Genomic DNA, 49,881 nt, shown 5'->3' with positions numbered 1-49,881 from the left:
AGCTAAGACCCACAGCGCCGATGGTACTGCACCCGGGAGGGTGTGGGAGAGTAGGACACCGCCGGACAATCATTAACAGGGAAAGCCCCGACCACGACGGTCGGGGCTTCCCCCATTTAACCAACAAACCAGACACGGCAAGGTGGGAAAGCCCACCCCTGAGGCGAACTCCCCTAGCCCGAGAAGAACTCAGACAACTCTGCGATGAGCTTGTCGGGCGCCTTGTTTGGGCCGTCGTGCCCGAACCCGGGGAGGATGGTGTAGCTGGAGCCGGACAGGACATCGTGGATCTGGCCGCACGCTACACCGAAGTATGCGGGGCTTTTCTCGCCCACCACGATCAGTGTTTCCAGGGGCAGTTCAAGGAACGGCTCGGCGGGCATGTCGGCAGCGATGACTGCCTTGATTTCCCGGACTCCGCACGTCATCAGTTCCCGCATCTGCTTACCCATGGGTGTTCCGGCCGTCAGCTTCGTCGCGAGCGTCAACATGGACAGGGGCATGCGCGCAAACGCGCCTCCTGTCTCTACTCCCTTGATGAGAACGGCGAGTCCGCGATCGTAGTCTCCTGCCGCCGTCGCGCGTTCATATTCCGGCGTCCAGTCGGCTTTGACGCTGTGGTTGACGGACACGGCGGGATCGTAAACGGCGAGTCGCTCCACGGGTAAGGTTCGCGCCGCGTGCAACGCAACAGCACCGCCGAAGCTGTGCCCGAAAACGTCTGTGCTGGATGTGTGTTTCATGACCGCGTCGAGATCCCGGATGTCGGCTTCGAGGGTGTAGTCCTCGGGCTGGGGGGATGATTCACCGCGACCGCGGCGGTTAAACGTATGTACGGGCCGCCCGAGGGACTCGCTCAGTTTCTGCGCGAAACGTGTGTAGTCAGAGGCCGTCACCATTGAGGCGGGCACGACCACAATACCCGAGCCTGCCGCCGCCAGGTCACCGCCTGTGGTGAGTACTTCGAGGTGTCCGCCGTCCGTTGTGGTGATGATCTCGCGCGTCATGTCTTGAGCCTAACCGAGCCACCTGAACGCAGGCAGCATGCAGGACGTTATGTGGATAACAATCAGCTTTTGAAGTAGTCCGAAATGTCCATGACTAGTTCCTTCACGGCGGCTGGAACGGAACCGTGGAAGCCCTTTGGCGATACTTCAAGGGTGCTTCCTGGAACGGCCGCGTGCAAACGCGCGGCCGTCACTTTGTAGTATTGGGGACTCTTCTTGCCCACCATGAAATGGGTGCCGGGAGGTAGGACGGAGAAGTCGCGCGGAGTTTCCGTGGCTTCGAACGCAGCCTTGAGTTCTCCGACGCCGGATGGCATGAGTTCACGGAACATTGTGTTGACCTTGGTTCGCGAGACTACAGCCATGAGACCCACCAGTATGGGTTCAGGGACGCGGGCCAGGGCAGTTCCGGGATGCATTCCACGCTTCATGCGGGCAAGCGCTACGTTGATGTTGCCCTTGTTCACGGAGTCCTCGAAGCCTGCCATCCAATCCGTGTCCATGCTCCCGTCGATATTAACTGCGGCGTCGTAAACGGCGAGCCTGTCCGGTTGGTGTCTTGTGCCGGCAAATGCCTGCGCAGCGTTGAGGGCCACCGACCCGCCCAGGCTGTGGCCGAGGATGTTCCTGGCAGCGGTGGCATCCATGATGGTGCGCACATCCGCAATTTCCGTGACCATGGAGTAGTTGTGTGGTTGATCGCTGGAGCCGCCGCGGCCCCTGCGATCGTAGACGTCCACGGCCCACGCATCTCCGAGGCCCTTCGCGAGGGCGATGGAGAAGGGACGATAGATCAGGGCCGTGAGGAATGCGCCGCCGATCAGAACCACACGGCGCTCCCCGGGTGCGTCTTCCGCGCCGTAGCTGTATAACGCGAGTTTGCCGCCGTCGTGCGTTTTGATGGTGCGTTCCCTCACCGCTTTATCCTAGGGCGCGCTGGCATTGGGGCTGTGCCTCCTGAAAGGAAGCGGGCGATTCGGGCTGCAAGCCGCCTGCCTGGCCGAAGAGGACCTTCGTGGAACTGCAACGGCACAATAGCGAAGTCGATGACTGGAACCGCTCCAGCAAGGGTGCGTCCGGTTTCGGCGAAGTAGGACGGACTCCAGCCGCCGCTAAGCATGAGTGTCGGAGTCACGAGCGAGGTGAAATCGTGAAGATGCGCGTCGGCATCGAGGACCGCGCGCATTTCGGCGACGGCGGTGGGCAACAGGGAGCGCATCTCCGAACCCAGCCGCGTCTGTGCAGAGAGGATGCTCAGCATCCGCAAGGCGCCCATCGGCAGGTAGGAGATGGGACCGGCAGTTCTCAGACCCTGCACCAGATGGGCCCATGCGTGGTCCAGTTGGCCTGCCGTAATTGCGGCTTCCAATTCCGGACGCCACCGACCATGGAGATTTCCTGATAGCGAGACAGCGGCGTCGTAGGTGACCAAGCGGTTGATCCTGGTGCTGCGCGCCGCCTGGAGCGCCACGAAACCGCCATAACTGTGCGCCACGACGTCCCGTGAATCGGTCTTCCGCATCACCGCCTGAAGGTCGGCGATCTCGGTGTCAGCGGAGTATCCGGGCGGTTGCGGCGCTGAGTGGCCCCGGCCGCGCCGGTTGTAGCAATGAACCGGCCGCCCGAGCATGAGGCTCAAGGTCCGCGCAAAGGGCCAGTAAAGGGAATCGGTCACCAAAGTGCCATGGACCACGACGACGCCGGACGGTTCCGCAGGTGCGCGCGAACCGGGAATCGAGGCTTTCGACGCCGGCCGGAACGTGTGCACCTCAAGCTGCCCGCCGCCGTCGTCCGTTTCAACTGTCCACGTCTCCACAGCCCGAGTCTATGTCCGGAATCAGAGGCCCGTAATGACCGGTAAACTTAAGGACTGTGACTTCCGCAAACACCCCAGCCCTGAACACCTCCGCAGAGCCCATCGATGCCAGCGAGCAGATGCGTATTCGCATGGACAAGCGCGCCAAGCTGATCGAACGTGGTACAGAGGCCTACCCTGTGGGCGTTGAGCGGACGCATTCCTTGAGCGAGATCCGCGAAAAGTATGCGCACCTGGAAGCCGACGAGACCACCGGTGACATCGTAGGCGTCACCGGCCGCGTCGTGTTCGTGCGCAACACTGGCAAGCTCTGCTTCGCTACCCTCCAGGAAGGTGGCGTTGACGGCAAGGGCGTCCGTCTCCAGGCAATGCTGAGCCTGGCCAACGTGGGCGAGGAAGCGCTGGCCGATTGGAAAGCCCTGGTTGACCTGGGGGACCACGTTTTCATCAAGGGCGAGGTGATTTCCTCCCGCCGCGGCGAGCTCTCCGTCATGGCCGATTCCTGGTCCATGGCCTCCAAGGCCCTGCGCCCGCTCCCGGTCCTGCACGCGGAACTCAACGAAGAAACCCGTGTTCGCCAGCGCTACGTGGATCTCATGGTCCGCGATGAAGCCCGCGAGATGGTCTATAAGCGTGCTGCCATCACTAGGTCTGTCCGCGACACCCTTGACCGCCACGGCTACGTCGAGGTGGAGACCCCCATCCTGCAGCTGGTCCATGGTGGTGCTACGGCCCGTCCGTTCGAGACGCACATGAACGCGTTCGATCAGAAGATGACCCTGCGCATCGCTACGGAACTTTTCCTGAAGCGCGCGGTAGTGGGTGGCATCGATCGCGTCTACGACATGGGCCGGGTGTTCCGGAACGAAGGCGTCGATTCCACGCACAGCCCCGAATTCACCACCCTTGAGTGCTATGAAGCCTGGGCTGACCAGTTCGTCATGGCCGAGCGCATGAAAGAAATCATCCTCAACGTGGCGGACGTGGTTGGCACCCGTACCATTCAGACGGATGCAGGCGAGATCAACCTCGACGGCGAATGGGCTTGGGTTGCGGTGTACCCGGGGCTTTCTGAAGCGGTTGGCGTTGAAGTCACTCCCGACACCACAGTGGAGGAACTGCTGGCCATTGCTGCCAAGCACGAGGTCAAGGTGGACCCGCAGTGGGACGCGGAGAAGATCGTGGTTGAGCTCTTTGGCGAGATTGTGGAGCCCACACTGCTGAATCCGACTTTCGTTTACAACTACCCGCCGTCGGCTCAGCCGCTTGCGCGTCCCCATCGCGAAGACGGCCAGCTGATCGAGGCATGGGACCTGATTATCGGGGGCATGGAGCGCGGCACGGCTTTCTCTGAACTCATTGACCCCGTTATCCAGCGCGAACGGCTTACGGAGCAGTCACGCCGTTCTGCGGCTGGCGACGTTGAGGCCATGCAACTCGACGAAGACTTCCTTCGCGCCCTTGAATACGGTGCCCCGCCCATGGGTGGCATCGGGCTCGGCATCGATCGCCTTGTCATGTTGTTCACCGGTGCAGGTATCCGCGAAACCATTCTGTTCCCCTTACTTAAGCCCGAAGGACACTGATCATGGAATACATCGCAGTCCTGGCGCCATCGGTCGTTGTTGGTTTGATCTTCTGGTTTGCCATGAAGTCCATCTTCAATGCGGACAAATCCGAGCGGCAAGCAGAGGCCCGCGCCCAAGCAGAGGCCAATTTGCGCAATTCCGGCCCTGAGAGTGAAGGCCCGGCAGCTAAATAGGCTGCAAATTGGGTGTCCTTAGCAGGAAACCCAAATGTGCCTTTGACGTGTGTGCTTGGCGTGAACGATAATCAGGAATAGGAACCCTCAAATTTCTGATTATCCAACCCTCCAAAAGAGAGGCTACTCATGGCACAGAAAGTTAAAATCATCCTCGTCGATGACCTGGATGAAGGGTCAGCGGACGAAACTGTCCGTTTCGGGCTGGACGGCGTTAGCTACGAGATGGACTTGTCCACCGCTAACGCAGAATCTTTGCGCAAAGCACTGGAGCCCTACGTAGCCAAGGCCAGGAAGACCTCTTCGGGCCGTGCAACACGTGGCCGTGCGACTGCCACTCGAAACCAGGATTCGGCACAGATCCGTCAATGGGCTCGTGACAACGGTTACACCGTAAACAGTCGCGGACGTATTCAGGCTGAAATTCAGGAAGCGTACCAGAAGGCCAATTCCTGATTCACCCGCCTTCAATGCCCCGGCAGCTTCTGCCGGGGCATTAGGTTTTTAAGCCCGTAGTTTGTTGCCAAGCCTTCCCAGGGGTGCCTGGACCAGGTCTTGGAATATTCCGTGAATCCTTCCGGCGCCTGGAGTGGGGATTATCCGGCCCTTTTGGGACTGGTCAAAGTGTGTGGTCAAAACGACTGGCCAAGCCGAGCGGCTCGAGTCCTGCCGCTGCCCTGGACGGCTGACCACATCCTTCAGGAGGCGTGACCACGTCCTTCACGAGGCCGGCACGGGTATGCGACAGGCGTTCCGCGGGCGGGCATCCCGGCTGCGAGGGGGGTGCCAGGTTTATTCCGCCGGGCGTCATGTTTCCCCTGTGGCGAACACGCTCCAAAAGTCGGGCTCCGGCACGTAGCATCAAAGTACGTCGTAGCTAGGAGTGTGGCGAAATGTTTGAGAGATTTACGGACCGTGCCCGTCGCGTGGTTGTCCTTGCCCAAGAAGAGGCACGGATGCTCAATCACAATTACATTGGTACCGAGCACATCCTCTTGGGTCTGATCCACGAGGGTGAAGGCGTTGCCGCCAAGGCGCTTGAATCCCTGAGCATTTCGCTCGATGGCGTCCGCGAACAGGTGCAGGAGATCATCGGCCAGGGCCAGCAGGCTCCATCCGGGCACATCCCCTTCACCCCGCGCGCCAAGAAGGTGCTTGAGCTTTCGCTCCGCGAAGCACTGCAGCTCGGCCACAATTACATCGGAACCGAGCACATCCTGCTCGGTCTCATCCGCGAGGGCGAAGGCGTTGCTGCCCAGGTACTGGTCAAGCTTGGTGCGGACCTCAACAGGGTCCGTCAGCAGGTCATCCAGCTGCTTTCCGGCTACCAGGGCAAGGAAACCGCGGGTTCGGGTTCCAGCCAGGGCCAGCCGGAGGGAACCCCGGCAGGTTCGGTGGTACTGGACCAGTTCGGACGCAACCTCACCCAGGCTGCCCGCGAGAACAAGCTCGATCCCGTGATCGGCCGCGAGCAGGAGATGGAACGCGTCATGCAGGTCCTCTCCCGCCGTACCAAGAACAACCCAGTGCTCATCGGTGAGCCCGGCGTCGGTAAGACTGCCGTCGTCGAAGGCCTCGCCCAGGCAATTGTCCGCGGCGACGTCCCGGAAACCATCAAGGACAAGCAGCTGTATACGCTGGACCTTGGTTCACTGGTTGCCGGCTCGCGCTACCGTGGCGACTTCGAAGAGCGCCTGAAGAAGGTCCTCAAGGAGATCCGCACACGCGGCGACATCATCCTCTTCATTGACGAGATCCACACCCTCGTTGGTGCAGGTGCTGCTGAAGGTGCGATCGATGCTGCATCCATCCTGAAGCCGATGCTTGCCCGTGGTGAACTCCAGACCATTGGTGCCACCACGTTGGACGAGTACCGCAAGCACATTGAGAAGGACGCTGCCCTTGAGCGCCGCTTCCAGCCGATCCAGGTCAAGGAGCCTTCCGTCGCTCACGCGATCGAGATCCTGAAGGGCCTGCGGGACCGCTACGAGGCACACCACCGCGTAACGATTACCGACGGCGCCCTCGCCTCAGCCGCGCAGCTGGCCGAACGCTACATTTCGGACCGCTTCCTGCCGGACAAGGCGATCGACCTCATCGATGAAGCCGGTGCACGCCTGCGTATCCGCCGCATGACCGCTCCGCCGGAGCTCAAGGCCATGGACGAGCGCATTGCCGACGTCAAGATGGAGAAGGAATCCGCCATCGACGCCCAGGACTTTGAGGGTGCCGCTTCGCTGCGCGACAAAGAGCAGAAGCTCATTGCCGAACGCGCTGAGAAGGAACGCAACTGGAAGTCCGGCGGCATGGATGACATCTCCGAGGTTGATGAAGACCTGATAGCCGAGGTTCTTGCGAACTCCACCGGCATCCCCGTCTTCAAGCTCACCGAGGAAGAGTCCTCGCGGCTTCTCAAGATGGAAGACGAACTGCACAAGCGCGTCGTCGGCCAGGACGAGGCAATCAGGGCCCTGTCCCAGGCTATCCGCCGTACACGTGCAGGCCTGAAGGACCCCAAGCGTCCCGGTGGCTCGTTCATCTTCGCCGGGCCTACGGGTGTTGGCAAGACCGAGCTCGCCAAGGCCCTTGCCGAGTTCCTGTTCGGTGAAGAGGATGCCCTCATCACGCTGGACATGTCCGAGTACTCCGAGAAGCACACGGTTTCGCGTCTCTTCGGTGCACCTCCGGGCTATGTTGGCTACGAAGAAGGCGGCCAGCTCACCGAGAAGGTTCGTCGCCGTCCGTTCTCCGTGGTCCTGTTCGACGAAGTTGAGAAGGCCCACGCGGACCTCTTCAACTCGCTCCTGCAGATCCTGGAAGATGGCCGACTGACCGACTCCCAGGGCCGCGTGGTGGACTTCAAGAACACCGTGATCATCATGACCACCAACCTGGGTACCCGCGACATCTCCAAGAGCGTCGCTACCGGCTTCCAGTCCGGCACGGATACCCAGACTGGCTACAACCGGATGCGTGCCCGGGTCACGGAGGAGCTCAAGCAGCACTTCCGCCCCGAGTTCCTCAACCGTGTTGACGATGTTGTGGTGTTCCCGCAGCTCACCCAGGACGAGATCATCGAGATCGTGGACATGTTCGTTACCCGCCTGGAGCGTCGCCTCAAGGACAAGGACATGGGCATCGAGCTCACCACGGCAGCAAAGGTTCTTCTGGCCACTCGTGGCTACGATCCCGCAATGGGTGCCCGGCCTCTGCGCCGCACCATCCAGCGCGAGATCGAGGACCAGCTCTCCGAGAAGATCCTCTTCGGCGAATTGCACTCCGGTGACATCGTGGTGGTGGATGTGGACGGCGAAGGCGACGACGCCAAGTTCACGTTTGCAGGCAACGCCAAGCCGCGGATCCCGGAGATCGCTCCTACCGCGTAAAGCGCACGACTCAGCTAACGAGGCAACAAGCCCCGCCCATTCCCCAAGGAGTGGGCGGGGCTTCGGCGTTAAGAGACCTCCCACTGGCGGTGCCGGAGGCATTTGCGTAGCTTGCGTCAAAGCGACGAAGGAGCAGCAAGCGGTAAATGGCGCCGACACCGCCAGTATCCACACCAACGCCGGAATATCTGAAAGTACTGTTTCACTCTGAGTGAACCACCCTGTGATCGGCGACACAATACGTGTTGAATCGAAGCATGGATTCCACTGACACCCCAACCCCGGGCACGCCACCTGAAACTCCCTTCCACGACATCGACCACTACCTCTCCATTCCTCGAGTCAGTGGTCTCACGCTCAGCCCGGACGGCAAGCGCCTGGTCACTACCGTTTCAACCCTGAATGGCAAGGGCACCGAGTATGTCACCGCACTCTGGGAGATCGACCCCACCGGCCAAAGCCATGCCCGGCGGATCACCCGGAGTTCCAAAGGCGAGGCCGGTGCCGCCTTTGCCGCCAACGGTGATCTCTACTTCACGTCCTCCAGGCCCGACCCCGAGAGCGCAGATCCCGACGCCGATCCGGTGAACGCGCTGTGGCTGCTCCCTGCCGATGGGGGAGAGGCCCGGGTTGTGCACTCGCGCGCCGGCGGGATCAGTTCCGTCCTGGCGGCAAAGAGTGCGGATGCCGTCTTCGTCAACGCCGAGGTTCTGGCAGGTTCCAGCACTGAGGAGAACGACGAAGAACGCCGCAAGACCCGCAAAGATAACAAAGTGTCCGCCATCCTGCACAGTGGCTACCCGATCCGTTATTGGGACGCGGACCTGGGTCCTGCCGAACCGCGCTTGTTTGCAGTGGAGCCAGGTGAGGAGAAGGAGGCCGGCAAACCAACCACCGTTGACGCGCCAACGCCGCTTAAGCTGAGGAACCTGACGCCCGGCGTCGGAGGCTCGCTTCGGGAAGCCAAAACTGTGGTTAGTCCGGACGGCAAGACCATCTACACCAGCCTTACAAAAGCCCTCGCCAAGGCCGACAGCCGTGAGGTGCTTGCCGCCGTCGACGTCGCCACTGGGGCTGTGAAGGTACTTCTGGACCGCGAGGGAATGAGCTACTTCCCTGGGCCCGTCAGCCCGGACAACCGCACGTTGGTTGTGGAGAGCGAAAGTGACACCACGCCCACCCAGGCTCCGCAGATCAAGCTGCACCTGCTGGACGTATCGGGCAGCGAAACGACTGACCTGGAGCCGCTCGCACACCAATGGGACCGCTGGGCTACTGCCTTGGAGTGGCTCCCGCAAGGCAATGCCATTCTGGTGAAAGCGGACGACGACGGCGCGTCGCCGCTTTTCCGGATCGACGTTGCCGATGGAGCAGTAACACGGGTGACGAAAGACGCTGCGGCGTATTCCGACGTCGTGGTTTCGCCGGACGGGACCACAGCGTACGCACTGCGGAGCTCCTACGAGTTCCCCGCTGAAGCTGTGCGGATCGACCTCGCTTCCGGAGATGTGGTGAGGTTGCAGGCACCCGCGGAACGGCCAACGTACAAGGGCCACCTCGAACGCGTGGAAACGACGGCGGAGGACGGCTCGCGCGTGCCGGCTTACCTGGCGCTCCCGGAAGGTGCATCCGCGGACCGCCCGGCGCCCCTCCTGCTGTGGATCCACGGTGGACCGCTGGGCTCATGGAACGCCTGGACCTGGCGTTGGAACCCCTGGCTGCTGGTCGCAAAGGGCTATGCCGTACTGCTGCCCGACCCCGCCCTCTCCACAGGTTACGGCCAGGAGTTCATCCAGCGCGGCTGGGGTGAATGGGGCAAAAAGCCCTTCTCGGACCTCATGGCTATCACCGACGCCGTAGTCGAGCGGGCGGACATCGACGAGTCACGGACTGCGGCGATGGGAGGATCCTTCGGCGGCTACATGGCAAACTGGGTGGCAGGCCAGACTGACCGCTTCAAGGCGATCGTGACCCACGCCAGTTTGTGGGCCCTGGACCAGTTCGGCCCCACCACCGACGCAGCGCAGTACTGGCTGAAGGAAATGACGGTCGAGATGGCGATGGAGAACTCGCCCCACCTCAACGTACGCAACATCAAGACGCCCATGCTGGTGATCCACGGAGACAAGGATTATCGCGTACCGATCGGCGAGGGCCTGCGGCTTTGGTACGAACTACTGTCCTCATCGCAGCTGCCCGCGGACGACAACGGCCAGAGCCCGCACCGCTTCCTCTACTTCCCTGACGAGAATCACTGGGTACTACAGCCGCAGCACGCCAAGGTTTGGTACGGAGTCGTGGAGCACTTCCTGGCAAAGCAGGTGCTGGGCGAGGACGTGGCGCTGCCGGAGGAGTTGGGGATCTAGTCCGTTGCTGGGTCTGGCGTGAGTCCGGCGCTGGACCTGCGCCATTTGCCGCGTGCTCGCTCGTGCCTCGCTTAGACGCACGCTACGCAAATAGCCCAGGACCAGCGCCTCGCGGCGGCCCTCCGGTACTAAATGGTGACCATGGCGTCCGTCAGCGCCGCCCGGCTCAGCCCCGGCGTAGGTCATGCGCGGTCGGGCTCCTCTTTGTCTCGTTAGGATGGGGGAGTGAATTCGACCTTTAGCCTTCGTCCTGCCCGTACTAGTGATGTGGCGGCGATCAAGAGGCTGGTTGCCCCTCTCGCGGAGCAGCGGATTTTGATGGCCAAGGAAACTGTGGCGTACTACGAGAGCCTCCAGGAATTCCGGATTGCCGAGTCCCAAGACGGCGACGTCATCGGTTGCGGGGCCCTGCACGTTATGTGGGAGGACCTGGCCGAGATCCGCACCCTTGCCGCTGCGGACACGTGGCGGGGGCGGGGCGTGGGGCACGTGCTGGTGGAGGATCTCCTGGAAAAAGCCAAGGAGCTTGGCGTGAGCCGGGTTTTCTGCCTGACGTTTGAAGTGGAATTTTTCAAGCGTCACGGCTTCGAGGTCATGGAGGACCAGTCGGCCGTGGACCCGCAGGTGTACTCCGAGCTGCTGCGCTCGCATGACGAAGGCGTGGCGGAATTCCTGGATCTGGCCCGGGTAAAGCCGAATACCTTGGGCAATACGCGCATGATCAAGCACCTCTAAGAAGACCGGCAACAAGGGCTAACTGAGGCGGACTCCAACCCTGCCCGCATTATGCGTGATTTAAAACCCTTCTCTTATCTAAAGTTGATGGATAAACTGATCGAGGCTTGCTGGGGAGCTTCCGCCATTCGGTCAATCGAGAGAAGATCATGCAGTCCCACGCGTCGTTTTCTGGTAATTCAAGCGTTTCAGAACTCCAACTCAGCGTGCGCGGTCCCGTGTTCACGCCTGCCGACCCCGGTTTCGCAGCCGAGATATCGGCCTTCAACCTCTCTACTCAACACCAGCCGGATCTTGCCTTCGGCGCCCTCGACGCAGAGGACGTTTCGGCGGCTGTCAGATGGGCGGCGGAACGGGGAATGCCCGTAGCCGTCCAGTCCACGGGACATGGTGCAACAAACGCGATAGAAGGCGGGATGCTTATCAGTACCCGCCGCATGCTGGAACTCAGCATCGACCCCCTTGAGAAGACTGCCAGGGTGGGGGCCGGTGTTCGATGGAAGGCTGTGGTTGAGCTTGCTGCAACCTTCGGTTTGATGGGTCTCTGTGGTTCCACCAGTGACGTCGGCGTGGTGGGTTACACGCTGGGCGGGGGCCTGCCCATCCTGGGACGTAAGTACGGCTTCGCCTCGGATCATGTCATCGCTTTCGAGCTGGTCACAGCAGACGGCACCCAGCAAAGGGTCACCAGGGACGAGAACCCTGAGCTGTTCTTCCTCCTGCGAGGCGGCAAGGGCAATCTCGGCATTGTGACCGCCATGGAATTCCACCTTTTCCCAGCCGCCGATCTCTACGCAGGTGGCGTGTACTTCGACGGCGGACACGCCCCGGAAGTCCTGGCGGCGTTTAGGGAATGGGTGCCATCGCTACCCGCGGAGGCGTCGGCGTCGTTGGCGTTTTTGCGCCTTCCGCAGATGGAGATGATTCCGGAGCCGTTGCGGGGAAAGTTTGTGATCCACCTCCGCTACGCCTACCAAGGGGGCCTGGCTGCAGCATCGGACCTGCTGGAGCCCATGCGCCGAAGCGCCCCGTTCATGATGGACGCCACCGGCCCCTTGGAAGCAAGCCAATTCGACACGATCCACCAGGATCCGGACCAGCCAGTCCCCGTTCGCGAGCGTGGCTTCCTGCTTGACCGTTTGGACGAGGACGCAGCGGAGGCAATCCTCCGGCACTTCGGTCCGGGCGTTGAGAGCCCGGTGTTGCTGGCCGAACTCCGGCTGCTGGGCGGCGCCCTCGCCAAGAGCGCGGAGGGCGAGGACAGTGTGGGCGGCCGTGACGCGGCGTTCAGCTTCTACATGGTTGCCATTGCCGCGCCTCCTGTTGTTGAGATGCTGCCCGCAGTTTTCGATGCCGTCCATACAGACCTTCGTCCCGCTGCCAATCCCGGCACATTTGTGAACCTCCATGGGCACTTTGTGGATGCCGAGGACAGGGAGCGGCCCTGGGGCCCCAGTGCGCGTGAACGTCTTAAGAAGGCCAAGGCGGAGTTGGATCCGAAGAACATGTTCAGCTTCGGGCACGTAGTGGGACTTCCCACCACGGAACAGCCGGTTGTTATGAATCAGACCGTGCTGCTCGAAGACGTGGTCACTGCCGGCGGCGACGCCGTGCTGAACGGTTAAGGGTCGGACCATGCAAGATCGCGTCACGTTTCCGGACTTTTCAGCTTTCCAGATAGACATCCCCCACGGTTCCTGGCCGAACGAATCCTTCTGGCCGGGGACGGCCCACGCCAACCCGGACCTGTACTCCGCATTTTGGCTCGACTTCCATTCGCGGACTGAAGCGGCCTCCACTCCTGCACGCACCGCCGCGGAGCCTGGGCATCATCAGGATTAAGCGTCACAGCGGTAGGGACAGCTCTCCGGGGCTGTCCCTACTGCCTTTAACGGGCGCTCGCGGCTTCTGCATGCGAGGAGGCCTACCATGTGCCCGGGGCCCGGTAGTAGGGTCAGAGCACCAGCCACAGCACGCCCAGGAGCATCCAATGAAAAAGCTCATCAATGATCCCCGCGCAGTGGTGGACGAGTCCGTCGAAGGCTTCGGCATGGCCCATGCCGACATCGTGGACGTCCATCCCGACCCCAAATACGTCGTCCGGAAAGGTGCACCTGTTGCGGGCAAGGTTGCCCTGGTATCCGGCGGGGGTAGCGGCCACGAACCGCTGCACGCTGGTTTCGTAGGCCTCGGAATGCTCGACGCCGCTGTCCCCGGCGCCGTCTTCACCTCGCCCACGCCAGACCAGATCATACCGGCGACCGTCGCTGTCGACTCAGGTGCCGGCGTCGTGCATATCGTCAAGAACTACACAGGCGACGTCCTGAACTTTGAGACTGCGGCGGAGATGGCACAGGCCGAAGGCGTCCACGTACGTTCGGTGTTGGTCAACGACGACGTCGCCGTGGAGGACTCCTTGTACACGGCGGGCCGCCGTGGAGTGGGTGGGACGGTCCTCGTAGAGAAGATAGCGGGTGCTGCCGCCGAGCGTGGGGACGATCTTGAAGCCGTTGCCGCCATCGCGGAGCGGGTCGCTGCCAACGTTCGGACCATGGGGGTCGCCCTCTCCGGCTGCACAGTTCCGCACGCAGGTACGCCGAGCTTCGAGCTTGCCGAGGACGAAATCGAGATCGGCATCGGCATCCATGGCGAACCTGGACGGCACAGGATCGCCATGGAAAGCGCCGACGCGATCACCGACCGTCTATTGGAGCCCGTGCTTGAGGATCTCTCCCTCTCCTCCGGCGACAGGGTGCTGCTGTTCGTGAACGGCATGGGCGGCACGCCGCAGAGTGAGCTCTACATCGTCTATCGCCGGGCCGCCCAGGTACTCGCAGAGCGCGGCGCAACAGTGGAGCGCTCGCTGGTAGGGAATTACGTGACGTCCCTCGAAATGCAAGGTTGCTCGGTGTCCGTGCTACGCCTCGACGACGAATTGACGAGTTTGTGGGATGCCCCGGTTCATACGGCTGCCCTGCGTTGGGGAGCGTGAGCATGGGGCTGGGCGTTGAATGGGCACTGGACTGGCTGAAGCTCTCCGCGAAGGCCATGGCAGAACATCGAAGGGAACTGATCGAGCTGGACCGGCCAATTGGCGATTCGGACCACGGCGAGAACATGGACAGAGGATTCCAGGCGGTCCTGCAGAAGCTGGACGAGACGCCGCCGGAAACTGCGGGAGCTGCCCTTAAAGCGGCTGCGATGGCGCTGATGTCCAAGGTGGGCGGAGCTGCCGGGCCCCTTTACGGCACCGCATATCTTCGGGCGGCCACTTCCCTCGGTGATTCCACCGACATTGATGCAGAGGCGCTGGCTTCCGCGCTCGCCGCTGCCCGCGACGGCGTGGTGGCGCGCGGCAAAGCCGAGACCGGCGACAAGACCATGATCGACGCGTGGTCTCCGGCAGTTGAGGCAGCGCAGAACGCGGCGTCCGACGGCGGCGATGTGCTCGCCGTCCTGCAAGCTGCTGCCGAGGCGGCCGAAGTGGGGGCTGTGGCCACCGATCCGCTGGTGGCTCGGAAGGGCCGCGCGAGTTATCTCGGGGAGCGAAGCGCAGGGCATCGCGATCCAGGAGCGGCCTCCACGGCACTGCTCTTGCGCGCCGCGGCAGCAGCAGCGGCCGGCTCCGCAGGAAACACGGGAACCGACGCCGTATGACAGTTGGGATCGTGGTTGTCTCGCACAGCAGCAAGATCGCTGAAGGTGCAGTGGAACTCGCCGCACAGATGGCGCCCGACGTCGAACTCGTCGCCGCCGGGGGCACTGACGACGCACGGATTGGCACCAGCCTCGAGAAGGTGTTGGCCGCCGTCGAGCAGTCGCTGATTGATGCGGGAGGCGATGGCGTGGTGGTGCTGACGGATCTGGGCTCGGCAGTAATGACAGCTGAGTCTGCGATCGAATTCGCCAGTGATCCTGACGCCATACTGCTTGCCGATGCGCCTTTGGTTGAAGGGCTCGTGGCCGCGGCCGTTGCCGCCCAGGGCGGGGCTGGCGTCGAGGAGGTGCGTAAGGCTGCCGAAGCGGTTGGATTCCTGGCTTCGGCCCATACTCAGGCGCCAGTCGCTGCTGACGGGCCGGACGCTGCCGGCGATTTCGAGCTCATTAATCCCATGGGCATCCACGCGCGGCCTGCAGCCAAGATAGCCGGTGGACTCTCAGGCCTTGACGCTGAGGTGACAATCAACGACGTCGACGGGACGTCCATGATGGCGCTCATGACGCTCGCCGCCGGGCAGGGCGCAACCCTGCGCGTGGAGGCCCGTGGCAAGGACGCCGCAAGGGCCGTTCAATATGTCGGGCGGTTGGTGGGCGAGGGGTTCGGGGAGCTTTAAACAGGCGGCTTCGACAAGCAGCGCCACCCCAAATATTGCTAAGTACACTGATTAGTGATGTTGTAGAGGTACAGGTTCACTACAAGGAAGAGGTGCGACATGGGTGCTGACGACAAGATGGAGAACGCTGGCGAGAAGATCGCAGGCAAGGCTAAGGAAGCTGCCGGAAAGCTTACCGACAACGAGCGCCTTGAAGCCGAAGGCAAAGGCGAGCAGACAAAAGCCGACCTCAAGGGTGCTGGCGAAAAGGTAAAGGACGCTTTCAAGAACGACTAGGAATTCGGGCGGGGCCGTTGCGGTTGCAGCGGCCCCGCCTTCCTTTTGTGTTTGACAGGGCTTACCCCGCACGATCAGATGGAGGATTCTTTCGTGAATTTGCTGGTGAAATTGTTCGGCCTGGCAGTCAGCCTTGGAGCTGGCGTGCTGGCAAACAAGACGCTTGAAGGACTTTGGGAGAAAAAGACAGGAAAACCTGCCCCCAAGGACGGAACTGATCTGAACGATTCCTTGCCGGGAGTGCTCGTGTTCGCTGTGGTTTCTGCGGGTGTTGGCGCAGTGGTCCACGTTCTTACCCAAAGGGGCACTAAGAGTGCACTGGCCCGAATGAAGAAAACGGCAGACGAGGTTTAGCAAAAATGGCAATAGCCCGATACCCGAGTGTTGTTATTGATTGTCCGGATGCGCCCGCCCTTGCCGCCTTTTATGGCGAACTGCTGGGCTGGGACGTGAAGGGCGAAACCGATTGGTTCGAGATCCGCCCCGGCGATGGGAACAACTGCATTGCTTTCCAACAGGTCKAGTCGTATCACGCGCCTGAATGGCCGGGGCAAACAGTTCCTCAGCAAATGCACCTTGACCTGATGGTCGAGGACCTGGACAAGGGCGAGGAAGTGGCCCTTTCGCTGGGGGCACGCAAGGCTGAGCACCAGCCGGGGACCACCTTCAGGGTGTTCCTTGATCCGGCTGGCCACCCGTTCTGCCTGTGCCTTTCCTGATACGGCGCCTTTCTTAACCCTGATCTGCCGCCCACTCCTCAACGCGCCGGTTGCTTTCCTCTTCGGAGAGATCTTCCACGCGCGTCATGATGGACCAGCGGACGCCGAAGGGATCGCGGATGCTGGCGTATCGATCCCCTGAAACGAACGTGGTGAGTGGTTCACGGATGATGGCGCCCGCTTGTTCCGCTCGTTGGACAAGCGCGTCAGCGTCCGGGCAATAGAAGCCCAGGGAGTAGCAGTCGTCATCGCCGCCGGGCGCCGGGACCAGATGGTATTCCGGGTTGGGCTCGCCGAGCTGCAGGTGGCCGTTCCCGAGGTCGAGTTCGGCATGGACCACAACTCCGCCCATCTCGGTGGTGCCAACAACCCGTGCCCCGAAAACGTCCCGGTAGAACGCGATCGCATTTTTGGCATCGGGTATGGCGAGGAAGGGTGTCAGGCTGGTCAGGCCGTTGGGGACGCCGTGGGTGGTGTACTTGCCGTGGGCGGCCGTGGTTGACTCTGTGCTTGTACTATCTGTCATGTCCACGACGCTACGGGCAGGGCTGGCTGCGGCGCTTGGAAATTTGCGACAGACTTTGTGGGAGGTGGCACGTGGATAGTTCGTTCAAGGGCATTCTGTACCCGGCGCGGCTTCCCACGTTCAACCGTTTAGCGGCACCGGAGTCGGTCGCGCATCTTGTCCAATGGTTCTGGATTCCCGAATGGGACGTTGAGCCAGGCCGCACTTCCCGCCAGCACTTGATCGCCTACCCCGCGTCCAACCTCGTTGTGCAGTTGGATGACGTGGTCTTCGCGGGTCCCACAACCCGGGCCGCGTATCGCGACTTGAACGGCCGTGGCTGGGCAGTGGGAGCGCTGTTGCGCCCGGCGGCCGTCCCGGTGTTCACCGACGATCCGGGCAGCTTGCGCGATGCCGAGGTGGTGTTGCCTTTGGAGGACCTCCACGGTTCTGTCGCACGGGCCATGAATGCTGCTGCGCAGGCCATGCACGCGCCCGACGGCGGCTCCCGCCGTGAGCGGGCAGTGGACGCCTTTGCGTCGTGGCTGGATTCTTTGGACTACGTACCTTCCGAAGATGCCCTGCTGGCAAACCGGATGATGGACACTATTGCCTCCGATCCGGAGGTGGTCCGGATTGAGGACGTAGCGGCGCGCCTTGCTGTCTCGGGGCGGACGCTCCAGCGAATTGCGACGAAATACATAGGCCTCACCCCGTCAGTGCTGATCCGTCGCCGTCGCCTGCAGGACGCCGCCGAGAGGGCTCGTTTGGATCCCTCCTGTGATCTTGCGGACATCGCTGCCGAGCTAGGCTATGCAGATCACGCACACCTCACGAACGACTTCCAGAAGTACCTGGGGTTCACGCCGAGCACATACCGGCGTGCTGTTGGCAGTTAGCTGTCGGCCGATCCCGGCTCGCTTAAGTGCCGGTTGAACTGCGCTCCCGCGGCATCCGGCACGACGTTGCTGCCGAGCCCCATTATGCGGGATTTCAGGGAGCCGCCCAGCACATTTCCCTCGCCTTTCATCATTGCTTTGAAGCCCTGCTCGGCAACCTGCGCCGGATCGTCCTTCTCCGCCGTCCCTACCTTCGTGTCCATCAGCTTTGCCCGTTCAAAGAACGCCGTCTCCGTGGGGCCCGGGAGCAGGGTGGTGACAGTGACCCCTGCGTCCCGCAGTTCATTCCTCAGCGCTTGTCCAAAGGACTGCACGAACGCCTTTGATGCGCCGTAGACGGCCTGAAACGGTGCTGGCCCCCGGGCAATGACTGAGGAGGTGAACAGTATTCTTCCTTGACCGCGCCCCACCATGTCCGCCACCACCCATTTGGCGAGGGCGACTGTTGAGGTCACGCTCAGATCGATGATCCTGATTTCCTGGTCAAGGTCCGTCTCCGCAAAGGGCCCTCCTACGCCGATCCCCGCATTGAGGGCCACCGCGTCAAGTGGCCTTCCGAGGGCTGCAACTGCCGTGCGCAATTGCTCCACACCTTGCCTGTCGGCGAGATCGATTTGTTCCACTATTACGGCACCGCCGAGGTTTCCCAGGCGTTGGGCTGCTTCATGGATCCCGTCATTTTCCGCGACGATGATCGTGTCGAATCCATTGCTGAGGAACTGCCGCGCAAGCTCGTAGCCGATGCCGGTGGATGCACCTGTGACAAGGGCCAGCTGCCTCTCATTGGAGCTCATCGGTCATCTCGTTCCGGAGAAAGTCTATAACTGTCAGGCTACTTATTATTTTCGCATCCGGCGCCGACAGGGACAAAGCTGCTGACTACGCAGAAACGGGCACCGAAGGTTCCGTCGCCGCTTTGCTGGCTTCCGGCGTCGTGGGTTCCGGAGTGGTGGTTTCCAGCGTCGTGATTTCCCCGCGGAAGGCGGCCAGCATCGCCTCGCGATCAAATTGTCCCTCCCACTTTGACACCACAAACGTGGCAACGCAGTTGCCGAGCAGGTTGACCACGACGCGCATGGAATCCATCAACCTGTCGGCTCCGAGGAGCAGTGCCACGCCCGCCACGGGGAAGATTCCCAAAGCCCCGGCAGTAGCGGAAAGGGCCAGGAAGGCCGAGCCGGGAACACCCGCCATGCCCTTGGAGGTCAACATCAGAATTCCGAGGGCAGCCAGCTGTTGGCCCAAGTCGAGGTTGTGTCCGAATGCCTGGGCAAGGAACAGCAGCGAGATTGAAAGGTAGAGCGCGGCGCCGTCTAGGTTGAAAGAGTAGCCCGTAGGAACCACCAGCCCAGTGGTTGCGCGGGAACATCCAGCGTTGCTCAGCTTGGTCATGATTCGCGGCAGTACTGATTCCGTGGATGCCGTGCCCAGTGCCAGGAGGAACTCTTCGCGGGAGTACTTGATGAACTGCCACAGCGGGACGCGTGGGTAAACCCAGGCCACAATGAACAGCAAGCCGATAAAGACCAGTGCCGAGCCGTAGCATGCCGCCACCAGCAGGGCGTAGGTGCTCAACGAACTCAGCCCGTACTGGCCGATGATGAATGCCATTGCCCCGAAGGCGCCTACCGGGGCAACCCTCATCACCCAGGACATGATCTTGAAGAAGAGTTCCAGTGTGGTCTCCATGAGGTCGATGACGGGCTTGCACTTCTCCCGTCCCACCACCACGATGGCCGCCCCGAAGAAGACGGCGAAACAGAGGACCTGCAACAGCGTGTTGGATGCGAAGGCTCCAACCACGCTGGTGGGAATGATGCCCAGCAGGAACTGCCCTGCGTCCTTGGGCGGGGCCGTGGTGGTCTTGGCGTTGACGGCTTCCGCTGACAGGGAAGCGGGATCAATGTTCAACCCTGCTCCCGGCTGGACGATGTTGGCCACGAGCAGCCCGAATGCCAGCGCGAAAAGTGTGGCGGCGGTGAAGTAGATGAGGGCTTTGACTCCCACGCGGCCAACGGACTTCACGTCACCCACGGCCGAGATCCCAGTGACGATGACCAGAAATATCAGCGGCGCGATGATCATCTTGATGAGTTGAATAAAGCCGTCGCCAAGGGGGCGAAGCGCAGACCCGATACCGGGCCAGAAGTAGCCGATGGCGACCCCCAGCACCACGGCCACCAGGATCTGGAAGAACAGGGATTTATAGAGTGGCTTCTTGGCCGCTGGGCTCATGGCAACAGCGAGTGAGGGAGTCTTCAAGATGGCGCCTATCTGTGCGGGGCCATGAAGAGTCACGGCCGGGGTCACACATGACGCTATGAGGGGCGTGTTTCGGAAGTGCTAATTCCAATGCCAGATTGTGTTTAATATCGGAACTGAGTTTCCATGATGCGGAAACTCTAGTGAAGTTGAAGTGGCTGGCAGCCTTCCGCGAGCACCTCCGCTGGCTTTGGCGTCGGTTTATAGCGCGCATCAAGAAACAACCTGTAGGAAACGACGCCGGAACTCGCGGACCCGGGGGAGCAGCGGCATCGGTAAACGTGGGGCATCCAGGGGCTGGGCAGGAGCGCCCGAAGCCACGCGTCGCACTCGGCCAACGAAAGCGGGGCCTGTATTCCGCTGTCCTTGCGATGTGCAGCAATGGATACGGTGACACATGTTCCTTGTGGAGTTGGCCCAGCGGCGAACCATCCCCATTCCACGGTCTCCACGACGATCGTCACGTTGATGTTCTCGTCTTCGAATGATGAGGTGGGGCTCATTCGATAATGGCGTCGGCCGCTGTGGCGTGACCCGCGCTGTGAAGACCCGATTAGTGCCTCGCGAAGTTCGTTCAATTCGCTGCCATGTTTATTGCGGATCCCGGCGGTGAGGTCCACGGTTCCCGCAGTTGCGTTCGGCGCAGGGGCGTCGACGGCAGGACGGATGGATGCCGTAACCGAAAACGTGTCACGGATGGGCTGCTCGGACCGGTGCACAACACCCCCAGGATTCGACCATCAGGCAGGTCAGATGAGAATACCCGTCAAAAAATCAAATCGCTAGAGGAATCGTTCGGTTACCCCTGCCTCAGCCCCTTTCCGTCAAGCACCACATTGGCGGTGATGAAACGGCCGCACTGCTCACCAAACGGGTAGTCTGCCTTCGGCGTGAACGTCAGCGTCCGCACAGGCAATGCGGTTCCGGATGGAGAGATGCCGGATACGGTCGCATTAATCGGGCTCTCCGAGAGTGTGGGCAGTCCCAGGAAGCCCGTCATCGTGCCATCTGGCGAGGACGTCGCGGAGCACACGCCTTCCGGGGAGCAGCCTTGGTCCACGGCGATTGAGCCGGGATGCAAAACCACGTCCGCCTCGGTGCATGTCCCGTCCTGACACGCCTTCATCCGCAATGAAGCAACTGTGTCAACGTAGTCGGCAGCGACCGTGATCGATACGCCAGACGCCTGCGCGATCGCCGGGCAAGGTACCGGCTCAGCGAAGCAGCTGGGAAGAAGTGCCGAGGTACCCATCAGGGTGAAAGCCAGACCAATCTTGCCCATGCTTCAGAGTAGGACTGGAACCAGCAGGAGGCGCCGCAACGGAGGGAATCGGCACCCCATCGTTACGGCTCACCCTGGCCTGTTGCCGAACCGACACCGCGCGTGATCGCGGCTTAGGCCGGAAGCCGCAAACCGCCGTCGTGGATTTCCGCCAACCCATCACTGACCAGGCCGTCGAGGGCCCGTTCCAGTTGCTCGGGCGCTGAGTTGAGCCTGTGAAGTGCTGCCAGCGGAATCCCGACACCCGACGGCGCGAACCCGAGGTCCGCCGGCGCCTGTTCGAACATCTCGCGCGGAATCGGGATGGCAGCTTCGCGGAGGACGGCCATCACGGCTCCCCGGACTTGCCGGTCCGTGCCATGCCAGGATTGGCCCTTTGGCGTGTACGACGGCGGTGGCTCACCTGCCGCGAGCCAGGCGCAGCTTGAGCGCACGGGACACTCGGTGCACTTGGGACTCCGGGCCGTGCACACCACGGCACCCAGTTCCATGACGGAGGCGTTCCAGCGCACGGACAGCGGCCGTTCTTCGGGCAGCAGAGTGTCGGCCAAGCGCATCTCGGCCGCGGTGAGCGCCGGAGCGGGCAGGGCGTGCCCGGAGATGAGGCGCGCATGGACGCGACGGATGTTGGTGTCCACCACTGTTTCCCGGCGGCCAAAGGCAAAGGCGGCGACGGCGGCGGCCGTGTAATTGCCGACGCCCGGCAGGGTCAGGAGCCCGGGATAGGTATCCGGAACGTCTCCATTGTGCTCGTCGCGGATGGCGACGGCGGCTGCGTGTAGTCGCAGGGCCCTGCGGGGATAGCCGAGCCGGCCCCAGTGACGAACAGCCTCACCGGAGGGCTCATCGGCAAGGTGTGCGGGGGTTGGCCAGCGTTCCATCCAGTCCCGCCAAACGGGGAGAACGCGGACCACAGGGGTTTGTTGGAGCATGACTTCGCTGACCAGAATGCCCCAAGGGCTGCAATCAGGCTCGCGCCACGGAAGGTCCCTGGCGGTCTCGGCGAACCACTGGTCCAAGGACTGATGGAGTCCGGCGAGTTGGTCGGAACCGGGAAGTGCCATGCGTCAGATCTCCCGGACTGTTGAAGTTTAGGCTGGCGTCGGAGCGCCGGAATTCTGCCCTCTACTGTAGTGGAAACCAGGACGGCGACGCTTCTGCGGTGCACGTCACACAGGGCGGGTTTGGCGTCCGGCGGCGTGGTGGTGGCGTGCTGCGGAGTGGGCCCGCCTAGCCTAGAAACATGGCCAATCAGGGTAGGAACCAGTCTTCCGCGCGCACATCAGCGCCGGCGAAGGGTTCTGCCCGTAATTCAGGCGGTCCCGGCCGCCCTGGCTCCCCAGCGCAGAAGCGACGTCCGAGCGCCGCCGTTTACCGCCGTCGTCGGCAGTTTGTCTTCGGTGCGCTGCTGCTGGTCATCGCCCTCCTGGTGGCTGGAGCCATGGCAATCAGCGGTGCGCTTGCAAGTAAGTCCGGGCCGCAGGCGGTCAACATGGCGCAACCTTCGCAGGTGCCTACTCAAGGGAATGCGCCCACAGCAGGCACTGCCTCCCCGTCCGCAACGCCCACACCTGTATGCGATCTGAGCCTGGTAACAGTGGCTGCTGCTACGGACAAGCCAGCCTACGGGACTGAGGAAATGCCACTGCTCACCATGACCATTACCAACGGCGGGACGACACCGTGTGACGTCAACGTGGGCACATCGCAAATGGAGTACGTGGTGATGAGCGGCTCGGACCGGATCTTTTCCTCCAAGGATTGTCAGGCCGGAAGTGAAGACCTGGTCAAGACCATCCAGCCCGGCAAGAGCGAAACCGCCAATTTCCCCTGGCAACGCAACCGGACTCTTGAAGGCTGCGGCGCGATCAACGCAAAACCCGGCGCCGGGGGCGCCTACTACACGTTCGAGGCCCGCTTGGGGAACAAGTCCAGCACCAAGGCCGTCTTCCAGCTGAACTAACCTTCGGCGGACGGTGATTTGATAAGTGTCCGACGGCGGCACACGGCTTTAGAGGAACCTGTCCAGCAAGCTTGCTTCGGCCATGCGGCTCAAACCTTCACGGACCGTGCGTGCGCGCTGGTCGCCGATGCCATCCACAGTCATGAGGTCATCGATAGTGGCTGCCATGAGGTTCTGCAAACCGCCGAAGTAGTCCACCAGGCGATCGGCAACGGCCTTGGGAACGGACTTGAGGCCGGACAGGAGGCGGTAGCCGCGCGGCTGGACCACTGCGTCCAACTGTTCCACACCACCAGCGAAGCCGATGATGTGCGCGATGCGGCTGAGGTCGATCAATTCGGTGGGGCCGAGGTTGAGGAGCGCCTGGACGGCTTCATCGATGTCCTCCGGGGTGGCGTCCGGGTCCGAGTAGTCGCGGATGATGACGTCGCTGCCGGGGCCGCGGCCCATGGTCAGTTCCTCCACCTGCAGTGATAGCAAGCGGCCATCCTCGCCGAGCTCCAGGACGTATTGCGCAATCTCCTCGGAAATCCGCCTGACCATCTCCTGGCGCTGCAAGGTGACGGCCACATCCCTGACTGTGACCAACGCTTCGATCTCAAGGGCTGAAAGTGAGCTGGTGACCTGGTCCAGCCTGGCGCTGTAACGCTCCAGCGTTGCGAGCGCCTGATTGGCCCGGGCGAGGACCTTCTCCGAACCCTCCAGGACGTGGCGCAGGCCGTTCACGTATAGCGCGATGATCTGCATCGACTGGCTGACAGAGATGACGGGAACGCCCGTCTGGATGGCGACCCGCTCCGCGGTGCGGTGCCGGGTTCCCGACTCCTGCGTTTCAATGCTGGAATCCGGAACGAGCTGCACTGCGGCACGGACTATGTTGCTGGCGTCCTTGTCGCAGATGATGGCGCCGTCCATCTTGGCCAGTTCACGCAGGCGCGTGGGCGAGAAGTCGATTCCGATATCGAATCCGCCCGAACAGATGGAGTCGATGGTGCGGTCATAGCCCAGCACAATCAAGGCGCCGGTGCGTCCACGGAGGATGCGCTCCAAGCCGTCCCGCAAGGGAGTTCCGGGTGCGACTCTGGCCAGAGTCGCCTTGAGCGACTCTTCCGGGCTCCGGGCCATAGGGTTTCCCTTCGAAGGTGCAAGCCATGGCTCACAGACAAGCTGAATCCGACATCCGCGGGCGCTTCGAAAAATGCCCTGATGACGACTAGCACCATGATATGGCTTCCGGGCACCGTTAACCGCACCAGCAAGCCCCAAAGTGGGTCATTTCGTTATGTGCGGAGACGGCCGGAAGGTGCCTTTTCGGGCGTTCTTGGCAACGCCTGTTTGGGGCTTTTGCGTGGTTGACATGGGCCGATATAACAAATTGGTGTAGATATTCTAGTAATCCACCTGCCGCTTCAACTTATTACCCAGCCACAGCATCGCCAGGCTCACCAAAAGGAAGCCAGCGGAAATCGCCAGGGCAAAGACAACAACGCCACCCCAGCCGCCTGCCCGGGTGGGGTCGATGAACCAGTAGGGGTACCAGTTCACCAAGGCACCCCGGATCAGGCTGTAGACGAGGTAACCGATGGGATAAAGCAGCCAGTACCAAATGTGGCGGGTCGTCAGCGTTGCCCGTGGCGGCTGGAAGAGCCAATCCACCACCATGACCACAGGGATCAGGTAGTGGACCACAAAGTTGACCCACGGAAGAAGTGAGCCCAGGTCCTCGCCGGCAAGCAAAGCTCCGAATACCAGTCCAACCACGGCCATGGCGATGGTCGCCGTGCCGCGAGTGGCGTCGTCGATCTCGCTGGGTTGTTTGCGGATGAGGACCCTGTAGCCGCTGATGAGCAGCACCAGGGCCGCGAAGATGTTGGAAAGGTTGGTGAAGTAGCTGAAGAAGTTCCAGACGTCATAGCCCATGCCCAAATGAACCGTCAGCTGCGTTCCCACCGCCACCAAGGTCAAAAGGCCAAAGAAAAAGCGTCCCCCAATAAGCACAGTTCTTTTGGTCATGGCCCAATCCTTGCCGAAACGCAGCCCGGCGATGCCCCGACACCCCGCGAGGACGGCCTTTGTGCGCTACGTGATCAGCAGCTCCAACGCCTCGGCCAGATGCCCCACTTCCCGCACAGAGAAGCCCTCCGGGATAACGCCGGCACCCGCCGGGCTGGCAGGAACAATGGCGTGCGTGAAACCGAGGCGGTGTGCCTCCTGGATGCGTTGGTTGATTCCGGGCACAGGCCGGACCTCGCCTGCCAGCCCAACTTCACCGAAGGCAATGAGCCGTTGGGGGAGTGCCTTGCGGGATTTGGCTGACGCGACGGCCAACGCCACGGCGAGGTCGGTGGCCGGTTCCGTCAGCTTTACACCGCCAACAGTGGCCACGTAGGAGTCGTCCTTGTGCAGCATGCATCCGGCGCGCTGCTGAAGCACAGCGAGCAACATGGCAACTCTGGAGCTCTCCAGCCCGCTGGTAGCCCGCCGGGGTTGGGCATTGGCACTCTCGGCGAGCAGCGACTGGACCTCCGCGAGCAACGGGCGGCGGCCCTCCATGGTCACCGTGATGCAGGTGCCTGAGACAGGTTCACGGGTCCGCGAAACGAACAGCCCGCTGGGATCGGCCAACCCTTCGATGCCGGCCTCATTGAGATCAAAGCATCCGACGTCGTCGGTAGCCCCGTAGCGGTTTTTCACAGCCCGGAGCAGCCTTAGCCGAGAATGGCGCTCGCCTTCGAACTGGCACACGACGTCCACCAGGTGTTCCAGCAAGCGCGGTCCTGCAATCGTTCCTTCTTTGGTTACGTGGCCCACCAGCAACGTGGTCATGTTCCGCCGTTTGGCCGCGGAGATGATTGATGCAGCTACTTCCCGCACCTGGGAGACTCCACCCGCGCTGCCCTCGACGTCGGCACTGCTGAGCGTCTGCACAGAGTCCACGATCAGCAGCTTCGGCTCAAGCTTCTCCACCTGGCCCAGCGCCTGTCCAAGATCGGTCTCGGCGGACAGATACAACGTATGCGCGACAGCATCGATCCGCTCCGCGCGCAGCTTCACCTGGGCTGCGGATTCCTCGCCCGTGATGTACAGGACGTCCTGCCCGGTGCGGGCAAATTTCGCGGCAACGTCCAGCAGCAATGTGGACTTCCCGACGCCGGGTTCCCCCGCCAACAAGATGACGGCACCGGGGACGAGCCCCCCACCAAGGACGCGGTCCAGCTCGTCCACACCCGTGGGCAAGAACGCCGCCGTTGTCCCATCCACCTCAGCGATACGGCGGGCGGGCTCCAAAACGGTAGTGGCCGCCGTCGTACGCGCAACCGTGGCGCCGTACTCTTCAACGGTTCCCCACGCCTGGCACTCACCGCAGCGGCCCACCCACTTGATGGCCGTCCAGCCGCATTCGGCGCATTTGTAAGCGGGTGTCTTGGATGCGCGCGAGGTCTTGGAAGCCATGGGTTCAAGGGTAGTCGCGGGGACTGACAGTGTTAGCCGCCGAGGTGGCATTTAATGACAGTGTCAGGCCGTGGGATTGGCATTAAATGCCATCTCGGCGAGAGTCAAAGAGCCGGCAGCACGTCCCGGGCCTCGTCGGATTCCAGTCCGCTCGCCTCCAAAAGGTCCACCATGAGCGGCCGGAACAGCATCACCACGGTTTCGCCCTCAAGTTTCTGAACGTCCAGCATCTTGGGGTGCAGGCGCGAGGCGATGTCGGTCAGCTCGTTGCGGGCGTGCCGTATATGGACGCGGCGGGTTCCCTCGCTCTGCTCCGCCAAGCCAATGGTCAGTTCATCGATCGCGGCCGCAGTTTCCTGCAGGACCTCGGAGATGCTTTCAATTGCTTCGTCGGATAACGCGGCATGGTTGATGGCGCTTGTGAGCCTGCGGGCAAAAACGCGGCTGTTACGGAGTGCAAGGTCGATGTACTCCAGCGAATGCTCCAAACTGGCAAGCTCGTCGCGGTGCCTGCGATGGGCCGGAGCCAGAGTCGCGACCTCGCCCGAGGCCCGCAGCGTCTGCCGCATCCGATCCACCAATGGCTGGCAGTTACGGCCGCGAATAAGTGCGTGCCAGGCGATGGTGGAGTCGCTTTCGACCATGGCCTTGGCACACTCGCGCAGCACCTCGGCGAGTTCGTGAAGGATCTTCTGGACATCCTTCCGCGGCTCCCGGCGCGGATCCTTCGGCACCAAAATAGTCACCAGCAGGGCGAACACGCCACCCACAACTGCATCCAGGCTCCGCGTGAACGGCCCGCCGGCCGGCGCTGGCAGCAGCACCACCAGCAGCGACTGGAGCCCCAGTTGGGTGGTGAAAATGGTCCCGCTGTCCAGGAACCTTGCCAGGAGGATAGAGAAAAGAAGCACGACGGCGGCCTGCAGGATCCCAGCACCCAGCCAGTGGAGCAGGAGGTCACCCACGACGATGCCGAGGGTGCAGCCCAGACCAACCTCAATGACACGACGCAAGCGGGGATCACGGGAGAAGCCGAGCGCTATCAACGAAGAAGTGGCCGCGAACAATGGCCCTTGGTGGCCAAGGATGTATTCCGCGAAAGCATAGGCGCCCACGGCACACACGGTCATCTGAATGGCCGGCGTCAGGGAGTTCCGGCTACGGACCAAGCCCGTCCGGACTCTGGCACGCAGGAACCTCTTGCTTGCAGAAAATCCCTTCGCGGCAGCCATGTCCTCCAGTCTATTTGCCGAACCCCGGCATCCATGACGAGTAGGACGCCGGGCACGGTCCCACTCAAGGTGGCGCGCGCCACATAACCCAATGGTCCGCCGTCGTTCACTTTGCGTTCACCTTCCACGTCAGATCCCGTTACCTGCGCTCCATACCTTCAGTAAAGGAACAAAAGGTCCTCAGCTCGCGCACGCCGAAATCTCCGTCGGCCCGCATCGAAGAATCCCTGGAAGGGGCACATCCAAGTGAAGGCAACTCACTTCGGCCGCAACGCGGCAATCGCGGTCATCGCAGCCGGCGCACTCGCGCTCACTGCTTGCGGTTCAGACAACGCAACGAACACCCCGGCCAGCACTCAGTCGGCAGCCGGCATGAAGGTGACCGGCACCCTCACCGGCGTTGGCTCATCTGCGCAGGGCGCAGCAATGGACGCCTGGAAGTCTGGCTTCGCCGCCGCAAACCAGGGCGCAACCGTGCAGTACTCCCCGGACGGTTCCGGAGCAGGCCGCAAGGCCATCATCGACGGCTCGGCACAGTTCGCCGGCTCGGACGCCTACCTGAAGGACGAGGAGCTCGCGAGCTCCAAGGCCAAGTGCGGCCCCGAAGGCGCCATCAACATCCCGGTGTACACCTCCCCGATCGCCGTCGCCTTCAACGTCCCCGGCGTCATGGACCTGAAGCTCGACGCCGCTACGGTCGCCAAAATCTTCCGCGGCGAAATCGCCAACTGGAATGACCCCGCAATCGCGGCCCTGAACGCCGGCGTTACCCTGCCGGACCTCAAGGTCACCCCCGTGAACCGCTCTGACGATTCCGGAACCACCACCAACTTCACCGACTACCTCGCAGCTGCTGCACCCGAGGTCTGGACGGACAAGGCTGCAGGCATCTGGCCGGCAACCCTGAAGGGCGAGAACGCCAAGGGCACCTCCGGCGTCGTCAAGACCGTTACGGACACCCCGGGCGCCGTGACCTACGCCGATGACTCCGCTGTCTCCGGCAAGCTGGGCACCGCCTCCATCAAGGTCGGCGAGGAATTCGTCAAGATCTCCGCTGACGCCGCTTCCAAGGCTGTCGAAGCAGGCAAGCCCGTTGAAGGCCGCGCCACCAATGACGTCGCCATCAAGCTGGACCGCAAGACCACTGTCTCCGGCGCCTACCCGGTGGTGCTCGTTTCGTACCACGTCGTTTGCACCACGTACGAGACCAAGGCAGTTGCTGACCTGGTCAAGGCCTTCGAAAGCTACGTAGTTTCCGACGAAGGTCAGAAGACGGCCGCTGACGCTGCCAAGTCCGCACCGCTTTCCAAGTCGCTGCAGGACAAGGCCAAGGCCGCCATCGAAACCATCAAGGCCAAGGCCTAAGTTTCCGGCGGGTTTGACCGAACCCGGCTAAACACTGAAGTTCCCTGTCCCGCGCGGAGTGGCTGAAGCCGTTCGCGCGGGATTGGGAACTTAGCCATGTAAGACCAGTTCACTCCAGACTGAAGGATCGTGAAGTGACCACCAACTCCCTGACAACCTCCCAAGGCGCAGGACGCGCCGGGGACAAGGTTTTCTCCGGGGCCGCCATGGCCGCAGGGTGCCTGATTCTCGCGGTTCTCTTCGGAGTCGCCCTGTTCCTTGTGGTGCAGGCAATTCCTGCGCTTGTCGCACCGCCCGCTGACATCCAGGGCGGCAACGGCTTCTTCGCCTACATCGGCCCGATCGTGGTGGGTACGCTCATCGCCGCCGTGATCGCGCTCGTCATCGCAACCCCCGTGGCAATCGGGGTAGCCCTGTTCATCTCGCACTACGCCCCGCGCCGGTTGGCTTCGGGGCTTGGCTACGTTGTGGACCTGCTGGCCGCCATCCCCTCCGTTGTCTACGGTGCCTGGGGCGCGGCGTTCCTGGCCAAGGAAATCTCCCCCGCCTACGACTGGCTCGCCAACAACCTCGGCTGGATCCCGATCTTCCWGGGACCGGCATCCGCCACAGGCAAGACCATTCTGACCGCCGGCATCGTCCTGTCCGTCATGGTCCTGCCCATCATCACCTCCCTGTCCCGCGAAATCTTCCTGCAGACCCCCAAGCTGCACGAGGAAGCAGCGCTCGCATTGGGAGCTACCCGCTGGGAAATGATCCGCATGGCCGTACTTCCCTTTGGTCGTCCGGGCATCGTGAGCGCAATCATGCTTGGCCTGGGCCGTGCCCTCGGCGAGACCATGGCGGTTGCACTGGTGCTGTCCTCTGGAGTCTTGACTGCGAGCCTTATCCAGTCCGGCAACCAGACCATCGCCGCCGAAATCGCGCTGAACTTCCCCGAAGCCAGCGGGCTCAAGGTCAATACGTTGATCGCCGCAGGCCTGGTGCTGTTCGTCATCACCCTTGGCGTGAACATGATTGCCCGCTGGATCATCACCAAGCACAAAGAATTCTCGGGAGCCAACTAAATGACCGCCACCGTAGTCCGTAAGCGCTCGGCGCTCACCAAGGGCCAACTGCCCAAGTTCGCTCCTTACATCGTCCTGGCCGTCGCCCTGATCGTGGGCGCAGCCATTCTGGCCCTCATCGGTTTCAACGCCTTCGGCTGGGGCCTGGTCTCCGCGATCCTGTTCACCATTGGCCTGGTCACCTGGAGCGCCGCCGTTGAAGGTGCCCGCAAGGCCAAGGACAAGCTGGCAACGTGCTTGATTGTCGGGGCCTTCCTGATTGCCCTCCTGCCACTGATTTCCGTCATCTGGACCGTGCTGGTGAACGGCATTCCCGGCCTGGTAACCCCCGGATTCCTTGGCACGTCCATGAACGGCGTCACCGGTGCCTTCGACAACAAGGCAGCGGAGGAAGGCGGCAAGGTTCTCGGCGGCATTTACCACGCGCTGTTGGGCACTCTCCAGATCACGCTCCTGGCCACAGTCATCTCTGTGCCAGTGGGTCTGCTCACCGCAATCTACTTGGTGGAATACGGCAACGACCGTCCCTTGGCCCGTGCCATCACGTTCTTCGTGGATGTCATGACTGGCATTCCCTCCATCGTGGCCGGCCTCTTCGCGGCAGCGTTCTTCTTCGCGGTTGTTGGCCCGGGCACCAAGACTGGTGCGGTAGCCGCCGTCGCGCTTTCCGTTCTGATGATCCCTGTAGTGGTCCGCTCCAGCGAGGAAATGCTGAAGATCGTCCCGAACGAACTCCGCGAGGCGTCGTACGCGCTAGGAGTGCGTAAATGGCGCACCATCACCAAAGTGGTCATCCCGACGGCGATCTCCGGCATCGCGTCCGGCGTCACCTTGGCGATCGCCCGGGTTATCGGCGAGACCGCTCCAATTCTGGTCACCGCAGGCTTCGCGACCACCATCAACAACAACGTGTTTGGCGGTTGGATGGCCTCRCTGCCCACGTTCATCTACACCCAGATCCTGAACCCAACGTCGCCGTCCAACCCCGGTCCCTCAGACCAGCGGGCATGGGGCGCCGCGTTGGTGCTGATCATCCTGGTGATGCTCCTGAACCTCGGAGCCCGCCTCATTGCCCGCCTGTTCGCACCGAAGACGGGTCGGTAGCCTCTTCTTAGGCGCCGCTTCAAACTTCCAGAAACCCCCAAGGAATAAGGAACACCATGTCCAAGCGCATCGACGTCAAAGACTTGAATGTCTACTACGGCAGCTTCCTGGCTGTTGAGGACGTCAACATCAACATTGAAGCTAAGTCCGTCACGGCCTTCATTGGCCCGTCGGGCTGTGGCAAGTCCACCTTCCTCCGCACACTGAACCGCATGCACGAGGTCCTTCCCGGCGCACGGGTCGAGGGCGAGGTCCTGCTGGACGGCGACAACCTGTACGACCCCGGCGTTGACCCCGTTACCGTTCGAACTCAGGTTGGCATGGTCTTCCAGCGCCCCAACCCGTTCCCCACGATGTCAATCCGGGACAACGTACTGGCTGGCGTGAAGCTGAACAACAAGAAGATCTCCAAGGGTGAAGCCGATGCCCTCGTGGAGAAGTCCTTGGTTGGTGCCAACCTCTGGAACGAGGTCAAGGACCGCCTGGACAAGCCCGGTTCCGGCCTTTCCGGCGGCCAGCAGCAGCGCCTCTGCATCGCACGCGCAATTGCGGTTGAACCCCAGGTGATCCTCATGGATGAGCCCTGCTCCGCCTTGGACCCCATCTCCACGCTGGCCGTCGAGGACCTCATCAATGAGCTCAAGGACCAGTACACCGTGGTGATCGTGACCCACAACATGCAGCAGGCCGCCCGTGTGTCGGACAAGACCGCGTTCTTCAACATCGCCGGCACCGGCAAGCCTGGCAAGCTCATCGAGTTCGCGGACACCACCAGCATCTTCAACAACCCCGCCCAGAAGGCCACGGAAGACTACGTCTCCGGCCGCTTCGGATAAGGGGTCTTGCAGGCTCCGGCTTTCTTGGGGGAGCCGGCAATGAACGACGGCGGCCGTCGCCTTGGGGGTACGGCCGCCGTCGCTTTTTTGTACCCAAGTAGGTCGCTGGGATTGAGCCCGCCCCGGGAAGGTGAGCCCCGGCGTCGGGCGTTAAGTTTTGGCCAGGGGCGAGAACGCCAACTCAAGGACGAAAGCCATGGCGGCTGTGACGAGCGGCGTGGCCACCCAGAACAGGAGAATCCTGCGCACAAGCCGCCTGTTGGTGGTGGCGAAGCGTTGGTGGGTGCCCGCACCCAGCACGGACGCGGTCAGCGTGTGCGTTGTGGACAGCGGCAGCTGCAGGCCGATGGCGCCAATGAAGAGCATCACGGACGTCACCGTTTGCGCCACGAACCCTCGAAGAGGGTCTACGCGGATCAACTTGTGGCCAAGAGTGTGTGAGATCCTCCAGCCACCAAACATGGTGCCCGCTGTCAGCATGATCGCCGTCAGAAGGAGGATCCAGAGCGGCAACTCGCCCCCACTGGACAATCCCGCCGCCACCAGCGCCAGCAGGAGAACGGCCGCGGTGCGCTGCCCATCCTGGAGTCCATGGCCAAACGCCACAGCAGCAGCAGAGACAGCTTGCGCCCGGCGGAAACGCCTGTTGATGACATTCGGCTGCGCATAGCGCGCTGCCCAAGTCACTGGCCACACGAGCAGATATGCCGCCACGAAAGCGATCAAAGGGGAGAGAACCAAAGGCAAAGCGACTTGAGTCAGGAGGACGTTGTCCACGCCGTTGATGGAGTTCCCGCCCACCAGCCCGCTCGCAGCCCCCGCGCCTATCAGCCCGCCCACAAGTGAGTGGGTGGAGGACAAAGGGATGCCCCGCCACCACGCGTACACGCCCCAGATGATGGAGGCGGCGAGGGCAGACGTCAGCATCGACAGCCCGCCAATGCCGTTGGGCAGGGAGATCCAGGACTGGGTAAATGCGAGCACAAAGCTGCCGCTGAGCATAGCGCCGATGAAGTTGAAAACAGCTGCCAGAAGTACTGCCACGGACGGCGTGAGGGCGCGTGTCCTCGTGGATAGCGCTACGGCATTCGAGACGTCACGGAAGCCGTTGAGGAACGCGAACCCTGAAGCCAAACCCACCACGAGGATCAGGAATGCAACGATCACGTCATGATTCCTTGACGATGATGCTGCCTACCTGCGTGGCGATCTTCCGCATATCCTTGGTGACTTCCACCAACTGGTTGGCGATGTCCCTGTGCCGCGCATACTGCGTGGATTTCATATCCTTCAGCATCTCGGCCACCCAGGTGCGGTGAGTTCGCTCGGCACGTTTCGCCAGCCTGAGGATCTCAATCCAGTAGTCCTCAAGTTCGTCCAGGTCCTCGAGCTTGCGCATGGCGTCAACTGTCAGCTCGGCTTGGCGGCTGATGATCTCCAGTTGGTCGGCCGCACGCTTGGGCAGCCGCTCCAGTTTGTAGAGGGCAACCAACTCGCCTGCGGCGTCGAGCTTCTCCATGGCCTCGTTGAGGTGGCGGGACAGGGCGTACATGTCCTCGCGGGGGAGCGGGTTCACGAAGCTGGTGCGCATGTGCGTCAGGAGCGCAAAGTGCAGGTCCAGGGATTTCGACTCGTGTTCGTGAAGTTCCTCAGTCAGGCGTTCGTGCTGACTGGCCTGCGCACCAAGGATCTCGGACAGCGTTCCGGTGGCGGCCACAATGACGCCGGCCATCTGCGCGAGCAGTACGAGCCCGGCAGGTTCCTGGGGGAAAAGGCGCAGCTTCATTTCGCTTCCGGGCTGGGGACGGATGGGCTGCGGGTAGCTTGACTTGACGCTTCCCGCTTCGGCCCCAACTTTACCGGTACGACGACGGCCATCGCTAAGTCTGAGGGGTGTGGTCGCGGCTACCTTCAGGCGTGGCTAGTCCGGATCTCGGTCCGGGCATAAAAATGGTGCCGAACCGGATACGCCTCTCGGCGGTAGGCCGCTCGAAGCGGCTATAAGTTGAAGCCCGGGGGTTTCGCGGTTCGGCACCAGTTTCAGTGTTCTACGTCGGTGGGGCTAAGTCAACATTGACAGGCTGGGCCCGACGTGGGTAAATTCGGGGGTTTTTGGCCCTTAATCCAGCTCTCCCAATCGCCATGCGTTGGCGGCGTGTTCGAGGTCCTCGGCAGTCTTTACCAGCTGGTGCGAGTTGCGTGTGAGCTTGCTTGCATGGCTTTCGTTGCTGTGCTCCGCCCCGTCCGCCAGGGTCGCCTGGCCGAGCGCCACAACGCGGCAGAATGCAGCAGAACGTTCCAGTGCGACGTCGAAATCGCCGTCGAACGCGCCGGACAAAATGGCGTCCGCCATAGTCTTCATTTCATCTGCTCCGGGTGGTTCCGCAGCCCCGGCAACCACATTGGATACCTGCGCAGTGTCGCGGCCTGCCCTGAAGTACACCGAGATGCGCTCGGGGTTCTGGATGGTGGCGGCGCGGAGGGCGTAGAGCCGCCATAGTGCGCCTGGCAGGGAACGGGCGGGGCTCTCGGCCCACATCTCGGCGATGGCTTCGAGACCTTGCTCATCGGCCAGCTTTACCAAGCGGCGCGTGACCTTGGGGTCGTCGCTGTCACGGCCACGTTTTACGAGCGCCTGCGCCGCCAAGTGGGCAGCCTCGGAGACGCGGGCGGGATCTGCCCCGCCGGCGAACGGTTCGAAATCGATGGGCGCGAAGGGCTTGGGCTTGTGGTGCCTGTTCGCTCCGCCGTACGCACGTGGTCCTGGCTGTTCGCTCATGAGTTCACCGTACTCCTGTGCCCTGATGGGGTCGAGTAACGGTTTCTTGGGGGGTGTTCTCTTGCTGGGCGGGTGCCTTCCCCACCTACTTTGCCGCCGCGAGTGGGCCGACACGCCGCTGCCGCCGCGCGCCGTCGTCGGCTGTTCGCTCAAAATGGGTCACGACGCCGCGTGGCAGGGCCCGTTCCTCGACAGGCTTGACGTTGAGGTACAGTATTCATGGCTGTTTCAACAGCTGGAGGGGCCTTTAGCTCAGTTGGTAGAGCATCGGACTTTTAATCCGTGGGTCGTGGGTTCGATCCCCACAGGGCCCACCCTTTCTGCAGGCCGGAGACGTTGAGTCTCCGGCCTGTTTTTGTTGCTTGGTACGGTCCGCGCTGCCCGGACCCCCGCCAACGGACAAATCACCGCCGCGCGCAGGGGTGAATTGTCCGTTGAACGAGGTTCCCCGGAAAAAACTTCTTGACTCGCACCCCTTTGGCACGCCAGCATGGTTTCTATAACGTTGTAAATTGACTCGTAAACCAGCAAGCAGACAAGGACGCCCCCTTGGGAACTCAGAACCCGGAAACCCCCACCGCCAAAATCACCATTGATCCCGCATTTATCGTGGGTCCCGTCAGGCGGAAGACCTTCGGGGCCTTCGTCGAACACCTGGGCCGATGCGTCTACACGGGCATCTTCGAGCCCGAACACCCGAAGGCGGACGAGGACGGCTTCCGTACCGATGTCCTGGAACTGACGAAGGAGTTGGGCGTCTCCACGGTCCGCTATCCAGGCGGTAACTTCGTCTCCGGCTACCGGTGGGAGGACGGAGTTGGCCCAGTGGATCAGCGCCCAACGAGGCTTGACCTTGCCTGGCACTCAAGCGACCCCAACCTGGTGGGCGTGGACGAGTTTGCCAAGTGGTCCGAGAAAGCCGGTGTTGAGCCCATGATGGCGGTCAACCTGGGCACCCGCGGGACGCAGGAAGCGCTGGACATCCTGGAATACTGCAGCATCAAGGGCGGCACGGCCCTGTCCGAACAGCGCAAGGCGAATGGCGCCGTCGAGCCCCACAATATCACTATGTGGTGCCTCGGGAACGAGATGGATGGCTTCTGGCAGATCGGCCACAAGAAGGCCGGCGAGTATGCCCGCCTCGCCGCCGAAACCGCCCGCGCCATGCGCATGGTCAACCCGGACCTGGAGCTGGTGGCCTGTGGAAGTTCGAGTCCCACTATGCCCACGTTCGGGGAATGGGAGCGCATTGTCCTCACCGAGACATACGAGCTTGTAGACCTGATTTCCGCGCACCAGTACTTCGAGGACTTCGGGGACCTGCAGGAGCACTTGTCTGCCGGGCACCGGATGGAGGCGTTCATCAAGGACCTCGTCTCCCACATCGATCACGTGAAGTCTGCAACCAAGTCGGCAAAGCAGGTCAACATTTCCTTCGATGAATGGAATGTGTGGCACGGTTCCCGCGACGAGTCCAAGGCTCCCACGGGCGACGATTGGCCTGTTGCGCCGGTTCTGCTCGAGGATCGCTACACGGTGGCGGACGCCGTGGTGGTGGGTGACCTGCTCATCGCGCTGCTTCGCAACACGGATCGCGTCCACTCCGCGAGCCTCGCGCAGCTGGTCAACGTCATTGCGCCGATCATGACCGAGCCGGGCGGCCGCTCTTGGAAGCAGACCACGTTCCACCCGTTCGCGCTCACCTCCCAGCATGCCTCGGGTACGGTGCTGAATCTTGCTGTCGAGTCGCCGAAGCTGGACAGCGAAAAGACGGCCGGTTTCAGCTCGCTCTCAGCCGTGGCTACCTATGACGCAGAAGCCAAGGAGGTTGTGGTTTTCGCCGTGAACCGTTCGGCGACGGACGCACTCACGCTCGACGCCGCCGTCGGGGGTTTGGGGGCCGCCAGCGTCATCGAGGCCGTCACTTACACGAACAAGGATCCGTACTGGCAGGCGACCGCGGATGATTCGACGTCCGTCCTGCCTTCAGAGAACGTCAGTGTAACGCTCGACGGCGGCCGGCTCACCGCCGCGCTTCCGGCCGTGAGCTGGAGCATGATCCGGTTGTCGCTGGAATCCTAGGCGATCGCCTGCGAGCCGTCCTGGAAGATCGGATACAACGAAATCGGTGTAACCGTCGCTTCTGACGGAGCGCCCTGGGCCGGCTCCGGCGCCTGCGTTACGGGCGTCGGAGCCGGTTCCTCGGCAGCGACGATTTCCATGGATTCCATGTCCAGCAGTCGTCGGCTCCCGGTTTCTGCATCCTGGAGCCAGAACAGATCGGTACCTGCGACTGTCTTGAGCACCGTGCCCCGGTGGTAAAGGCGGCCGTTGTGCCAGGCCTCTATGTATTCGCCAGGGCTGAGAGGGTGCGGCTCCTCCTTGCTGCCCGGCAAGGTGCCAAAGGCCTGAGCCAAGCTTGCCTGCGTCTTCAACGCCTGGAAAAGATCCCTGTTTGTAGTGCTCATGTTTGCTCCCCCTCAGCCAGGTTGCTGTCGTTTTGGGCCGATCGGCCTCGTAACTACAGCCTTCCGCATTCATGTTGCCGGGGCGTTGCAGATGGATGAGCGCTGTGTGACGGCTAGGAGGGATCGGCTTCGTCGCCGGGAATGTTAGGCCCGGAACCAGGCTCGGAGTCAGCGGAACCCCGCTCGGCGTCACCAGAACCAGGCTCCGAACCGTTCGAATCCGAGGAAGGAAGCTCATCAGCATATGGTGCGTGGGGACCTGCCTGGCTATTCAGGAGCTCGTTCGCTGCCATGGCAAGGAGGTCCCTTTCCAGTTCCGGAACGGAGAGCATTCCCTGCAAGTACGCCTCCACTTCATACTCACCCACGGACCCGCCGATGCTGAAGTACTGCAGCCACAGAGTGCCCGTGTTGATCCGCGCCGCGGAGAGGGCTTCCAGGAGCCTTCGGCGTTGCTCGGGTTCTTTACGTTCGAAGCCCATATCCTGCGGCCTTAGTTGTGGTCTGCCGGGATCCCGGCTACAAGCTCGGCGCTGACTTCCTGCAAGGTCCTGCTCTTGTCGCGGGCGTCCCCTATCAATTGCTGCAGGGCCCGTGCGTGAGTGATCTTGTGGCGTTCCATCAATATCCCGCAAGCCCGGTTGACCAGATCGCGGCTGTGCAGGGCTGCCTGCAGTCCTTCACTGATGCGCTTGGGTGTCTCGGTGCTTTGAATGTGAGAGAGAAGGGTGGCGGCAGGAGAGGAAAAGAGTCCCATGAGGGTGGCCGTATTGCTGTCATAGACAAAGGGCTGGGAAGCATAGACCTTCATTGCGCCAATGCTGTGCCCATTCGCGATCAAGGGTGCGCTGACCACCGATTTGATGGGCAGGGAGTCGACGGCTGTCCGCCATTCCGGCCACCTCGGGTCTGTGCTCAGGTCTTCGATCAGCACAAGTTCTTCCGAAGCCCACGCCGTCAGGCAGGGCCCTTGGCCCAACTCATATTGCAGGAAGTCTGCCTGCTCCACGATGCTGTCCGTGAAACCGGTGCTGGTCCTCCGTGCCTGCGAATCGAGGATGGAGACCCCTGCACCAAGGGTGCCGGGTACGGATTCCTTGATGGCCTGGGAGAGACTTTGAACGGCTTGGTCAACCTTTTCTTCGGTCAAAAGGAGGCCCAAAATCCGGCCGATGGCGCCCGAGAGTTCGTCCAGAGGAAGCTGCTTCTTGGTCATGATCTTCTTCCCGGCCGTTCAGGTCGGCTGGCCGACTGAAACAATCTTTGAAATCGCTGGACTCCCGTGTTCTCAATCCAGCCTAATGGGTTTTGGACGAGAAAAACCGCATCTAGACAGGTTGCTTGCTATTCCTCAAAAGCTGCGGAGATCTTTCGGTCGCCAGCAACGTGGGCGATGATCCCCTGCGCCACTACGCGGAGCTTGATGTTGCGGTGGCTGGACGCGCTGACGAGGATTTGGAAGGCCGCGTCCCTGCTGCAGCGGTTCTGCGCCATGATGATTCCGACGGCGGTGTCGATCGTCGTGCGGGATTCCAGAGCCGCGGTGAGGTTCTCGCGGGCGTCCCGCAACTGGGCGATCTCAACGCCAGATGCAACGCCTTGGCGCCAGTGGCCGTGACACGCTCTGCCGACAAAATGTCCTCGTGGGAAAAACCGTGAGTGCGCGTGGAGTAGAGATTCACTACAGCCTCCGCGGTGCTGTTCAATTCCATGGGAAACGCAAGAATGGAACCCACATTGGTGGCCGCAGCAGCCTGCATGTACTCGGGCCAACGATCTTCGTCGTGGACGTCCGGGACATGGGTGATGGTGCGTGTGCGAAGGGCCGAAAGGCAAGGGCCATCGCCGAAGGTGTTCTGGATTTCGTCCAGCTTCCGGGCAAGGGTATCGCTATCGGCCACGGCCACCGGCTTCTTCTGCCGGATGACTGTGACTCCGCAGGCAATCGTGTTTCCGTTCCTGGTGAGCTTCTTCGCGATCAGTGAGGCGAGGTCCTGGAGGAATTCACGGATATCGGCATTCTCCACCAAGAGGTCCTGCAGATGTTCAACGAAGTCCGTCAGGTCCACGTGATCTTCAACGGGGCCGGCGAAAGGGAGAGGGCTGTTGATGTACCGTGAAGGCTGGGTTTCAGTCATTGTCTTTCCTTACTATTCCTCGGCCTTGCTGCCCTCCCGGTTCCGTCCAACCGTCTGAGGTGAGTTCCCTGAATGCAGTATCCACGAGTTCCATCTGGCCTGGGGCAAGAACCAGAAGCCCATTCAGGTAGGCGTCCAGCACCAACTCATCGGCGTCCCCTCCAATCCCGAAATAGTAGGTCCATAGACTGTTCAGGCTTACGTTTCCGGTTCGGAATCTGTCGGTGGCTTGCTGGCGCTGGTCAAGTTTTCCATGGCGTTCCGGTGTCCCCCAAGGTTCGGCATTCATAGAGCCTACCTACCCTCCTTATCTTCGTGGACTGCCCGCTTCAGAATGTCTTCTGCAATTTCATGGAGCCGCTTATCACTGTTGCGGGATGCCAACTGTATGAGCCTGATGGCGGAGTCCCGGCTGCAACGGTTCTGCACCATGATCAGGGAAATAGCGGCATCCACTATCGCCCGCGACTCCAAGGCGGAACGCAAGTGCACAGGGTATGGATCCGGGGTGTGCAGGCGCAGTGCCAGCCGCAGAATCCTCGATAAGGACTCTGCGTGCTTCTCTATGGATGCCACGGTCTCTGGATCGAAGGTACCTGCTTGGGTGGAATAGCAGTTCAGCGCTGCCCGGGAGTCGTCGTCTGTTGTGATTGGTACCGCCAGCATGGTGGTGATACCTTCCTGCGAAACAGCGTCGGCGTAATGTTGCCAGCGGACGTCGGCCTGAAGGTCCTGAACCAAAACGGTATGTTGCTGGCGCAGTGCGGTAAGGCATGGACCGTCGTCGAACTCGTACTGCTTTTCATCCAGGCGTTTGGCTGCCTCCGTGCTGCTCGCCACCGTGGACGGGCCTCCGTCCCGCTCGACGGTAATGGCACAGAGCATCGGGACATCCCCGCCTAACAAGGAAGCCGAGATGGTGGTCAAGCCCAGAAGGAATTCCGTAAAGCCGGGACTCTCCAACAGCAGGTCCTGCAACTGTTCCGCTGAGGGTACTGCATCGTTCTGGGCCATTCGGCCTCATTCCAGGCAATGCCAGAGCGATTGACTCCAGCTGGCGGCAATGCGCTCGAGTTCGCGCACAGCCCGGATAGTTAACTCCGGACCTTTTTGCCACACCCGAAATCTTCTACTACCGACACTACGCCTGCGCCATGCCGCGCAACAGTGGCGGTGCCTTTACTCGTGGTGGAATGGGCTCAGAACCTACATCAGATGAAGGACTCCCATGCCTAGCGCAGTTACCCTCATTCGCTCCCACCAACTCAGTTCTGCCGCCCAATATGCCTATGCGGCGTCTGTACCGGCCAACACCCGACTGATCTTCCTGGCGGGATCCTGTCCGCTCAACGAGGACGGTTCCACGGCCGGAATTGGTGATTACAGGGTTCAAGCCGAAAAGGCGATCGAGAATATGCGCTTGGCGTTGGAAGCTGCTGGTGCAGAGATAGAGGACGTGGTCTCCACCCGCGTCCTTGTTGCTTCGTCACAGCAAGCGGACCTTGTCACCGCCTGGGAAGTGGTTCGCGAAGCATTTGGGAGCCACGATGTGCCCAGCACCCTGATGGGTGTCACCGTGCTCGGTTATGACAATCAACTAGTGGAGGTCGAGGCGATTGCGGCCGTCCCAGAATGACACCTGCTGGCACCTGATCTGCAACGATGTACCCAGCAACCCCGGCGAACGGATCCGGGGAAGAGCGATTGAAGGAGCACATTGATGGCCGTCACCATGAACGACGTCGCGCGGGCCGCCGGGGTCTCCTTGAAGACGGTTTCCAACGTCATCAACAACTACGAGTTCATCCGGCCCGCAACCAAGCAGCGCGTCCTGGATGCGATCGAAGAACTCGGATACGAAACCAACCTGACCGCGCGCAGCCTCCGTTCCGGCAAGACCAGCATGCTCGGTCTGGTGCTGAGCGACCTCTCGGTTCCGTACTACGCCGAACTCGCGTCGGACATCATGAAGGCGGCGTGGGCCCGCGGCTACCGGGTCCTCGTTGAGCAGTCCGGCAACGAAGCCGACCACGAAAAATCTGCGCTTCAAGGCCAGTTCCGCAGCCTCACGGACGGGCTCCTCTTCATCCCGCTGGCAATGGATGCTGAGCAAATCATCCATTCCGCCGGCAAGAAACCGCTGGTCCTCCTGGGCGAATTCGTGCAGGACCCGCGACTGGACATGGTCCTTATCCAAAACCACGAGGCAGCCGCAGCCGTCACGGCGCACCTGCTGGCGGAAGGCCGCCGTCGTATAGCCGTTTTGGGCGCGCACGACGGCGACACAACCGGCAGCAACGGCCTGCGCCTTAACGGCTACAAAGCTGCGCTCGCTGCCGCCGGCGTGGAGTATGACCCGGCGCTCGTGATCGAATGTGAGTGGCGGCGGGACGCCGGTGCGGACGCGATCGCCCGGCTGCTGGACAGCGGGGCTGGGTTCGACGCCGTGTTCGGTTTGAACGACGCCGTTGCTTTGGGGGCGCTGCACGAACTTCTGGTCCGAGGCAAACGGGTCCCGGATGAAATAGCAGTGGCTGGCTTCGATGACATTGACGAAGCCAGGTTCGCGTCGCCGTCGTTGACCACGGTGGAGCCTGGCCGTGCGGAAATTGCGGAGCGCGCCGTCGAACTCCTCATCAACAGKATCGAAGGCAAGGGTTCCGCGGACAAGGTGGAGCAGCCGGAAGCGGCGTTCTCGCTGCGCGTCAGGCAGTCCGCGCCGTAGGACGTTACTGTTCTAAGAATGAACCACGCAGTCCCCGACGGAATCGTCACGCCCGCCATCATGATCGACGTCGATGTCCTCGACCGAAATATCCAACGCATGGCTTCAAGCATGCTCAGCCGGGCACTGAGGCTCCGCCCGCATGTGAAGACACACAAGACACTGGAGATCGCCGCCAAGCAGCTCGCGGCTGGGGCAGTTGGGCTCACGGTTGCGACGATCGGGGAGGCCGAGGTCTTTGCGGCCGGGGGCGCCACGGATATTTTCATCGCCTACCCGCTGTGGGTAGAGGCGCATCATGCGGAGCGGCTGCGGAAGCTTGCCAGGACGTGCAGCATCGCGGTCGGCACGGATTCGGCGGAAAGCGCGACGGCGATGGGCCGCCAGTTGGGTGCCGACGCCAGAAGTATTGATGTCCTGATCGAAGTGGACAGCGGGCATCACCGCAGCGGAGTCCTGCCCGGAGAAGTGGTGGATGTTGCGCGCGCGGCCGCAGCAAGCGGCCTGAACATTGCGGGCGTCTTCACATTCCCCGGACACAGTTACAAGCCCGGAATGCCAAGGGATGCAGCGGGTAACGAGAATGAGGCCCTTGGCCGTGCTTCCGCCGCACTGGAGCACGCCGGCTTTGAGGTCCGCACCATCAGCGGCGGCTCCACCCCCACCGCGCTGCTCGACGCCGAAACGCTGGCCACCGAGTTGCGCCCCGGCGTCTATGTTTTCGGTGATGCCCAACAGCTTGAACTCGAACGCTGCACGTGGAACGACATCGCCCTGACGGTCGCTGCCACTGTGGTCAGCCGGCACGAGTCCGACGGCGGCAACGTCCGGCGGGTGGTTGTGGACGCGGGCAGCAAGATCCTGGGCAGTGACCGTCCCGACTGGGCCACCGGATATGGGCGCCTGCCCGAATACCGGGAGGCCCGGATTACAGCGCTCTCTGAACACCACGCCACCGTTGTTTGGCCGGACTCTGAGGAGCTGCCGGCACTGGGCACGCGGCTCAGGCTGATCCCTAACCACGTTTGCCTGGCCATGAACCTCGTGGACGAGGTTACTGTGGTTCGTGAGGGCGCCGTGGTGGACACGTGGAAGGTCGCGGCTCGCGGCCGGAACAACTAGTGCTTTATCAGGCTTAAATACTGTGGCGGCGGGTGGAAATTTACCCGCCGCCACAGCAACTGCCGCTTCCCTTAGGCGATGGGAGTAGGCGGCTGTTCACCCTTGAGCACGGCGAGCGTGTTGTCCGCCGCGAGTACTGCCATGGCCGTGCGTGTTTCCACCGTGGCGGAGCCGAGGTGCGGCACAAGCGTCACGTTCTCCAGTTCCAGCAACCATGGATGCACCTTGGGCTCTTGTTCGAAGACATCCAGGCCTGCGCCCGCGATCTGTTCTTCGCGAAGGGCCAAGGCGAGTGCGGCTTCGTCGATGATGGGTCCGCGTGCGGTGTTGACGAGATAGGCGGACTTCTTCATCGTGGCGAGCTGCTCAGCGCCGATCAGGTGATGCGTCGTCGGCCCGTACGGGCAGTGCAGCGAGACGACGTCGGAGATGGTCAGCAGTTCGTCGAGCTCCACTCGCCGTGCGCCGAGTTCCGCGGCGATGGCGGGGTCGATTTCGCTGCGTGACTGGTAGACGATCTCCATTCCGAAGGCCTTGGCCCGGCGTGCTGTAGCTTGGCCGATGCCACCCATTCCGACGACACCCAGGGTCTTGCCCTGCAGGCTGCTGCCGAGCAGGAAGAACATTCCCCATTTCCAGGCCTGGCCGGAACGGATGAGTCGTTCGCCTTCGCCGAGCCGACGGGTGGCCATAAGGATCAGGCCGAACGCGATGTCGGCTGTGGCCTCAGTGAGCACCCCCGGGGTGTTGGTGGCGATGATCCCGCGTTCGGTGCAGGCGGGGACGTCGATGTTGTCATAGCCAACGGCGACGTTCGCGACCACTTTGAGCTGCGGGCCCGCGGCGTCGAGCAGTTCGGCGTCAATGCGTTCGGTCAGCAGGCTCACTATGGCGTCGGCTCCTGCTACGCGGCGCAGAAGTTCCTGGCGGCTGATGGAGTCCGAGCCCTCCCAAGCATCCACCTCGTGTTCGGCGCGGAGCTTCTCGAGTGCCGGTTCGGGCACGCGTCCGGTGACGACTACGCGGCTCATGCCGTCTCGATCCATTCACGCAGGCGGCCCAGGCCATCGCGGATGTCTGGCACTTCGATGCCCGAGTACGCGAGCCGGATGTACTGCCGCTCCTCGCCGGGCAGACGCCGGCCGAAGTGTTCACGCGTGCAGAACGAGACCCCAGTCTTGTAGAGGGCGTCGGATGCGAAGTCGCCCACTGCTGTGTAACCCAGCCGCTGCATGGCCTCGGTGACGTCCGGGAACAGGTAGAACGTGGACTGCGGAACTGCCACGCTCATTCCCGGGATGGCATTGACGATCCCGCACGCGGTATCCCGGCGTTCCTTCAGGATGTCCAGCATCTGCTGTACCGGTTCCTGGGGGCCGCGAAGGGCTTCGATGCCGGCCCACTGCACATAGTGAGTGGTGCATGATTCATCGTTGGTGTTCAGAGTGCTGAGCACTTTCGCTATTTCAAGCGGGGCCACGGCACAGCCCAGCCGCGAGCCCGTCATGGCGAACTTCTTGCTGAACGTGTACAGGATGACGGTGCGTTCGGCCATGCCGGGAAGCGACGCAATGGAGCTTGAGACTCCTTCGTAGCGCGTCTCGAAATAGGCCTCATCGGAGAGTACCCAAAGGTCGTGCTCCTGTGCGATCTGGGCGATTGCCTCGCGTTCGGACGCCGTCGATTCGGCAGAGATGGGGTTCTGCAGATCGTTGTAGATGATCGCGGCCGTGTTCGGGGTGATTGATGCCCGAACCTGGTCGAGGTCGATCGCGAATCCGTCACTTGTGGGCACATAGCGGTAGGGCACAGCGGTGCCGCCCAGATATTCGATTTGGGATTCGTAGATCGGGAACCCGGGGTTGGGGTAGAGCACCTCCTGGCCTGGGTTCATGACGGCCTGCAGGAACTTGGTGATAACGGGCTTACCGCCGGTCATCACCACCACGTTGTCGGGGGAGAATTCCATTCCGCGCCGTGCGCCGAGGTCTTCGGCGAGGGCTTCCCGAAGCTGGGGGATACCGGGACCGGGGCAGTAGCCCGTGTAGCCATCGGTGATTGCCTTGTTCATCGCCTCAACGATGTGAGGGGCCGTTGGGATATTGATGTCGCCAAGGTGGAAGGGGTACACAAGGTTCCCTTTGGCCTTCCAGGCGGCAGCGGCCTGCGCCACGCTGAACGCAGTTTCGGTGCCCAGGCGTTCAAGCCGGTGTGCGAGTTTCTGCATGTGCTGTTTAACTCCTCATCGAGCTGATCACGGGTTTTCACGTGAAGTACTCAACTAGTATATTAGTGATGTATTAGACTGTCTATGGATAGGCGGTCATTAAAACAGCGCCCGCAGCGTCTCCCCACAGACCCGCTCATCTGCCACACTCAACCCCATGCAGTCGTTGTTCGACGGACTCCTTCACGCCAGCCCACTGGTGGTGATCTGCATCGTCTTCGCATTGGTCTTCGCCGAGGACGCCTTGTTTATCGGCTTCGTGATCCCAGGCGAAACAGCTGCCGTGGTAGGGGGAGTCTTCGCCAGCCGGGGTGATCTTCCCTTATGGGGCATGATCCTGGTTGTCATCTCCGCAGCCATCCTCGGTGACACGGTCGGCTACGAGATCGGCAAGCACCTCGGTCCACGGATCATGGCCCTGAAACTCCTGGATAAGAGAAGAACCCAGCTCCAAAAAGCCGAGGATTTCCTGGCCCGCCGTGGCGGCCTCGCCGTGTTCCTGGGCCGCTTCACAGCCTTTTTCCGCGCAGTCATGCCCGCGCTCGCAGGGCTCAGCCGAATGCCATACCGCCGCTTCGCCATCTGGAACTTCACGGGCGGCATCATTTGGGGCGCCCTGTTCGTGACCTTGGGATTTGTTGCAGGGAACTCTTATGAAGAGCTAGCCCATGCGGTGGGGCGCGGCGCCGCAGTGGTGGTGGGCGCCGTCGTGGTTGTCATCCTGGCCGTGTGGCAGATCCGAAAGCATCGAACGGCGGCCAAACCCACAGCTGACTGAGACCCTCTGGAAACGTGGCGGAAACTTCCAGTCCTTACGCTGATCACAAACTGTCCCTTCGTGTGCACCCAGGTAGCAGCTTTGAGGAGAATCAATGCATCTTTTGCCCCGTGAGCAGGAAAAACTCATGATCGTGGTGGCTGCCGATCTGGCCAGGCGAAGGCAGGCGCGCGGATTAAAGCTGAACTATCCGGAAGCCATCGCGATCATCAGCTACGAACTCATCGAGGGCGCCCGCGACGGCAAATCCGTTGCGGAGCTCATGAGCTACGGGACCACATTGCTGCGCCGCGAAGACGTGATGGAAGGCGTGCCCGAGATGATCCACGACGTCCAAATCGAGGCCACATTCCCCGACGGCACCAAGCTCGTCACTGTCCACGCCCCCATTCGATAGGAGCCCCCATGATCCCCGGTGAATACAGGCTGCGCCCCGAGCCCATCGCGTGCAACAGCGGCCGTGAGGCGATCGCCGTCGAGGTTGTCAATCGAGGTGACCGGCCAGTCCAGATTGGCTCGCACTACCACTTCGCGGAGGCCAACCGCGCCCTGGAATTTGACCGTGAAGCCGCTTATGGCCGGCGTCTGGACATCCCCGCCGGCACCGCAGCCCGTTTCGAACCGGGCGACAAGAAGACCGTCCAGCTGGTGGAGTTGACAGGTTCCCGCGAAGTTTTCGGCTTGAGCAACGCTGTCAATGGAAGGCTCGACGGCGGTGCTCGCGTTGGCGGGACCTCCCGCGCAGCGGTGGCTATGACAGACGTGGCTATGGAAGGAGACGCCAAATGAGCTTCGAGCTTCCCCGCCGGCAATACGCCGAGCTGTACGGCCCAACGACAGGTGACGCCATCCGGCTGGCAGACACCGAACTCTTCCTCGAAATCGAGAACGATTACACCGTCTACGGTGAGGAAGTGGTGTTCGGGGGCGGCAAAGTAATCCGCGACGGCATGGGCCAAAACGGCCAGGCGACGCGCTCCGAGGACATCCCTGACACGGTCATCACCAACGTCGTCGTCCTGGACTACTCAGGCATCTACAAAGCCGATGTCGCCCTGAAAGACGGCCACATTTTCAAGATCGGCAAAGCCGGCAACCCTCAGATCATGGACGGCGTGGACATCGTGATCGGTGCCAGCACGGAGATCATCGCGGGCGAACGGAAAATCCTCACGGCTGGCGGCATCGACACCCACATCCACTTCATTTCCCCTGAACAGGTTCCCACTGCACTCTGCAGCGGCGTCACCACGATGGTCGGCGGCGGCACTGGACCGGCGGAAGGAACCAAAGCCACCACCATCACGCCCGGATCCTGGCATATCTCGCGGATGCTCCAGGCCGCCGAAGGCCTCCCCATCAACATAGGCCTGTTCGGCAAGGGCCACGCGTCCGCCGTCGAACCCCTCGCAGAGCAGATCCGCGCAGGTGCCGTCGGGCTCAAAGTCCACGAGGATTGGGGCTCCACCACGTCGTCCATCGACATGTCCCTGCGCGTGGCCGACGAATACGACGTCCAGGTAGCCATCCACACCGACACCCTCAACGAGTGCGGTTTCGTGGAAGACACCATCAAGGCGATCGACGGCCGGGTCATTCACACATTCCACACCGAGGGCGCCGGCGGTGGCCACGCGCCGGACATCATCAAGATTGCCGGGCTACCCAACGTGCTTCCGGCCTCCACGAACCCCACGTTGCCGTACACAAAGAACACCATCGAAGAGCACCTGGACATGCTCATGGTCTGCCACCACCTCAACCCGGACATCCCGGAAGACGTGGCCTTCGCGGACTCCCGCATCCGTGCCGAAACCATCGCAGCCGAGGATGTCCTTCACGATCTCGGCGTCTTCGCCATCACGTCCTCGGACTCGCAGGCAATGGGCCGCGTAGGCGAGGTGATCATCCGGACCTGGCAGGTGGCCGATGCCATGAAGCGGCAACGCGGGGTTCTTCAGGATCCGTCTGGCGCTGTGCATGGTTCTGCCGGATCCGACAACTTCCGGCTCAAACGCTACATAGCCAAATACACCATCAACCCCGCCATCGCTCAGGGCATGGCGGACGTCATCGGCTCCGTGGAAGAAGGGAAATTCGCGGACCTGGTGCTGTGGGACCCCGCGTTCTTCGGAGTTAAGCCCGAGCTCGTCATCAAAGGCGGACAAATCGCCTACGCACTCATGGGCGACTCCAACGCCTCCATTCCCACACCGCAGCCTCGCACCATGAGGCCCATGTTCGCCACCTACGGGCGAGCCCTCCAACAGACGTCCATCACGTTCCTCTCCAAAGCCGCGATCGACGCCGGAGTGCCGGCCGAACTGGGACTCGAACGCATCATCCGGCCCGTCACCGGCATCAGGAACCTGCGCAAAGCCGACCTGAAATTCAACGGCGAAACCCCGGACATCGTCGTCGACCCCGAAACCTACAAAGTGACAGTGGACGGCGTCGAAGCCACCTGCGAACCCTCCGACGTGCTGCCCATGGCGCAGCGCTACCACCTCTTCTAAACACCATCCCGGAGACCAAATGATTATCGAAAAAATCCTCGGCAACCTCCACGAACAGCCCGACGCCTATGCCGCCCACCACAAAGAAAAAGTCGTCCTCCCCAGCGCCCTGCTCGTCAAACGCATCCAACGCGTCACCACCGACCACGGCAAAGAACTCGGCATCCGACTCCCCACCGGATCCGGCGACCTGCGCGACGGCGACATCCTCGCCGCCGACGACACCAACCTCATCGTCATCTCCGTGCTGCCCACCGACGTCCTCGTGATCGCGCCGCGCAGCATCCACGAAATGGGGGTGGTCGCGCACTCGCTCGGCAACCGGCACCTGCAGGCACAATTCTTCGACTCTTCATCCGAGTACGGCGCTGAAGTCATGGTTTGTCAGTATGACCACACTGTCGAGGACTATCTGAAGAGCGTCGGCGTCCCCTACGAGCGGCAGGAGCGGGTCATGCCGGTTGCCTTCCGCCATGCTGAGCATTCGCACTAAAGCTGTGCTTCGCGTCAGGTTGGGTGTCCGTGGCTGGGGCGCCGCCCCGGGATTTGGGCCGTGCCCGCTTCGCGATGCCCTCCACACCGCGGCCCAAAATCCCGGGCCGGCTGCGGTTTGTCGGCTCACCTTCGGCGGTGCGCTTTGAGCGCGGGATATCAGCKGGCTCTTCAGCAATTGACTGACTCGGCGTTGCCTACGGGGGCGTTTGCTCATTCTTTGGGGTTTGAGAGCTACATACATCGGTTTGAGAGCTACATACATCG

At 62.0% G+C, this 49,881-nt stretch carries 53 protein-coding genes, 1 tRNA gene and 1 pseudogene; 30 read left to right on the top strand and 25 right to left on the bottom strand.

The genetic code is table 11. From position 1 onward, the window contains the following. Positions 1-173: 173 nt before the first annotated feature. The 3 genes from AB4Y87_RS23375 to AB4Y87_RS23365 all read right to left on the bottom strand — a co-directional run bounded on the left by AB4Y87_RS23375 (position 174) and on the right by AB4Y87_RS23365 (position 2,823). A complete protein-coding gene (locus AB4Y87_RS23375) occupies positions 174-1,007 on the bottom strand; it encodes an alpha/beta fold hydrolase (RefSeq protein ID WP_431117459.1) in 834 nt (277 codons plus the stop codon). 62 nt (positions 1,008-1,069) lie between these two features. After that, on the bottom strand, positions 1,070-1,924 hold the full coding sequence (locus AB4Y87_RS23370; protein WP_442006630.1) for an alpha/beta fold hydrolase: 855 nt from the start codon (positions 1,922-1,924) through the stop codon (positions 1,070-1,072). Next, positions 1,921-2,823 (bottom strand): alpha/beta fold hydrolase, encoded by a 903-nt coding sequence (locus tag AB4Y87_RS23365; RefSeq protein ID WP_442006629.1) that lies wholly within the window; start codon positions 2,821-2,823, stop codon positions 1,921-1,923. Before AB4Y87_RS23365 ends, AB4Y87_RS23370 begins: the two co-directional genes overlap by 4 nt. Positions 2,824-2,879: 56 nt before the next feature. Between AB4Y87_RS23365 and lysS the strand changes: the two genes are divergently transcribed. The 14 genes from lysS (at position 2,880) to AB4Y87_RS23295 (ending at position 16,401) form a co-directional block, all read left to right on the top strand. Further along, complete coding sequence (gene lysS / locus AB4Y87_RS23360) at positions 2,880-4,409, top strand: lysine--tRNA ligase (RefSeq protein WP_442006628.1); 1,530 nt, start codon at positions 2,880-2,882, stop codon at positions 4,407-4,409. Between the two features lie 2 nt (positions 4,410-4,411). Beyond that, positions 4,412-4,585, top strand: a complete 174-nt coding sequence (locus AB4Y87_RS23355; RefSeq protein WP_442006627.1) for a hypothetical protein — start codon at positions 4,412-4,414, stop codon at positions 4,583-4,585. 129 nt (positions 4,586-4,714) lie between these two features. Then, positions 4,715-5,041, top strand: coding sequence for a histone-like nucleoid-structuring protein Lsr2 (locus AB4Y87_RS23350; RefSeq protein WP_223947524.1), 327 nt, complete (start codon positions 4,715-4,717; stop codon positions 5,039-5,041). A 437-nt stretch (positions 5,042-5,478) separates the two neighbouring features. Then, complete coding sequence (locus AB4Y87_RS23345) at positions 5,479-7,971, top strand: ATP-dependent Clp protease ATP-binding subunit (RefSeq protein WP_442006626.1); 2,493 nt, start codon at positions 5,479-5,481, stop codon at positions 7,969-7,971. A 257-nt stretch (positions 7,972-8,228) separates the two neighbouring features. Beyond that, a complete protein-coding gene (locus AB4Y87_RS23340) occupies positions 8,229-10,337 on the top strand; it encodes a S9 family peptidase (RefSeq protein WP_442006625.1) in 2,109 nt (702 codons plus the stop codon). 225 nt (positions 10,338-10,562) lie between these two features. Next, positions 10,563-11,072, top strand: a complete 510-nt coding sequence (locus AB4Y87_RS23335; protein ID WP_442006624.1) for an amino-acid N-acetyltransferase — start codon at positions 10,563-10,565, stop codon at positions 11,070-11,072. 149 nt (positions 11,073-11,221) lie between these two features. Next, entirely contained in the window at positions 11,222-12,697 is a 1,476-nt protein-coding gene (locus AB4Y87_RS23330) for an FAD-binding oxidoreductase (protein WP_442006623.1), read from the top strand. 10 nt (positions 12,698-12,707) lie between these two features. After that, positions 12,708-12,914, top strand: a complete 207-nt coding sequence (locus tag AB4Y87_RS23325) for a hypothetical protein (RefSeq protein ID WP_442006622.1) — start codon at positions 12,708-12,710, stop codon at positions 12,912-12,914. 148 nt (positions 12,915-13,062) lie between these two features. Beyond that, positions 13,063-14,064, top strand: coding sequence for a dihydroxyacetone kinase subunit DhaK (gene dhaK / locus AB4Y87_RS23320; protein WP_442006621.1), 1,002 nt, complete (start codon positions 13,063-13,065; stop codon positions 14,062-14,064). Positions 14,065-14,066: 2 nt separating this feature from the next. Further along, entirely contained in the window at positions 14,067-14,729 is a 663-nt protein-coding gene (gene dhaL, locus AB4Y87_RS23315) for a dihydroxyacetone kinase subunit DhaL (protein ID WP_442006620.1), read from the top strand. After that, on the top strand, positions 14,726-15,406 hold the full coding sequence (gene dhaM / locus AB4Y87_RS23310) for a dihydroxyacetone kinase phosphoryl donor subunit DhaM (protein ID WP_442006619.1): 681 nt from the start codon (positions 14,726-14,728) through the stop codon (positions 15,404-15,406). The genes dhaL and dhaM overlap by 4 nt, the downstream gene beginning before the upstream one ends. Positions 15,407-15,505: 99 nt before the next feature. After that, positions 15,506-15,682, top strand: coding sequence for a CsbD family protein (locus AB4Y87_RS23305; protein ID WP_442006618.1), 177 nt, complete (start codon positions 15,506-15,508; stop codon positions 15,680-15,682). A 93-nt stretch (positions 15,683-15,775) separates the two neighbouring features. Then, complete coding sequence (locus AB4Y87_RS23300) at positions 15,776-16,036, top strand: DUF4235 domain-containing protein (protein WP_223947533.1); 261 nt, start codon at positions 15,776-15,778, stop codon at positions 16,034-16,036. A gap of 5 nt (positions 16,037-16,041) precedes the next feature. After that, positions 16,042-16,401, top strand: coding sequence for a VOC family protein (locus AB4Y87_RS23295; RefSeq protein ID WP_442006617.1), 360 nt, complete (start codon positions 16,042-16,044; stop codon positions 16,399-16,401). 13 nt (positions 16,402-16,414) lie between these two features. On the opposite strand, the gene AB4Y87_RS23290 is transcribed toward AB4Y87_RS23295, so the two are convergent. Continuing rightward, complete coding sequence (locus AB4Y87_RS23290) at positions 16,415-16,927, bottom strand: VOC family protein (RefSeq protein WP_442006616.1); 513 nt, start codon at positions 16,925-16,927, stop codon at positions 16,415-16,417. A gap of 71 nt (positions 16,928-16,998) precedes the next feature. Between AB4Y87_RS23290 and AB4Y87_RS23285 the strand changes: the two genes are divergently transcribed. Next, on the top strand, positions 16,999-17,805 hold the full coding sequence (locus tag AB4Y87_RS23285) for a helix-turn-helix domain-containing protein (RefSeq protein ID WP_442006615.1): 807 nt from the start codon (positions 16,999-17,001) through the stop codon (positions 17,803-17,805). Here the strand turns inward: AB4Y87_RS23285 and AB4Y87_RS23280 are convergent. The 5 genes from AB4Y87_RS23280 to AB4Y87_RS23260 all read right to left on the bottom strand — a co-directional run bounded on the left by AB4Y87_RS23280 (position 17,802) and on the right by AB4Y87_RS23260 (position 22,413). After that, complete coding sequence (locus tag AB4Y87_RS23280) at positions 17,802-18,599, bottom strand: SDR family NAD(P)-dependent oxidoreductase (RefSeq protein WP_442006614.1); 798 nt, start codon at positions 18,597-18,599, stop codon at positions 17,802-17,804. The genes AB4Y87_RS23285 and AB4Y87_RS23280 overlap by 4 nt on opposite strands. Before the next feature lie 85 nt (positions 18,600-18,684). Then, complete coding sequence (locus tag AB4Y87_RS23275; RefSeq protein WP_442006631.1) at positions 18,685-20,040, bottom strand: cation:dicarboxylate symporter family transporter; 1,356 nt, start codon at positions 20,038-20,040, stop codon at positions 18,685-18,687. 167 nt (positions 20,041-20,207) lie between these two features. Continuing rightward, on the bottom strand, positions 20,208-20,786 hold the full coding sequence (locus AB4Y87_RS23270) for a hypothetical protein (protein WP_442006613.1): 579 nt from the start codon (positions 20,784-20,786) through the stop codon (positions 20,208-20,210). An 80-nt stretch (positions 20,787-20,866) separates the two neighbouring features. Then, on the bottom strand, positions 20,867-21,349 hold the full coding sequence (locus tag AB4Y87_RS23265; protein ID WP_442006612.1) for a hypothetical protein: 483 nt from the start codon (positions 21,347-21,349) through the stop codon (positions 20,867-20,869). A 113-nt stretch (positions 21,350-21,462) separates the two neighbouring features. Further along, positions 21,463-22,413 carry an A/G-specific adenine glycosylase gene (locus tag AB4Y87_RS23260; protein ID WP_442006611.1) on the bottom strand — a complete coding sequence of 317 codons (951 nt, stop codon included), beginning with the start codon at positions 22,411-22,413 and terminating at the stop codon, positions 21,463-21,465. Between the two features lie 179 nt (positions 22,414-22,592). Between AB4Y87_RS23260 and AB4Y87_RS23255 the strand changes: the two genes are divergently transcribed. After that, entirely contained in the window at positions 22,593-23,312 is a 720-nt protein-coding gene (locus AB4Y87_RS23255; RefSeq protein ID WP_442006610.1) for a hypothetical protein, read from the top strand. Between the two features lie 48 nt (positions 23,313-23,360). Here AB4Y87_RS23255 and disA read toward each other — a convergent pair whose 3' ends face one another. The 4 genes from disA to AB4Y87_RS23235 form a co-directional block, all read right to left on the bottom strand. Beyond that, positions 23,361-24,437: a DNA integrity scanning diadenylate cyclase DisA gene (disA, locus tag AB4Y87_RS23250; RefSeq protein ID WP_442006609.1), complete on the bottom strand. Its 1,077-nt coding sequence runs from the start codon at positions 24,435-24,437 to the stop codon at positions 23,361-23,363. 264 nt (positions 24,438-24,701) lie between these two features. Next, on the bottom strand, positions 24,702-25,325 hold the full coding sequence (locus AB4Y87_RS23245) for a Pr6Pr family membrane protein (protein WP_442006608.1): 624 nt from the start codon (positions 25,323-25,325) through the stop codon (positions 24,702-24,704). 66 nt (positions 25,326-25,391) lie between these two features. Beyond that, a complete protein-coding gene (radA, locus tag AB4Y87_RS23240) occupies positions 25,392-26,765 on the bottom strand; it encodes a DNA repair protein RadA (protein ID WP_442006607.1) in 1,374 nt (457 codons plus the stop codon). A 104-nt stretch (positions 26,766-26,869) separates the two neighbouring features. Next, entirely contained in the window at positions 26,870-27,997 is a 1,128-nt protein-coding gene (locus tag AB4Y87_RS23235) for an FUSC family protein (RefSeq protein WP_442006606.1), read from the bottom strand. Between the two features lie 246 nt (positions 27,998-28,243). Here AB4Y87_RS23235 and pstS point away from each other — a divergent pair, with 246 nt between their 5' ends. From pstS to pstB, 4 genes are all read left to right on the top strand, one after another. Continuing rightward, positions 28,244-29,362 carry a phosphate ABC transporter substrate-binding protein PstS gene (gene pstS / locus AB4Y87_RS23230; protein ID WP_442006605.1) on the top strand — a complete coding sequence of 373 codons (1,119 nt, stop codon included), beginning with the start codon at positions 28,244-28,246 and terminating at the stop codon, positions 29,360-29,362. 134 nt (positions 29,363-29,496) lie between these two features. Next, on the top strand, positions 29,497-30,429 hold the full coding sequence (gene pstC / locus AB4Y87_RS23225) for a phosphate ABC transporter permease subunit PstC (RefSeq protein ID WP_442006604.1): 933 nt from the start codon (positions 29,497-29,499) through the stop codon (positions 30,427-30,429). Beyond that, entirely contained in the window at positions 30,430-31,533 is a 1,104-nt protein-coding gene (pstA, locus tag AB4Y87_RS23220; RefSeq protein ID WP_442006603.1) for a phosphate ABC transporter permease PstA, read from the top strand. A 56-nt stretch (positions 31,534-31,589) separates the two neighbouring features. Then, a complete protein-coding gene (gene pstB / locus AB4Y87_RS23215; RefSeq protein ID WP_431117483.1) occupies positions 31,590-32,369 on the top strand; it encodes a phosphate ABC transporter ATP-binding protein PstB in 780 nt (259 codons plus the stop codon). Positions 32,370-32,519: 150 nt separating this feature from the next. Here pstB and AB4Y87_RS23210 read toward each other — a convergent pair whose 3' ends face one another. The 3 genes from AB4Y87_RS23210 to AB4Y87_RS23200 form a co-directional block, all read right to left on the bottom strand. Next, positions 32,520-33,536 (bottom strand): anion permease, encoded by a 1,017-nt coding sequence (locus AB4Y87_RS23210; protein ID WP_442006602.1) that lies wholly within the window; start codon positions 33,534-33,536, stop codon positions 32,520-32,522. A gap of 1 nt (position 33,537) precedes the next feature. After that, positions 33,538-34,155: a DUF47 domain-containing protein gene (locus AB4Y87_RS23205; protein WP_442006601.1), complete on the bottom strand. Its 618-nt coding sequence runs from the start codon at positions 34,153-34,155 to the stop codon at positions 33,538-33,540. 333 nt (positions 34,156-34,488) lie between these two features. Next, entirely contained in the window at positions 34,489-35,148 is a 660-nt protein-coding gene (locus tag AB4Y87_RS23200; protein ID WP_431117486.1) for a hypothetical protein, read from the bottom strand. Between the two features lie 241 nt (positions 35,149-35,389). Between AB4Y87_RS23200 and AB4Y87_RS23195 the strand changes: the two genes are divergently transcribed. Both AB4Y87_RS23195 and arfA read left to right on the top strand, forming a co-directional pair. Then, positions 35,390-35,462 (top strand) — tRNA-Lys (locus tag AB4Y87_RS23195). Positions 35,463-35,697: 235 nt separating this feature from the next. After that, a complete protein-coding gene (arfA, locus tag AB4Y87_RS23190; protein WP_442006600.1) occupies positions 35,698-37,230 on the top strand; it encodes an arabinosylfuranosidase ArfA in 1,533 nt (510 codons plus the stop codon). On the opposite strand, the gene AB4Y87_RS23185 is transcribed toward arfA, so the two are convergent. The 7 genes and pseudogenes from AB4Y87_RS23185 to AB4Y87_RS23155 form a co-directional block, all read right to left on the bottom strand. Continuing rightward, on the bottom strand, positions 37,227-37,616 hold the full coding sequence (locus tag AB4Y87_RS23185; RefSeq protein WP_442006599.1) for a hypothetical protein: 390 nt from the start codon (positions 37,614-37,616) through the stop codon (positions 37,227-37,229). The genes arfA and AB4Y87_RS23185 overlap by 4 nt on opposite strands. A gap of 113 nt (positions 37,617-37,729) precedes the next feature. Beyond that, positions 37,730-38,098, bottom strand: a complete 369-nt coding sequence (locus tag AB4Y87_RS23180; protein ID WP_442006598.1) for a hypothetical protein — start codon at positions 38,096-38,098, stop codon at positions 37,730-37,732. Positions 38,099-38,109: 11 nt separating this feature from the next. Next, positions 38,110-38,832: a GAF and ANTAR domain-containing protein gene (locus AB4Y87_RS23175; RefSeq protein ID WP_442006597.1), complete on the bottom strand. Its 723-nt coding sequence runs from the start codon at positions 38,830-38,832 to the stop codon at positions 38,110-38,112. Positions 38,833-38,960: 128 nt separating this feature from the next. After that, a complete protein-coding gene (locus AB4Y87_RS23170) occupies positions 38,961-39,110 on the bottom strand; it encodes an ANTAR domain-containing protein (RefSeq protein ID WP_442006596.1) in 150 nt (49 codons plus the stop codon). Positions 39,111-39,265: 155 nt separating this feature from the next. Then, positions 39,266-39,754, bottom strand: a pseudogene (locus AB4Y87_RS23165) (response regulator receiver protein); the annotation flags it as partial. Then, the gene (locus tag AB4Y87_RS23160) at positions 39,747-40,043 is read right to left on the bottom strand and encodes a hypothetical protein (RefSeq protein ID WP_442006595.1); all 297 of its coding nucleotides are present in this window, start codon (positions 40,041-40,043) and stop codon (positions 39,747-39,749) included. The gene AB4Y87_RS23160 and the pseudogene AB4Y87_RS23165, both read right to left, overlap by 8 nt. A gap of 5 nt (positions 40,044-40,048) precedes the next feature. Beyond that, positions 40,049-40,768 carry a GAF and ANTAR domain-containing protein gene (locus tag AB4Y87_RS23155; RefSeq protein WP_442006594.1) on the bottom strand — a complete coding sequence of 240 codons (720 nt, stop codon included), beginning with the start codon at positions 40,766-40,768 and terminating at the stop codon, positions 40,049-40,051. A 214-nt stretch (positions 40,769-40,982) separates the two neighbouring features. Between AB4Y87_RS23155 and AB4Y87_RS23150 the strand changes: the two genes are divergently transcribed. The 3 genes from AB4Y87_RS23150 to AB4Y87_RS23140 all read left to right on the top strand — a co-directional run bounded on the left by AB4Y87_RS23150 (position 40,983) and on the right by AB4Y87_RS23140 (position 43,601). Then, entirely contained in the window at positions 40,983-41,390 is a 408-nt protein-coding gene (locus tag AB4Y87_RS23150) for a RidA family protein (RefSeq protein WP_442006593.1), read from the top strand. Between the two features lie 84 nt (positions 41,391-41,474). After that, positions 41,475-42,479, top strand: coding sequence for a LacI family DNA-binding transcriptional regulator (locus AB4Y87_RS23145; RefSeq protein ID WP_442006592.1), 1,005 nt, complete (start codon positions 41,475-41,477; stop codon positions 42,477-42,479). A gap of 18 nt (positions 42,480-42,497) precedes the next feature. Continuing rightward, a complete protein-coding gene (locus AB4Y87_RS23140; RefSeq protein WP_442006591.1) occupies positions 42,498-43,601 on the top strand; it encodes a D-TA family PLP-dependent enzyme in 1,104 nt (367 codons plus the stop codon). Positions 43,602-43,672: 71 nt separating this feature from the next. On the opposite strand, the gene AB4Y87_RS23135 is transcribed toward AB4Y87_RS23140, so the two are convergent. Both AB4Y87_RS23135 and AB4Y87_RS23130 read right to left on the bottom strand, forming a co-directional pair. Continuing rightward, the gene (locus AB4Y87_RS23135; protein WP_442006590.1) at positions 43,673-44,632 is read right to left on the bottom strand and encodes a 2-hydroxyacid dehydrogenase; all 960 of its coding nucleotides are present in this window, start codon (positions 44,630-44,632) and stop codon (positions 43,673-43,675) included. Beyond that, positions 44,629-45,828, bottom strand: coding sequence for a pyridoxal phosphate-dependent aminotransferase (locus tag AB4Y87_RS23130; protein WP_431117497.1), 1,200 nt, complete (start codon positions 45,826-45,828; stop codon positions 44,629-44,631). Before AB4Y87_RS23130 ends, AB4Y87_RS23135 begins: the two co-directional genes overlap by 4 nt. A gap of 157 nt (positions 45,829-45,985) precedes the next feature. Here AB4Y87_RS23130 and AB4Y87_RS23125 point away from each other — a divergent pair, with 157 nt between their 5' ends. The 5 genes from AB4Y87_RS23125 to ureE all read left to right on the top strand — a co-directional run bounded on the left by AB4Y87_RS23125 (position 45,986) and on the right by ureE (position 49,615). Continuing rightward, positions 45,986-46,606, top strand: coding sequence for a DedA family protein (locus tag AB4Y87_RS23125; protein WP_442006589.1), 621 nt, complete (start codon positions 45,986-45,988; stop codon positions 46,604-46,606). A 94-nt stretch (positions 46,607-46,700) separates the two neighbouring features. After that, a complete protein-coding gene (locus tag AB4Y87_RS23120) occupies positions 46,701-47,003 on the top strand; it encodes an urease subunit gamma (RefSeq protein WP_442006588.1) in 303 nt (100 codons plus the stop codon). A gap of 8 nt (positions 47,004-47,011) precedes the next feature. Beyond that, the gene (locus tag AB4Y87_RS23115; RefSeq protein ID WP_442006587.1) at positions 47,012-47,395 is read left to right on the top strand and encodes an urease subunit beta; all 384 of its coding nucleotides are present in this window, start codon (positions 47,012-47,014) and stop codon (positions 47,393-47,395) included. Beyond that, positions 47,392-49,122 (top strand): urease subunit alpha, encoded by a 1,731-nt coding sequence (gene ureC, locus AB4Y87_RS23110; RefSeq protein WP_442006586.1) that lies wholly within the window; start codon positions 47,392-47,394, stop codon positions 49,120-49,122. Before AB4Y87_RS23115 ends, ureC begins: the two co-directional genes overlap by 4 nt. 19 nt (positions 49,123-49,141) lie before the next feature. Next, the gene (gene ureE / locus AB4Y87_RS23105; RefSeq protein ID WP_442006585.1) at positions 49,142-49,615 is read left to right on the top strand and encodes an urease accessory protein UreE; all 474 of its coding nucleotides are present in this window, start codon (positions 49,142-49,144) and stop codon (positions 49,613-49,615) included. Positions 49,616-49,881: the final 266 nt, after the last annotated feature.

Origin of the sequence: Paenarthrobacter sp. RAF54_2 (assembly GCF_052113945.1) — a bacterium.
GTDB lineage: Bacteria > Actinomycetota > Actinomycetes > Actinomycetales > Micrococcaceae > Arthrobacter.
This window is presented reverse-complemented; position numbering and strand designations above follow the sequence as displayed.

Excerpts from the sequence above, each read along its gene's own strand:
- AB4Y87_RS23375 (WP_431117459.1), bottom strand. The coding sequence starts at position 1,007 with ATGACGCGCGAGATCATCACCACAACGGACGGCGGACACCTCGAAGTA.
- AB4Y87_RS23355 (WP_442006627.1), top strand. The coding sequence starts at position 4,412 with ATGGAATACATCGCAGTCCTGGCGCCATCGGTCGTTGTTGGTTTGATC.
- AB4Y87_RS23350 (WP_223947524.1), top strand. The coding sequence starts at position 4,715 with ATGGCACAGAAAGTTAAAATCATCCTCGTCGATGACCTGGATGAAGGG.
- AB4Y87_RS23345 (WP_442006626.1), top strand. The coding sequence starts at position 5,479 with ATGTTTGAGAGATTTACGGACCGTGCCCGTCGCGTGGTTGTCCTTGCC.
- AB4Y87_RS23340 (WP_442006625.1), top strand. The coding sequence starts at position 8,229 with ATGGATTCCACTGACACCCCAACCCCGGGCACGCCACCTGAAACTCCC.
- AB4Y87_RS23330 (WP_442006623.1), top strand. The coding sequence starts at position 11,222 with ATGCAGTCCCACGCGTCGTTTTCTGGTAATTCAAGCGTTTCAGAACTC.
- AB4Y87_RS23325 (WP_442006622.1), top strand. The coding sequence starts at position 12,708 with ATGCAAGATCGCGTCACGTTTCCGGACTTTTCAGCTTTCCAGATAGAC.
- dhaK (WP_442006621.1), top strand. The coding sequence starts at position 13,063 with ATGAAAAAGCTCATCAATGATCCCCGCGCAGTGGTGGACGAGTCCGTC.
- dhaL (WP_442006620.1), top strand. The coding sequence starts at position 14,067 with ATGGGGCTGGGCGTTGAATGGGCACTGGACTGGCTGAAGCTCTCCGCG.
- dhaM (WP_442006619.1), top strand. The coding sequence starts at position 14,726 with ATGACAGTTGGGATCGTGGTTGTCTCGCACAGCAGCAAGATCGCTGAA.
- AB4Y87_RS23305 (WP_442006618.1), top strand. The coding sequence starts at position 15,506 with ATGGGTGCTGACGACAAGATGGAGAACGCTGGCGAGAAGATCGCAGGC.
- AB4Y87_RS23290 (WP_442006616.1), bottom strand. The coding sequence starts at position 16,927 with ATGACAGATAGTACAAGCACAGAGTCAACCACGGCCGCCCACGGCAAG.
- AB4Y87_RS23280 (WP_442006614.1), bottom strand. The coding sequence starts at position 18,599 with ATGAGCTCCAATGAGAGGCAGCTGGCCCTTGTCACAGGTGCATCCACC.
- AB4Y87_RS23275 (WP_442006631.1), bottom strand. The coding sequence starts at position 20,040 with ATGAGCCCAGCGGCCAAGAAGCCACTCTATAAATCCCTGTTCTTCCAG.
- AB4Y87_RS23265 (WP_442006612.1), bottom strand. The coding sequence starts at position 21,349 with ATGGGCAAGATTGGTCTGGCTTTCACCCTGATGGGTACCTCGGCACTT.
- AB4Y87_RS23260 (WP_442006611.1), bottom strand. The coding sequence starts at position 22,413 with ATGGCACTTCCCGGTTCCGACCAACTCGCCGGACTCCATCAGTCCTTG.
- AB4Y87_RS23255 (WP_442006610.1), top strand. The coding sequence starts at position 22,593 with ATGGCCAATCAGGGTAGGAACCAGTCTTCCGCGCGCACATCAGCGCCG.
- disA (WP_442006609.1), bottom strand. The coding sequence starts at position 24,437 with ATGGCCCGGAGCCCGGAAGAGTCGCTCAAGGCGACTCTGGCCAGAGTC.
- AB4Y87_RS23245 (WP_442006608.1), bottom strand. The coding sequence starts at position 25,325 with ATGACCAAAAGAACTGTGCTTATTGGGGGACGCTTTTTCTTTGGCCTT.
- radA (WP_442006607.1), bottom strand. The coding sequence starts at position 26,765 with ATGGCTTCCAAGACCTCGCGCGCATCCAAGACACCCGCTTACAAATGC.
- AB4Y87_RS23235 (WP_442006606.1), bottom strand. The coding sequence starts at position 27,997 with ATGGCTGCCGCGAAGGGATTTTCTGCAAGCAAGAGGTTCCTGCGTGCC.
- pstB (WP_431117483.1), top strand. The coding sequence starts at position 31,590 with ATGTCCAAGCGCATCGACGTCAAAGACTTGAATGTCTACTACGGCAGC.
- AB4Y87_RS23205 (WP_442006601.1), bottom strand. The coding sequence starts at position 34,155 with ATGAAGCTGCGCCTTTTCCCCCAGGAACCTGCCGGGCTCGTACTGCTC.
- AB4Y87_RS23200 (WP_431117486.1), bottom strand. The coding sequence starts at position 35,148 with ATGAGCGAACAGCCAGGACCACGTGCGTACGGCGGAGCGAACAGGCAC.
- AB4Y87_RS23185 (WP_442006599.1), bottom strand. The coding sequence starts at position 37,616 with ATGAGCACTACAAACAGGGATCTTTTCCAGGCGTTGAAGACGCAGGCA.
- AB4Y87_RS23180 (WP_442006598.1), bottom strand. The coding sequence starts at position 38,098 with ATGGGCTTCGAACGTAAAGAACCCGAGCAACGCCGAAGGCTCCTGGAA.
- AB4Y87_RS23175 (WP_442006597.1), bottom strand. The coding sequence starts at position 38,832 with ATGACCAAGAAGCAGCTTCCTCTGGACGAACTCTCGGGCGCCATCGGC.
- AB4Y87_RS23170 (WP_442006596.1), bottom strand. The coding sequence starts at position 39,110 with ATGGCGCAGAACCGCTGCAGCAGGGACGCGGCCTTCCAAATCCTCGTC.
- AB4Y87_RS23160 (WP_442006595.1), bottom strand. The coding sequence starts at position 40,043 with ATGAATGCCGAACCTTGGGGGACACCGGAACGCCATGGAAAACTTGAC.
- AB4Y87_RS23155 (WP_442006594.1), bottom strand. The coding sequence starts at position 40,768 with ATGGCCCAGAACGATGCAGTACCCTCAGCGGAACAGTTGCAGGACCTG.
- AB4Y87_RS23150 (WP_442006593.1), top strand. The coding sequence starts at position 40,983 with ATGCCTAGCGCAGTTACCCTCATTCGCTCCCACCAACTCAGTTCTGCC.
- AB4Y87_RS23140 (WP_442006591.1), top strand. The coding sequence starts at position 42,498 with ATGAACCACGCAGTCCCCGACGGAATCGTCACGCCCGCCATCATGATC.
- AB4Y87_RS23135 (WP_442006590.1), bottom strand. The coding sequence starts at position 44,632 with ATGAGCCGCGTAGTCGTCACCGGACGCGTGCCCGAACCGGCACTCGAG.
- AB4Y87_RS23130 (WP_431117497.1), bottom strand. The coding sequence starts at position 45,828 with ATGCAGAAACTCGCACACCGGCTTGAACGCCTGGGCACCGAAACTGCG.
- AB4Y87_RS23125 (WP_442006589.1), top strand. The coding sequence starts at position 45,986 with ATGCAGTCGTTGTTCGACGGACTCCTTCACGCCAGCCCACTGGTGGTG.
- AB4Y87_RS23120 (WP_442006588.1), top strand. The coding sequence starts at position 46,701 with ATGCATCTTTTGCCCCGTGAGCAGGAAAAACTCATGATCGTGGTGGCT.
- AB4Y87_RS23115 (WP_442006587.1), top strand. The coding sequence starts at position 47,012 with ATGATCCCCGGTGAATACAGGCTGCGCCCCGAGCCCATCGCGTGCAAC.
- ureC (WP_442006586.1), top strand. The coding sequence starts at position 47,392 with ATGAGCTTCGAGCTTCCCCGCCGGCAATACGCCGAGCTGTACGGCCCA.
- ureE (WP_442006585.1), top strand. The coding sequence starts at position 49,142 with ATGATTATCGAAAAAATCCTCGGCAACCTCCACGAACAGCCCGACGCC.